60 protein-coding genes and 1 tRNA gene (1 of these 61 only partly in view) are annotated in these 55,748 nt (G+C 45.6%); 22 read left to right on the top strand and 39 right to left on the bottom strand.

What is annotated here, in order from left to right; all coding sequences use genetic code 11:
- Together GCU85_RS02370 and ruvC are read right to left on the bottom strand one after the other, a co-directional pair.
- On the bottom strand, positions 1–367 hold the 5' portion of the coding sequence (locus tag GCU85_RS02370; protein WP_218110482.1) for a C40 family peptidase. It extends 131 nt beyond the left edge of the window; 367 of the gene's 498 nt are visible here — the first part of the coding sequence; it begins with the start codon at positions 365–367; its stop codon lies off the left edge, out of view.
- A 116-nt stretch (positions 368–483) separates the two neighbouring features.
- Positions 484–1,005, bottom strand: a complete 522-nt coding sequence (gene ruvC / locus GCU85_RS02365; RefSeq protein WP_152808968.1) for a crossover junction endodeoxyribonuclease RuvC — start codon at positions 1,003–1,005, stop codon at positions 484–486.
- Positions 1,006–1,355: 350 nt separating this feature from the next.
- Between ruvC and GCU85_RS02360 the strand changes: the two genes are divergently transcribed.
- The 5 genes from GCU85_RS02360 (at position 1,356) to GCU85_RS02340 (ending at position 6,686) form a co-directional block, all read left to right on the top strand.
- A complete protein-coding gene (locus GCU85_RS02360) occupies positions 1,356–2,066 on the top strand; it encodes an SDR family NAD(P)-dependent oxidoreductase (RefSeq protein ID WP_152808965.1) in 711 nt (236 codons plus the stop codon).
- Between the two features lie 160 nt (positions 2,067–2,226).
- The gene (locus GCU85_RS02355; RefSeq protein ID WP_152808963.1) at positions 2,227–3,234 is read left to right on the top strand and encodes an amino acid ABC transporter substrate-binding protein; all 1,008 of its coding nucleotides are present in this window, start codon (positions 2,227–2,229) and stop codon (positions 3,232–3,234) included.
- Between the two features lie 296 nt (positions 3,235–3,530).
- Positions 3,531–4,727 (top strand): amino acid ABC transporter permease, encoded by a 1,197-nt coding sequence (locus GCU85_RS02350; RefSeq protein WP_407944963.1) that lies wholly within the window; start codon positions 3,531–3,533, stop codon positions 4,725–4,727.
- A 17-nt stretch (positions 4,728–4,744) separates the two neighbouring features.
- Positions 4,745–5,860, top strand: a complete 1,116-nt coding sequence (locus GCU85_RS02345; protein ID WP_152809335.1) for an amino acid ABC transporter permease — start codon at positions 4,745–4,747, stop codon at positions 5,858–5,860.
- Between the two features lie 70 nt (positions 5,861–5,930).
- On the top strand, positions 5,931–6,686 hold the full coding sequence (locus GCU85_RS02340) for an amino acid ABC transporter ATP-binding protein (protein ID WP_152809333.1): 756 nt from the start codon (positions 5,931–5,933) through the stop codon (positions 6,684–6,686).
- A gap of 44 nt (positions 6,687–6,730) precedes the next feature.
- Here the strand turns inward: GCU85_RS02340 and GCU85_RS02335 are convergent, their stop codons facing one another.
- Entirely contained in the window at positions 6,731–8,152 is a 1,422-nt protein-coding gene (locus GCU85_RS02335) for an aminotransferase family protein (RefSeq protein ID WP_152808959.1), read from the bottom strand.
- Between the two features lie 231 nt (positions 8,153–8,383).
- Here GCU85_RS02335 and GCU85_RS02330 point away from each other — a divergent pair, with 231 nt between their 5' ends.
- Both GCU85_RS02330 and GCU85_RS02325 read left to right on the top strand, forming a co-directional pair.
- On the top strand, positions 8,384–9,892 hold the full coding sequence (locus GCU85_RS02330) for a CoA-acylating methylmalonate-semialdehyde dehydrogenase (RefSeq protein WP_218110481.1): 1,509 nt from the start codon (positions 8,384–8,386) through the stop codon (positions 9,890–9,892).
- Positions 9,893–9,970: 78 nt separating this feature from the next.
- On the top strand, positions 9,971–10,858 hold the full coding sequence (locus GCU85_RS02325; protein WP_152808955.1) for a 4Fe-4S dicluster domain-containing protein: 888 nt from the start codon (positions 9,971–9,973) through the stop codon (positions 10,856–10,858).
- Between the two features lie 143 nt (positions 10,859–11,001).
- Here GCU85_RS02325 and mobA read toward each other — a convergent pair whose 3' ends face one another.
- The 28 genes from mobA to GCU85_RS02190 form a co-directional block, all read right to left on the bottom strand.
- A complete protein-coding gene (mobA, locus tag GCU85_RS02320; RefSeq protein ID WP_152808953.1) occupies positions 11,002–11,715 on the bottom strand; it encodes a molybdenum cofactor guanylyltransferase MobA in 714 nt (237 codons plus the stop codon).
- Positions 11,660–12,490, bottom strand: a complete 831-nt coding sequence (gene tatC / locus GCU85_RS02315; protein WP_152808950.1) for a twin-arginine translocase subunit TatC — start codon at positions 12,488–12,490, stop codon at positions 11,660–11,662. Before tatC ends, mobA begins: the two co-directional genes overlap by 56 nt.
- Positions 12,491–12,498: 8 nt before the next feature.
- A complete protein-coding gene (gene tatB / locus GCU85_RS02310; RefSeq protein WP_152808948.1) occupies positions 12,499–12,981 on the bottom strand; it encodes a Sec-independent protein translocase protein TatB in 483 nt (160 codons plus the stop codon).
- Positions 12,982–12,991: 10 nt separating this feature from the next.
- A complete protein-coding gene (locus GCU85_RS09915) occupies positions 12,992–13,129 on the bottom strand; it encodes a hypothetical protein (protein WP_218110480.1) in 138 nt (45 codons plus the stop codon).
- The gene (gene tatA, locus GCU85_RS10295) at positions 13,107–13,373 is read right to left on the bottom strand and encodes a twin-arginine translocase TatA/TatE family subunit (protein WP_152808946.1); all 267 of its coding nucleotides are present in this window, start codon (positions 13,371–13,373) and stop codon (positions 13,107–13,109) included. Before tatA ends, GCU85_RS09915 begins: the two co-directional genes overlap by 23 nt.
- A gap of 250 nt (positions 13,374–13,623) precedes the next feature.
- Complete coding sequence (locus tag GCU85_RS02300; RefSeq protein WP_152808944.1) at positions 13,624–13,944, bottom strand: phosphoribosyl-ATP diphosphatase; 321 nt, start codon at positions 13,942–13,944, stop codon at positions 13,624–13,626.
- Between the two features lie 33 nt (positions 13,945–13,977).
- Positions 13,978–14,457, bottom strand: coding sequence for a phosphoribosyl-AMP cyclohydrolase (hisI, locus tag GCU85_RS02295; protein ID WP_235896195.1), 480 nt, complete (start codon positions 14,455–14,457; stop codon positions 13,978–13,980).
- Between the two features lie 32 nt (positions 14,458–14,489).
- The gene (map, locus tag GCU85_RS02290) at positions 14,490–15,275 is read right to left on the bottom strand and encodes a type I methionyl aminopeptidase (protein ID WP_152808943.1); all 786 of its coding nucleotides are present in this window, start codon (positions 15,273–15,275) and stop codon (positions 14,490–14,492) included.
- 203 nt (positions 15,276–15,478) lie between these two features.
- Positions 15,479–16,522, bottom strand: a complete 1,044-nt coding sequence (locus tag GCU85_RS02285) for an aldo/keto reductase (protein ID WP_152808941.1) — start codon at positions 16,520–16,522, stop codon at positions 15,479–15,481.
- A gap of 3 nt (positions 16,523–16,525) precedes the next feature.
- Complete coding sequence (rsmI, locus tag GCU85_RS02280; RefSeq protein WP_152808939.1) at positions 16,526–17,377, bottom strand: 16S rRNA (cytidine(1402)-2'-O)-methyltransferase; 852 nt, start codon at positions 17,375–17,377, stop codon at positions 16,526–16,528.
- 223 nt (positions 17,378–17,600) lie between these two features.
- A complete protein-coding gene (locus tag GCU85_RS02275; protein ID WP_152808937.1) occupies positions 17,601–18,062 on the bottom strand; it encodes a regulatory protein RecX in 462 nt (153 codons plus the stop codon).
- Positions 18,063–18,191: 129 nt separating this feature from the next.
- On the bottom strand, positions 18,192–19,226 hold the full coding sequence (recA, locus tag GCU85_RS02270; protein ID WP_152808935.1) for a recombinase RecA: 1,035 nt from the start codon (positions 19,224–19,226) through the stop codon (positions 18,192–18,194).
- Positions 19,227–19,433: 207 nt separating this feature from the next.
- Entirely contained in the window at positions 19,434–20,231 is a 798-nt protein-coding gene (locus tag GCU85_RS02265; protein ID WP_152808933.1) for a phosphatidate cytidylyltransferase, read from the bottom strand.
- A 95-nt stretch (positions 20,232–20,326) separates the two neighbouring features.
- Complete coding sequence (uppS, locus tag GCU85_RS02260) at positions 20,327–21,028, bottom strand: polyprenyl diphosphate synthase (RefSeq protein WP_407944962.1); 702 nt, start codon at positions 21,026–21,028, stop codon at positions 20,327–20,329.
- A 55-nt stretch (positions 21,029–21,083) separates the two neighbouring features.
- On the bottom strand, positions 21,084–21,641 hold the full coding sequence (gene frr, locus GCU85_RS02255) for a ribosome recycling factor (protein WP_152808931.1): 558 nt from the start codon (positions 21,639–21,641) through the stop codon (positions 21,084–21,086).
- A gap of 172 nt (positions 21,642–21,813) precedes the next feature.
- The gene (gene pyrH / locus GCU85_RS02250) at positions 21,814–22,599 is read right to left on the bottom strand and encodes a UMP kinase (protein ID WP_152808929.1); all 786 of its coding nucleotides are present in this window, start codon (positions 22,597–22,599) and stop codon (positions 21,814–21,816) included.
- Positions 22,600–22,719: 120 nt separating this feature from the next.
- Positions 22,720–23,769: a translation elongation factor Ts gene (tsf, locus tag GCU85_RS02245; RefSeq protein ID WP_152808928.1), complete on the bottom strand. Its 1,050-nt coding sequence runs from the start codon at positions 23,767–23,769 to the stop codon at positions 22,720–22,722.
- A gap of 76 nt (positions 23,770–23,845) precedes the next feature.
- On the bottom strand, positions 23,846–24,745 hold the full coding sequence (gene rpsB, locus GCU85_RS02240) for a 30S ribosomal protein S2 (protein WP_152808926.1): 900 nt from the start codon (positions 24,743–24,745) through the stop codon (positions 23,846–23,848).
- A gap of 362 nt (positions 24,746–25,107) precedes the next feature.
- A complete protein-coding gene (locus tag GCU85_RS02235) occupies positions 25,108–26,061 on the bottom strand; it encodes an META domain-containing protein (protein ID WP_152808924.1) in 954 nt (317 codons plus the stop codon).
- A gap of 88 nt (positions 26,062–26,149) precedes the next feature.
- Positions 26,150–26,719, bottom strand: a complete 570-nt coding sequence (efp, locus tag GCU85_RS02230; protein ID WP_152808922.1) for an elongation factor P — start codon at positions 26,717–26,719, stop codon at positions 26,150–26,152.
- 67 nt (positions 26,720–26,786) lie between these two features.
- Complete coding sequence (gene ychF / locus GCU85_RS02225; protein WP_152808921.1) at positions 26,787–27,878, bottom strand: redox-regulated ATPase YchF; 1,092 nt, start codon at positions 27,876–27,878, stop codon at positions 26,787–26,789.
- Positions 27,879–27,982: 104 nt separating this feature from the next.
- Positions 27,983–28,552 (bottom strand): aminoacyl-tRNA hydrolase, encoded by a 570-nt coding sequence (gene pth, locus GCU85_RS02220; protein WP_152808919.1) that lies wholly within the window; start codon positions 28,550–28,552, stop codon positions 27,983–27,985.
- 30 nt (positions 28,553–28,582) lie between these two features.
- Complete coding sequence (locus tag GCU85_RS02215; RefSeq protein ID WP_152808917.1) at positions 28,583–29,221, bottom strand: 50S ribosomal protein L25/general stress protein Ctc; 639 nt, start codon at positions 29,219–29,221, stop codon at positions 28,583–28,585.
- A gap of 413 nt (positions 29,222–29,634) precedes the next feature.
- A complete protein-coding gene (locus tag GCU85_RS02210; RefSeq protein WP_152808915.1) occupies positions 29,635–30,576 on the bottom strand; it encodes a ribose-phosphate pyrophosphokinase in 942 nt (313 codons plus the stop codon).
- A gap of 50 nt (positions 30,577–30,626) precedes the next feature.
- A tRNA-Gln gene (locus GCU85_RS02205) sits at positions 30,627–30,702 on the bottom strand.
- Positions 30,701–31,594: a 4-(cytidine 5'-diphospho)-2-C-methyl-D-erythritol kinase gene (gene ispE / locus GCU85_RS02200; RefSeq protein WP_152808913.1), complete on the bottom strand. Its 894-nt coding sequence runs from the start codon at positions 31,592–31,594 to the stop codon at positions 30,701–30,703. The genes GCU85_RS02205 and ispE overlap by 2 nt, the downstream gene beginning before the upstream one ends.
- A 39-nt stretch (positions 31,595–31,633) precedes the next feature.
- Entirely contained in the window at positions 31,634–32,245 is a 612-nt protein-coding gene (locus GCU85_RS02195; protein WP_152808910.1) for an outer membrane lipoprotein LolB, read from the bottom strand.
- Positions 32,246–32,298: 53 nt separating this feature from the next.
- On the bottom strand, positions 32,299–34,068 hold the full coding sequence (locus GCU85_RS02190; RefSeq protein WP_152808907.1) for a tetratricopeptide repeat protein: 1,770 nt from the start codon (positions 34,066–34,068) through the stop codon (positions 32,299–32,301).
- Between the two features lie 98 nt (positions 34,069–34,166).
- On the opposite strand from GCU85_RS02190, the gene hemA reads away from it, so the two are divergent.
- From hemA to GCU85_RS02160, 6 genes are all read left to right on the top strand, one after another.
- Entirely contained in the window at positions 34,167–35,414 is a 1,248-nt protein-coding gene (hemA, locus tag GCU85_RS02185; RefSeq protein WP_152808904.1) for a glutamyl-tRNA reductase, read from the top strand.
- A 63-nt stretch (positions 35,415–35,477) separates the two neighbouring features.
- Positions 35,478–36,572: a peptide chain release factor 1 gene (prfA, locus tag GCU85_RS02180; protein ID WP_152808901.1), complete on the top strand. Its 1,095-nt coding sequence runs from the start codon at positions 35,478–35,480 to the stop codon at positions 36,570–36,572.
- 64 nt (positions 36,573–36,636) lie between these two features.
- Positions 36,637–37,467, top strand: a complete 831-nt coding sequence (gene prmC, locus GCU85_RS02175) for a peptide chain release factor N(5)-glutamine methyltransferase (RefSeq protein WP_152808898.1) — start codon at positions 36,637–36,639, stop codon at positions 37,465–37,467.
- Between the two features lie 209 nt (positions 37,468–37,676).
- Positions 37,677–38,180: a pilin gene (locus GCU85_RS02170; RefSeq protein ID WP_152808896.1), complete on the top strand. Its 504-nt coding sequence runs from the start codon at positions 37,677–37,679 to the stop codon at positions 38,178–38,180.
- Positions 38,177–39,136, top strand: coding sequence for a hypothetical protein (locus GCU85_RS02165; protein ID WP_152808894.1), 960 nt, complete (start codon positions 38,177–38,179; stop codon positions 39,134–39,136). Before GCU85_RS02170 ends, GCU85_RS02165 begins: the two co-directional genes overlap by 4 nt.
- A 4-nt stretch (positions 39,137–39,140) precedes the next feature.
- Positions 39,141–39,671, top strand: a complete 531-nt coding sequence (locus GCU85_RS02160) for a pilin (RefSeq protein ID WP_152808893.1) — start codon at positions 39,141–39,143, stop codon at positions 39,669–39,671.
- 25 nt (positions 39,672–39,696) lie between these two features.
- On the opposite strand, the gene queG is transcribed toward GCU85_RS02160, so the two are convergent.
- Genes queG through GCU85_RS02135 form a run of 5 tightly spaced genes read right to left on the bottom strand, consistent with a single transcriptional unit; the run spans position 39,697 to position 45,293 of the window.
- On the bottom strand, positions 39,697–40,869 hold the full coding sequence (queG, locus tag GCU85_RS02155) for a tRNA epoxyqueuosine(34) reductase QueG (protein WP_152808891.1): 1,173 nt from the start codon (positions 40,867–40,869) through the stop codon (positions 39,697–39,699).
- The gene (gene moaB, locus GCU85_RS02150; RefSeq protein WP_152808889.1) at positions 40,862–41,371 is read right to left on the bottom strand and encodes a molybdenum cofactor biosynthesis protein B; all 510 of its coding nucleotides are present in this window, start codon (positions 41,369–41,371) and stop codon (positions 40,862–40,864) included. Before moaB ends, queG begins: the two co-directional genes overlap by 8 nt.
- A 55-nt stretch (positions 41,372–41,426) precedes the next feature.
- Positions 41,427–42,635 carry a beta-ketoacyl-ACP synthase I gene (gene fabB / locus GCU85_RS02145; RefSeq protein ID WP_152808886.1) on the bottom strand — a complete coding sequence of 403 codons (1,209 nt, stop codon included), beginning with the start codon at positions 42,633–42,635 and terminating at the stop codon, positions 41,427–41,429.
- 60 nt (positions 42,636–42,695) lie between these two features.
- Positions 42,696–43,208 (bottom strand): 3-hydroxyacyl-[acyl-carrier-protein] dehydratase FabA, encoded by a 513-nt coding sequence (gene fabA / locus GCU85_RS02140; RefSeq protein ID WP_152808884.1) that lies wholly within the window; start codon positions 43,206–43,208, stop codon positions 42,696–42,698.
- Positions 43,209–43,235: 27 nt separating this feature from the next.
- Positions 43,236–45,293, bottom strand: a complete 2,058-nt coding sequence (locus GCU85_RS02135) for a L,D-transpeptidase family protein (RefSeq protein WP_152808882.1) — start codon at positions 45,291–45,293, stop codon at positions 43,236–43,238.
- A 119-nt stretch (positions 45,294–45,412) separates the two neighbouring features.
- On the opposite strand from GCU85_RS02135, the gene GCU85_RS02130 reads away from it, so the two are divergent.
- Positions 45,413–45,820 carry an RDD family protein gene (locus GCU85_RS02130; RefSeq protein ID WP_152808880.1) on the top strand — a complete coding sequence of 136 codons (408 nt, stop codon included), beginning with the start codon at positions 45,413–45,415 and terminating at the stop codon, positions 45,818–45,820.
- Position 45,821: 1 nt separating this feature from the next.
- Positions 45,822–46,478: a glutaredoxin 2 gene (grxB, locus tag GCU85_RS02125; RefSeq protein ID WP_218110478.1), complete on the top strand. Its 657-nt coding sequence runs from the start codon at positions 45,822–45,824 to the stop codon at positions 46,476–46,478.
- 83 nt (positions 46,479–46,561) lie between these two features.
- Here grxB and pyrB read toward each other — a convergent pair whose 3' ends face one another.
- On the bottom strand, positions 46,562–47,680 hold the full coding sequence (gene pyrB, locus GCU85_RS02120) for an aspartate carbamoyltransferase (RefSeq protein ID WP_152808876.1): 1,119 nt from the start codon (positions 47,678–47,680) through the stop codon (positions 46,562–46,564).
- Positions 47,681–47,734: 54 nt separating this feature from the next.
- Between pyrB and dtd the strand changes: the two genes are divergently transcribed.
- The 4 genes from dtd (at position 47,735) to GCU85_RS02100 (ending at position 49,679) form a co-directional block, all read left to right on the top strand.
- Entirely contained in the window at positions 47,735–48,172 is a 438-nt protein-coding gene (gene dtd, locus GCU85_RS02115; RefSeq protein ID WP_152808874.1) for a D-aminoacyl-tRNA deacylase, read from the top strand.
- Positions 48,173–48,446: 274 nt separating this feature from the next.
- Positions 48,447–48,968 (top strand): Rrf2 family transcriptional regulator, encoded by a 522-nt coding sequence (locus GCU85_RS02110; RefSeq protein WP_152808872.1) that lies wholly within the window; start codon positions 48,447–48,449, stop codon positions 48,966–48,968.
- A 98-nt stretch (positions 48,969–49,066) separates the two neighbouring features.
- Complete coding sequence (gene iscU, locus GCU85_RS02105; RefSeq protein ID WP_152808870.1) at positions 49,067–49,447, top strand: Fe-S cluster assembly scaffold IscU; 381 nt, start codon at positions 49,067–49,069, stop codon at positions 49,445–49,447.
- Positions 49,448–49,484: 37 nt separating this feature from the next.
- Positions 49,485–49,679 (top strand): hypothetical protein, encoded by a 195-nt coding sequence (locus GCU85_RS02100; RefSeq protein WP_152808868.1) that lies wholly within the window; start codon positions 49,485–49,487, stop codon positions 49,677–49,679.
- 23 nt (positions 49,680–49,702) lie between these two features.
- Here GCU85_RS02100 and GCU85_RS02095 read toward each other — a convergent pair whose 3' ends face one another.
- Positions 49,703–51,514 (bottom strand): BCCT family transporter, encoded by a 1,812-nt coding sequence (locus GCU85_RS02095; RefSeq protein ID WP_152808866.1) that lies wholly within the window; start codon positions 51,512–51,514, stop codon positions 49,703–49,705.
- 259 nt (positions 51,515–51,773) lie between these two features.
- On the opposite strand from GCU85_RS02095, the gene GCU85_RS02090 reads away from it, so the two are divergent.
- The gene (locus GCU85_RS02090; protein ID WP_152808864.1) at positions 51,774–52,691 is read left to right on the top strand and encodes a LysR family transcriptional regulator; all 918 of its coding nucleotides are present in this window, start codon (positions 51,774–51,776) and stop codon (positions 52,689–52,691) included.
- Positions 52,692–52,746: 55 nt separating this feature from the next.
- On the opposite strand, the gene GCU85_RS02085 is transcribed toward GCU85_RS02090, so the two are convergent.
- Positions 52,747–53,691 (bottom strand): LysR family transcriptional regulator, encoded by a 945-nt coding sequence (locus tag GCU85_RS02085; protein WP_152808863.1) that lies wholly within the window; start codon positions 53,689–53,691, stop codon positions 52,747–52,749.
- Between the two features lie 99 nt (positions 53,692–53,790).
- Between GCU85_RS02085 and GCU85_RS02080 the strand changes: the two genes are divergently transcribed.
- On the top strand, positions 53,791–54,882 hold the full coding sequence (locus GCU85_RS02080) for a TauD/TfdA family dioxygenase (RefSeq protein ID WP_152808861.1): 1,092 nt from the start codon (positions 53,791–53,793) through the stop codon (positions 54,880–54,882).
- 54 nt (positions 54,883–54,936) lie between these two features.
- Positions 54,937–55,554 (top strand): HD domain-containing protein, encoded by a 618-nt coding sequence (locus tag GCU85_RS02075; protein WP_152808859.1) that lies wholly within the window; start codon positions 54,937–54,939, stop codon positions 55,552–55,554.
- The last annotated feature ends 194 nt before the right edge of the window (positions 55,555–55,748 follow it).

The following is a 55,748-nucleotide window of genomic DNA, read 5'->3' as shown; positions in this document are numbered from 1 at the left end:
TCCAGCCAGTTTTGAAAAAAACCAAATCCCCTGGTTTTCGCTCAGAAAACATTACTCGCGAACCGACTTTTGCTTGCGCTTCTGTGGTGCGTGGCATGTCAATACTAAATATCTGCTGAAAACCCTGCATGACAAATGCCGAACAGTCAATGCCGCTACGCCCCGTTCCGCCCAAGCGGTAGGGTGTTCCTTTCCAAGACTGGTAAAATGCCATCAGTTGTGCCTGTGTGGCGGGTGCTTTGGTTTTTTGTTTGGCGGATTCACCACGCCAATTCACTGCGCATGCGCTAAGGCTGGTGCCAAGCCATAAAATCAATACCACCTGCGATAGGTTATGTAATGTTTTTTTTGTCTTTATCATCATCATGTCGGTGTTACCTGTCCGTGTTAATTTTTTGGCCTTTGAAAGTAAGTGTTTTTTAGAATGAATGTGGTTTGATTTGGTTTAGTTTTGTTTTATTTGCGTTCAATATCAGTTAGTTATCAATATTGATTCCACAGTTCTAATCGCCCCGATTTTTTGTGTGCCAAGCTCGTTTGTAAATGATGGGCGTGCGTGAGTGCGATGGCGAGCGCATCTCCCGCATCGGCTTGGATATTGCCCGTTAAGCCAAGCACGGTTTTGACCATGTATTGGACTTGTTCTTTGGACGCACCCCCTGTGCCCACAATCGCGTTTTTAATCGCTTTGGGAGCGTATTCGCCAATTGGCAGCCCATGGATGGCAGCGACGGCAATAGCGACGCCTCTGGCTTGCCCCAGTTTTAAGGCAGAATTTGGGTTGGCGTGCATAAAAATTTGCTCAATCGCAAATTCACGAGGCTTAAAATGCGCGATTAACTCCTGAATGCCTTGGTGAATCATCATTAGCCGAATGGGCATCGCTTCTTTACCCAGCCGAATACAGCCACTATCAACGTAGCGGGTTTGTTTGCCTGTAAAATCAACGAGTCCATAGCCTGTAATGGTTGAGCCAGGGTCAATCGCTAGAATTCTTATCGTCATGGGATGCTGTGCTTTATAGTTGCTTAGGTGGCTGTTTGGGTAGTTGTTTGGGTAGTTGTTTGGGTAGTTGTTTGGGTAGTTGTTTGGGTAGTTGTTTGGGTAGTTGTTTGGGTAGTTGTTTGGGTAGTTGTTTGGGTAGTTGTTTGGGTAGTTGTTTGGGTAGTTGTTTGGGTGCGCTTTAGATTATAGCAACCCAATGGCTTCATGGATAGGTTTATTGGTGGGTTTATCGAAATCGTTTTTATTGGTTGCGCTTTTGTTGGTTGCGCTTTTGTTGGTTATGCCTTTATTGGTTGTACTTTGATTGAGGATACTTTACGATAAGGTTTTATTCTAAAAAAAGGGGCAGCATGAAACACATTGTGGTATTTGGCGCCTCCGGCAGCATCGGACAGGCCATCACACAACAACTGGCAAAACAACATGAATCCTGCACGATATATGCCGGGTCGCGTCAGGATATGTTCTTTGAACAACGAAATATACACAGTTTCTGTGTCGATCCACTTAGTGATGAATCATTACAAAAATGCGCCAACGACATCACCGTGCCACTTGATATGATTATTATCACCCTTGGTATGCTACATGACAGCCACGTGCAACCTGAAAAATCGCTGCGCCAAGTTGAATTATTTGCCATGCAAAAAATCTTTAACGTCAACACGTTTGCACCAGCATTAATCATGAAGCACTTTATGCCAAAACTCAACAAATCAAGCCGCACACTATGCGCCGCATTATCAGCCCGCGTGGGCAGTATTAGCGACAATCGACTCGGGGGTTGGTACAGCTACCGCGCCTCTAAAAGCGCCCTTAACATGATGATTAAATGCGCGAGCATCGAATATAAACGCAGCCATCCAAAGAGCATATTTGTCGGCTTACACCCAGGCACTGTAAACAGTCAATTATCAAAACCCTTTCAGGCTAACATACCAGATGCACAATTATTTTCACCTAACCACAGTGCACAGCAATTACTTGACGTGTTAGGCAAATTAGACACCACGGATAGTGGACGAGTATTTGATTATGCCGGGCATGAAATACAGCCTTAGCCTGCTAATGCGACGGTTAAAAAATCTATTTATTTGAAAATAATAGTTATTTTCTTTTGTGAAAAAATGTTTGCTTGCTTTTTTGTAAAAGTGGTAATATGATTTACCTGAATTTATAGTAACAATAACTAAAATACAATCACACAATAAGGGGAAAAATATGAAAAAAACACTCTATACGATGGCAATACTTAGTGCTTTTTCTGCTGTGCAAGCACAGAGTACATTAGCGTCAGTTAAATCCAAAGGCGAACTCGTTTGTGGTGCATCACAGGGTATTGCAGGGTTTTCAGTTGCGGATGACAAAAATAACTGGTCAGGAATTGACGTAGATTTTTGTCGTGCCGTGGCATCGGCAATCTTTGATGATCCAAGCAAAGCCCGATTTGTGCCATTATCGGCCAAAGAACGCTTTACCGCCATTCAAAGTGGCGAAGTCGATTTATTGTCAAGAAATACCACCGAGACCATGAGTCGCGATGCCACGCTTGGATTAAATTTTGTTGGCGTGACATACTATGATGGTCAGGGCTTTATGGTGCGTAAAAGCTTAGGTGTGAGCTCGGCCAAGGAATTAGACGGCGCGGCGGTTTGTACTGATACTGGTACGACAACCGAACTCAATATTAACGACTATTTCAAAGCCAATAATTTGGCCTTTAAGCCCGTTGTTTTTGAGAAAAAAGACGAAGTTATTTCTGCATACGATGCAGGGCGTTGCGATGTGGTATCAACCGATATTTCGGGGTTAGAGTCTTATCGCATTAGCTTGAAAACACCGTCTGATCACATGATTTTACCTGAAGTTATATCCAAAGAACCACTCGCACCAGCGGTGCGTCATGGCGATGATGCATGGTTGGATTTGGTAGAATGGTCTCGTAGCTGTATGATTAACGCCGAAGAATTAGGTGTGACGTCTAGCAATGTTGAGGAAATGAAAAAATCAGACAATCCGAACATCAAGCGCCTAGTCGGTGTTGATGGCGAGTTTGGTAAGTCAATTGGATTGTCAGAGAATTGGTGTGCCAGCATCATTAAGCACGTAGGTAACTATGGTGAAATGTATGACAGAAACCTAGGCCCTAATGCCGCAACCACTATCGATCGTGGTCTGAACCGTTTGTGGAATGACGGTGGTATCATGTACGCGGCGCCAATTCGCTAATTCAATAAGCGCAGCGCAGTATGCCGACTGCAATAGTAGTCGGCATATCACTATTACCTTTTATTTGCCTTTTAACTAACATCCAATTAACATTAAAATTAAAAGGAAATAATGGTAATCAATCGATAACGATTAGATAATAAGTTGGCAGTGAAAAAATCGCCAAGATATGTAAAAGTGCACAAAAGCACACAGTTCGAGAGCTATAGTACAAAAAAACAGTAAAAATAGTACTAGCCTAGCTTAATCAATTATTATAATTAAACTTTACTGAGAGTGTTTGACACATGAGCGAAATGATAGCCAACACGCAGGCAATCCATATGCAGCAAAAAGCATGGAATAATCCCAAGTATCGCAGTCTTTTTTTCCAGTTGTTATTGACGACTATCGTCGTGGTTGCTGGGTGGACATTGTTTAGCAATACCGTGCAAAATTTAGAATCGCGGGGTATTTCATCGGGGTTTGATTTTTTAAAGCGTGCCGCTGGTTTTGAAATTGATTTTAAGTTAATCAGCTACACGTCGACTGACAGCAATGGACGCGTATTTTTTGTAGGGCTACTGAATACGTTGTTAGTCTCCGTGTTAGGGATTATTGCCGCCACGATTATTGGTGTCGTCATGGGGGTATCGCGGCTGTCAAAAAACTGGGTAATTAGAAAAATTGCGACGGTTTATGTTGAGTTATTTCGTAATACACCACTACTACTACAAATTTTCTTTTGGTATTTTGCCGTACTCAGTGCGTTGCCGAGTGCGCGTGAAGTGATGGCCGGACCTGGGTTCTTGGGCGGTAATGCGTTTCTAAGTAATCGCGGATTAACGATGCCTAAGCCAGTTTTTGAATCGGGTGCTTGGTTAATTACGGCAGGATTGATTGCAGGCATTGTCGGTGCGATTGCTTTTTATCGCTACGCAAAAAAGAAACAATTCGCCACAGGCGAACAACTGCCGGTATTTTGGGTGAATACCGCGATGTTGTTAGGACTGCCTTTGTTAGGCGCGATGTTAGCAGGAATGCCGATCAGTTTCGATCACCCTGAGGCAGGTCGCTTTAATTTTAGTGGTGGTATGACTATTCCACCAGAATTTTTGGCGCTGTGGTTTTCACTAAGCATTTATACTGGTGCATTTATCGCCGAAAACGTCCGAGCAGGGATTATGTCGGTTAGCCACGGACAAACCGAGGCGGCATTTTCGTTAGGGATTAAGCCTTCGTATACATTGCGTCTGGTGATTATCCCCCAAGCGTTACGCGTCATTATTCCGCCACTTGCCAGTCAATATTTGAATTTGGCGAAAAACTCTTCATTGGCGGCGGCCATTGCTTATCCTGAATTGGTGTCGGTATTTTCAGGCACGGTACTCAACAACACAGGGCAAGCCATTGAGTGTGTTGCTTTGACGATGCTGGCGTATCTGACGATTTCCTTGTCGATTGCCGCCTTTATGAATTGGTATAACAAGCGTGTCGCATTGGTGGAGAGGTAATAACGATGAGTGAGCTAATGAATAACCAAACCTACAAACCAGGCGAACACCCTGATTTGCCACCGCCATTATTGGAAAAAGGGCTAATTGCTTGGTTAAGAAAAAATCTATTTTCGTCAATTTCCAACACGATTTTGACCTTGATTGGCGTGGCGATTATTGTCTGGACAGTGCCACCCTTTTTAAACTGGGCAGTGTTTACCGCCTCTTGGGGGGGGAATGACCCTGCGCTTTGCAAGGTCGAAGGGGTTGGTGCCTGTTGGACGTTTATTAATGCACGTTTAGATCAATTTATTTACGGCTTTTATCCGTCAGAAGAGCGCTGGCGAATCAATACCCTTTTTGTCCTATTTGCCGTCGGTATTATCTATTTAGTCTGGCCCAATTTGCCTAAAAAAGCGTGGGCAGGTGTCTTTATGCTCGTGATATTCCCGGCGATTGCCTTTGTCTTGTTTCGCGGTGGCATGTTTGGCTTGGTTGATGTTACTACGGATAAGTGGGGCGGTTTTTCATTGACGCTAGTGATTTCATTTGTCGGCATTGTTGCTTCGTTACCCATCGGGATATTACTGGCGCTGGGACGACGCTCGGATATGCCGATTATCCGCTCGATTTGTATTGTATTTATTGAATTTTGGCGCGGCGTGCCGTTGATTACGGTGTTATTTATGTCATCGGTGATGTTCCCCATGTTTTTGCCCGAGGGGATGAGTTTTGATAAATTATTGCGTGCGTTGATTGCGATTGCCCTGTTTGCTTCGGCCTATATGGCAGAGGTGGTTCGCGGTGGGTTGCAGGCAGTGCCCAAAGGGCAGGTAGAGGCCGCCCAATCGCTGGGGTTGACCTACTGGAAAGCCATGGGCTTTATTGTGCTGCCTCAGGCGCTCAAAATCGTGATTCCTGGGATTGTAAATACGTTTATTGGTTTGTTTAAAGACACAACGCTGGTGCTAATCATCGGATTGTATGATTTTTTAGGCATTATACAAACGGCATCGCAAGACCCTAAGTGGCTAGGCTATAACACCGAAGGCTATGTCTTTGCGACGTTGGTTTACTTTTGCTGTTGTTATGCGATGTCACGCTATAGTAAATATTTAGAAGACAAACTGCACACAGGGCACAAGCGATAACACGGTAAACCGCTATCGCCCTAGCGCATTACAATATCCCATCAATCAGACGAATGAAAGAGAGAGAATGATGACAGAAAAAAATAATAAGCCGATTATCGAAATGAAAGGCGTTCACAAGTGGTACGGCGATTTTCATGTGCTAAAAAATATCAATTTATCCGTTAACAAAGGTGAGCGAATTGTTATTTGTGGTCCATCTGGCTCAGGAAAATCCACCGTTATTCGCTGTATTAACCACCTAGAAGAGCACCAGAAAGGCGATATTGTCGTGGACGGCATTCCGCTGACTAATGATATTAAAGTGGTTGAAGCCATTCGTCGCGAAGTCGGTATGGTGTTTCAGCATTTTAATTTGTTTCCGCATCTGACGGTTATGCAAAATCTCACTTTAGCACCGATTTGGGTTAGCAAAAAACCCAAAAAAGAAGCAGAGAAAACAGCGATGTACTTTTTGGAGCGTGTCAAAATTCCTGAGCAAGCGAATAAATTCCCTGGACAATTATCTGGTGGGCAGCAACAACGGGTGGCGATTGCGCGTTCATTGTGTATGGAAGCGAAAATCATGCTGTTTGACGAACCAACGTCTGCGCTAGACCCTGAAATGATTAATGAAGTACTAGAAACCATGAAAGATTTGGCAGAAGAAGGCTTGACCATGCTCTGCGTGACCCATGAAATGGGATTCGCGCGCGCGGTTGCCGATCGCGTGATTTTTATGGACGCCGGCGAAATTATCGAAGAAAACGATCCAATCAATTTCTTTGATAATCCACAAAATGAGCGGACGCAAAAGTTTTTGAGCCAGATTAATACTGCCTTTTAATCGCCTACCGTTTGGTCAGTTGGCTGGTAATTTGGTGCGATTCGTTACACCGTCTGTTTAAACACAGTTTGTTTAAAAGTCGCGGTGAGGGCAGCATCAATGGCGGTGATGATGTCATCGGCTTTGGCTTTGTCACAAATCAATGCAGGGCTTAAAAGCAATACGTTATTTAATCCTGCCACGCTACGGTTTGAGCGACCTATCATTACGCCATGTTGCAAGCAATGCAAAAACACACGGGTCATACGCGCTTCATCGACAGGGTGTTTGGTTTTTCTGTCGTCAACTAGCTCAATCCCAATGAATAGCCCCTTGCCTCGAATATCGCCTATGCAGGGGTGTTTTTCAGCTAAGCCTCTGAGCTGTTGTATGAAATAATCGCCCATAATTTTTGCATTGTTGAGTAAGTTTTCGGTTTGAATAATGTCTATATTGGCAAGCGCGGCGGCAGGTCCTGCGGTACAGCCGCCAAATGTACTAATATCCCTAAAATAATTGAGTGGGTCGTTGGTATCAGTTTTAAACGCTTCAAAAATTGTCTCGGTTGTCGCGAGGACTGAAATCGCAGCATAACCGCCAGCAAGCCCCTTGGCTAAGGTAATCATATCAGGGAAGACGTTAAAGTGCTCAAATCCAAACCAAGTCCCTGTGCGCCCCATTCCTGTGACCACTTCATCAATATGCAGCAACACACCGTATTGCTTACAAATATCAGCAATCATCGGTAAATACTCAGGTACAGGCACAATCACGCCACCGCCTGCGGTGATGGACTCTAAAACCACGCTACCGACAGTATCAGGACCTTGTTTTAATATTTCGCTTTCGAAAGCCTGAGCGCATTCGATATTGCAGCTTGGGTAGGTTTTATTAAATGGACAGCGGTAGCAGCAACAATGCGGAATTTCGACAAAGTCATCCAAAAAAGGACCGTACTGTGCTTTGCGTTCATTATGCCCTGAGCTACTCAGCGCGGCGATTGTTGTGCCGTGATAGTCGCGGTCGCGGTAAACGATTTTGCGTTTGCCTTGGCGGCTGCTGGATTGACTGAGCTGACGTACGATTTTATAAGCTTTTTCATTGGCTTCAGAGCCTGAGCTGGCATAATAAATACGTGACAGGTTGGGTAATAAATCCGCAAGTACTTTAGCAAACTTCGCCGCAGGTTCATTACCCAATGCGCCAGCGAAATAGGGCAGATCGCTGAGTTGTTTTGCAATGGCATCGACAATTTGCTGGCGGCCGTATCCGAGGTTCACCGTCCAGACACCACCTGATGTTGCATCCAGATACTGATTGCCATCGGTGTCGGTTACCATCATGCCATTACCGCTGCGTATCATGAGGGCTGGATTTTGTTCAAGCGCTTTATGTTGTGTTAGGTGATGCCAAACATGCTGCTGATCAAATTGGCGTAGCGTTTGGCTGTCGTTGGCACCTGGTGGGTTGGTTTTGTCTGTAGACATTGGTTTATCTGCCTATGGTGTTAGTCGTGTAAGTTGTTTATCAATATGGGGCATGGCTTGTATAACGAAAATAAACTCCTATAGCTACATTAGCATAAAATAATGGATTTTGCTGAAAAAATATAACGGCTTTTCGATGCGTGTATTTTTGCAAAATAAATCCGCTAAATGATGGAAAAAATGCCCATTTAGTGGTAGGTTAGTGTAAATAAGCAGATTTCGACAAAAGGCATGATGATGAATGACGTCATAGAATTAAAGCATATTATCGATGCGCAGCCTGTTAAGGGTCGCGCCGATGAAGTCTATTCAATTTATAACCCAGCAACGGGCAAAATCATTCGCCGAGTGCAGGCAGCGAGTGCTGATGACGTGAGATTGGCGATTGAAGTCGCGCATGAGCGGAGTGAGGCATGGCGAGCAGTAACGCCATCCAAACGCGCGCAAATGCTGTTTAATTATCGGCAGTTAATCATCCAGCATACCGATGAGTTAGCACAGCTCATCTCACAAGAACATGGCAAAACAATCGATGACGCCAAAGGAGAAATCGCACGAGGATTAGAAGTGGTCGAATTCTGTACGGCTATTAATAATCATTTGAAATCTGATTTTACCGCAGAAGTATCCAGTGGCATTGATAGTTATAATTTACGCCAACCGTTGGGGGTTTGTGCAGGTATTACGCCGTTTAATTTTCCAGCCATGGTGCCAATGTGGATGTATCCTGTTGCCATCGCTTGTGGTAATACGTTTGTTTTAAAACTTTCCGAAAAGACGCCATCGTGCGGTTTGCGCTTGACTGAATTAATGTATGAGGCAGGCTTGCCAGCAGGTGTGCTGAATACTTTAGTTGGTGGTAAAGCCGCGGTTGATGTGTTGTTGCAACACCCATTGGTCAAAGCGATAAGCTTTGTCGGCTCGACACCAGTAGGTGAGTCTATTTATCGAGAAGCCAGCCATCATCACAAACGCGTTCAAGCATTGTGTGGCGCTAAAAATCATTTAGTCGTGATGCCCGATGCCGATTTAACCCAAGCCTGTGATGCGATTCTCGGTGCGGCCTATGGCTCAGCGGGCGAGCGTTGTATGGCCGTATCTGTGGTCATTACGGTTGGCGATGAAACAGCCGAACAACTCATTGAGCAGTTAGCACCAAAAGTACAACAATTGCGGGTTGGTGCTTATCATGAAAAAGACGTTGAAATGGGTCCAGTGGTTAGCCAAGACAGCAAAAATCGTATCGTGGATTATATTGAACAAGGCGTAGCGCAGGGTGCAACACTGAAAATTGATGGTAGAGACACGTCAGTTGGTAAAGGTTTTTTCTTGGGCGGCAGTTTATTTGATCATGTACAACCGACGATGTCGATTTATTTGGATGAAATTTTTGGTCCAGTGCTGTCGATTGTTCGTGTCAAGGAGTATGCGGATGCACTGGCGTTAATCAATACGCATGCGTATGGCAATGGGGCTGCGATTTTTACACGGGATGGCGATGCGGCACGACATTTTAGTATGCACGTTGAGGCCGGCATGGTGGGTGTTAATGTACCGATTCCTGTTCCTGTGGCGATGCATAGTTTTGGTGGCTGGAAACGCTCATTATTCGGCAGTGCCGCCATTCACGGCATGGAAGGCGTGCGTTTTTATACACGCCTGAAAACGGTCACGACCCGTTGGCCATCGGGGATTCGACAAGGCGCTCAGTTTAATTTCCAAGGTGGTAAGGATGCGTAACCATAGGAAAATCGATAATGGGATGAAACGGAATGATTATCCAAACCTAAATCTAAACCCAAGCCCAAATCTAAATCTATGACTAGAATAAGCGACATCGAGCAACACATTGATGCGCTCAGTAATGAATTTGGTGTGGTTTTTTTAGGCGGTTTTGTTGTCAATCAAGCGGATGGCTTACCAACGACGCAAGGGCAAAAAACGCAAGGGACAAAAATCCAAGCGCAGGACACACCGACACAGGACACACAAGCGCTACTGCTATTTGGTAATGCGGGGTCGTCTATTTGGTCTGCGTTCCAAGCCTCTCGCGAATACCAACAGGCGGTACCCGATCCGTTGGATCAATGGAGTCAACGGATTGGGCAGCAATTTGCTGAACAACTCGGTGGGGACTGTTTCTTTCCATTTGGTGAGCCGCGTTATCCGTTTATCCAGTGGCTAAAGCGTACTGGGGCTTATGAATCTTCTGCTCTGGGACTGTTGATACATCGCGACTATGGATTGTGGTCTGCCTGTCGATTTGCTTGTCGGGTGCGTACTGGACTGCCTGTTGAGCCAACAATGGAATTTATAGCTAAGCTGTCTGCCACAAGGTTGCCTAAAAAATCAACTAGAATGCCAACACTATCAAAGGTAGCAAAAGGCCTCTGCGACAGCTGCCCAGATAAACCGTGTTTATCGGTTTGCCCTGTTGGGGCGTTTCAGCCGCACGGTTATGATTATCAGGGGTGTACTCGTTATTTGATTCACGACACAGCGAATGATGACAAGCGCCAAGATAATAATGGTAATAACGTCGATGGCTTTAATGGCGAGAATGGCGAGAATGCGTGTGTCGCCTATACCTGTCAGGCGCGACTGGCGTGTCCTGTCGGCGCGGTCTACCGCTATGAAACGGCGCACGCACAATTTCACATGAAGCAATTCATTAAATCGGCAATAAAAGCCAACAAAAGCCAATAAAATCAAATAAAAGGCAATATAAACATTAACTAAGTTATTATACGCTTCTGGGCTCTTCTGAAAAGACTGCCTGGAACGGCTGCTTTAGTTTAGCTGGCTATTGCACTTAATCAGCAAATTAAGCAAGAGTAATCACGTGAGGTTTATTGTGCCGATTGTGCATCAAGGTCTGTGAGTGAGTTGAGATTGATAAAGGCAGTTGACGTGTTAAATGACACCGTTTGATAGCCTATTGCTTGGTAAAATTTAAGTATTTTTTTATGATCGCCCGTTAAAAAATGCGCTAATTCGTCGATTAGATCGGTGCTAATCAAGGTGAAAACGGGCTGATTATAGCCATCGTTTGCAATAAAAATACGCTGCGGATGCGCGGCTGTGGCTTGCCACATGGTGCTGACATAATCGCTTGAGATAAAAGGACTATCGCATGGAACGCTGATAACCCAAGTTAGGTTTTGTGCGTGGGCAAACCGCATGGCAGCGAGCAAACCCGCCAGTGGACCATCAAAAGCCTGGTTGTCATCTGGGATAACGGGTAAGTTAAACGTCTCTTTATACACATCCATATTGCGATTGGCGTTGACAATGACGCGTTGACAATTGGCCAGCGCATGGATGCCGTAGCTGGCGAGCGGGCGTTCTTTGAATAAAACGAGGCCTTTATCTAGGCCCTGCATTCGCGTGGCTCGACCACCACAGAGCACAACGCCTAATAATCCGTCAATAATTGTTTTTTTAGGGTTCATTGTTCGTTGTTCGTTGTATTGGGTCGCTGTATTGGGTCGATTGCGAAACGGATGCTTATTCAGCAGGTGTGTCGCTTGGTCTATTGTTTGGTCTATCGCTTGGCCTGTCATTTGATGGATTGCTTACAGAATCACTTACAGAATCACTTACAGAATCACTTGCTGGGCTGCGGTTTTCAAAGCGTTTGGCGAACAATAAGCCAATTTCAAACAATAGTAGTACAGGGAGGGCTAACAATGTTTGAGAAATAATATCGGGTGGCGTTAGCAGCATACCAAAAATAAACGCAGCAACAATAATATGGCGGCGTTTTGATTTAATAGTGTCGATGTCGGTAATCCCTAGCGCTACGACAAGGATGGTCGCTATCGGGATTTCAAAGGCAATGCCAAACGCAAAAAAAACGGTAAAAACAAAGGAAAAATAATACGCAATATCTGGCGTATAATTGGCCCCTGTGGGGGTAAAACCAGACAAAAATTTAAACGCCAGTGGCAACACAATGAAGTAGGCAAACAGCATGCCGAGATAAAATAAGGCGGTGCTTGAAATAACGAGAGGATAGACGAGTTTGCGTTCGGTTTTGTACAGACCAGGTGCAACAAACGCCCAGACTTGGTAGAGCGTCCAAGGCAAGGTTAAGATAAAGGCAGTAAATAAGCTGAGCTTTAACGGAATTAAAAAACTGTCTAAGGGTTTGCGAATGGTTAAGCTATTGCTGTCAGTCAATGACAAGATAATTGGGCGCGCAAAGAGTTCAAATAGTTCGCGACTAAATAGGGCAGCGATTAAAAATAAGACCAACAAGACAACGAGGATTTTTATCAGACGCGAACGGAGTTCTTGCAGGTGTGAGATGAGTGATTCTTCTTTATGATGCGACATGATGGTATCTAATCCTTTGGGCTAGAATTAGCCTGAGTCGGTAGTTCGGCTTCAACGCCCGTGCTGGCTTGCTCATTCGGGTCAGGTAACGTCGCGTTATAAGCGCTGCTGCCTTTGTTTTCAATGATATCATTAATATCAACGTCATCGTAAATAGTTTTGTCCTGCGTGCTGTCTGCGTATTCAAATCCGTCCTCGTCGAATTCAGCGAGGGTCTCTGAGTTTTTTCGCAGTTCCTGTAGCGATTCTTGTAACTCATCAAAGCCAAGGAGTTGTTGTGTGTCATCTTTAGTGGCTTTAAAATCCGATTGTATATTATCTAGGTCTAGCTCACGAGTGACTTCGCTTTTGACATCGTGCAGCGTGCGCTTAAATTGACGAATGTAAGCCGCCGTGCTACGAATAACGCCAGGGAGTTTGTCGGGGCCAAATACCAGCAGTGCCAGTGCCGCAATAAACAGCAGTTCGCTGAACCCAATGCCAGATATCATCGCTACTTACCTATTGTTGCGGCGTGGTTTGCATGGCAGCACCAATAAACCACCAATAAACCACCAATAAACCACCAATAAACCACCAATAAACCACCGCTGAACCGTTAATGAACGCAACGGATTTACGAATCTTTGTTGCTTCCATGACTGTCGATGGTTTCTGTCGATTGATTGTCGGTTGATGTCGTATCAGTCGGACTGCTTTCAGTCGAGGACTGATTGGTTAAGTGGTCTGTTTTTTTTGGCTCGTCATCGTCTTTGATGGCTTTTTTAAAGCCTTTGAGCGAGGTGCCCAAGTCGCCGCCTAAATTACGTAGTCGCTTGCCGCCAAATAATATTGCAATAATAATGATAACAATGGCGATTTGCCATAAACTAATTCCGCCCATGTCTGATTTCTCCTGTTATTTTTACGCTTTTTACGTGTCTAACCCGTTTTAACCCAATGCTTGCTCGCATTATACGCCATTTTTTTAGGTGTGTCAGTGTTGTGACGGATATTTCACGTTAGGTGTCACACGTTAGGCGTAACACGTTAGGCGTAACAATAACAATACGACAAGTCATAGTGGCAAGCAGGGCGACAAGTAAAGCGACAAGCAGGGCAACAAGTAAAGCAGTGGGCTAATTGGCAGTGGGCTAATTGGTATTGCGATTGGCTTTTTCAGTCAATCCAGAGACACCTAATCGGCGGGTTAGTTCTTTTTCAATGTCGCTAAGTGGGATGTTTTGTTGTTTTAACAGGATAAACAAGTGAAAAATCAGGTCGCAAGCTTCATAGACGATTTCATCATGGCTGGCATTTTTAGCGGCAATAATGACTTCACTACTTTCTTCACCGATTTTTTTGAGGATGGCATCCAGTCCTTTGGCGTTAAGGCTGGCGACATAAGAGGCTTCGGGGGCGGCTTGAAGCCTATCAGCGATTAATGATTCTAAGGTGGAAAAAATGGTATGCATAATAAGGAGGGTTGATTGTTGTTTGTGTATGATTTAATCAGATGATGAATAAATAGCGGTTGGGCTTTTAATCACCGGCGTGTTGATTTTAATCCCGCTAGGGGTGTATTCCTGAAAAAAACAGTGGTTACGCCCCGTATGGCAGGCAATGCCGCCGATTTGTTCGACTTGTGCGAGTAGGGCATCGGCATCACAGTCTAGCATAATGCGGTGAACTTTTTGCGTGTGCCCTGACGTTTCGCCTTTATGCCATAGTTGCTGGCGCGAACGTGAATAATACACCATCTCTTGCTTTTCTAGGGTGAGTCGCAGGCTGTCTGCGTTCATCCATGCCATCATTAATACGGTCTGGGTATGCACATCTTGTGCGATGGCAGGGATTAGCCCTTGTTTGTTGAAAACGGCTTTGGCGATAAATTCGTCGATAAATTCATTAATAAATTCGTCGGTTGTTTGATGTGTTTTTTCTGGCATTTTTGGGTGTGAAGCGTTATTTTCTGTTGGTGTTGTCATGTGCTTGTTTCAATTTTTTAGGGCGCTGGGGATTAAATGATAAACCGATTTTCTTTCTCTTCCTGACGCAGGGTGAGTATTTCATGCCCAGTTTCGGTAACCAGTATAGTGTGCTCATACTGAGCGGACAAGGATTTGTCGCGGGTGACAGCGGTCCAGCCATCATTGAGTGTTTTTGTCGGGGCTTTACCTGCGTTTAGCATAGGTTCAATGGTGAAAATCATACCAGGCGCAATGGTCTCTTTGGTGCCTGCCTCGCCATAATGAAGCACATGGGGGGGTTCGTGAAACGATTTGCCGATGCCATGCCCGCAAAATTCGCGTACAACGCCAAAGCGTTCCTTTTGTGCGTATTGTTGAATGGCGTGGCCAATATCGCCAAAGGTCGCGCCAGGTTTGACTTGTTCGATTGCAATGAGCAGGGATTGGTATGTGACGCGGCATAGTCGTCTCGCGAGGACACTGGGTTCGCCAACGAAAAACATCTTGCTGGTATCGCCATGATAACCGTCTTTAATAATCGTGATGTCGATATTAATAATATCGCCTTTTTTGAGTTTTTTGGTGTCGCTTGGAATGCCGTGACAAACGACATGATTCACACTGGTGCAAATGGATTTAGGAAAACCGTGGTAATTGAGTGGTGCAGGAATGGCGCCGAGTTCGTTAACGATAAAATCATGGCAACGCTGGTTAAGTGACTCTGTTGATACGCCGACGTTAACAAATGGCTCGATCATTTCTAATACGCTGGCCGCTAACTGACACGCCACGCGCATTTTTTCAATTTCCTCAGGTGTTTTGATGATAATAGACATAAAATACCAGCATCCGACAAATAAACGCCCATTGTACGTTAATTCGGCGGATTTTTCGAGGGTTTAACGGGAAACTGCTGTAATCTCGTTGCAGTCCCGTTGCAGTCCCGTTGCAGTTTTGCGGCAATGCCTGAGAGCAGTCATTAACCGTCCGCCGCCCGATGCCTAATGCCAGTTTTAGGTTTTTAGGTTGATTTTAGGGGCTATATTAGCGCAGGGCTAGGGTGTTCGCTGTGTATTTGCTCGATTTCGTTGAGTACGGCATCGCTAAGGCTTAGGTTGACGCTGTCGATATTTTCAGCGAGTTGCGCCATGGTCGTTGCGCCAATAATCGTTGAAGTCACATAAAAACGGTTAATCACAAACGCAAGTGCCATCTTTGTAGGGCTGATGCCGTGCTGCTTGGCGAGTTGGACATAGCGCTTGACCGCATCAGAGCGCGCACTGTTAGATAGCCCTGATTGACGGCTTGCGCCCCAGTCATTAAATCGTGCGCTAGCGATCGCAGTTTGGTCGAGATATTTGCCTGACAATACGCCACCGCCAATCGGTGAATACGGCAGCATGGCGATATTTTCACGAAAGCAGACTTCGGCACTGTGGCTGTCAAATTCGCGTTGAATGAGTGAGTAGGGGTTTTGTACGCTTTGCATACGAGGCAAATTGGCGTCTTGGCGATGGTGCTCCATGTATTTCATCATGCCCCAAGGCGTTTCGTTGGATAGGCCGGCTTCGCGAATTTTGCCGCTATCAATTTGCTTTTTAAGGGTTTCTAGTAATTCAAAAATATAATCGTCGCCTTGTGCATGTTCGCTTTTAAAATCGCGTTCCCCAAAATTATTCACCAGTCGTTGCGGCCAATGTAGCTGATAAAGGTCGATATAATCGGTTTGCAGTCGCTTGAGTGAGTTATCGATGGCGGTGGTTACATCGGCAGGTGTTAGTCCGCGACCTTCGCGAATCCACGGGATATTTTTACCCGCCATTTTAGTTGCTAAAACAAGGTCATCACGTTTGCCGCGTTTGTGAAGCCATGAACCAAGGTATTTTTCCGTGAGTCCTTGTGTTTCAGGTTTGGGTGGGATGGCATACATCTCTGCTGTGTCAATAAAGTTAACGCCATGCGCGATGGCATAATCGAGCTGTTCATGGGCTTGATTTTCGCTGTTTTGATGTCCCCAAGTCATTGTACCTAAGCAAATTTCGCTGACTTGTAACTCACTCGTTCCTAGTGCATGGTAGCGCATTGTTTACTCCGTCTTTTCGTGTGGGTTTAGTAGGTAATTATACACGGTTTTTTTGGGTGCATTGTAAAATTGCGTGATGACTTGATGGATGGATTTATTGGGAATATTTTGGTCCAGCATCAAGTCAGCCAGCGGTTGCCAGTCATTGTTGATTGGTGGTTTAACACAGGGCGATAACGCAAGGACAAATTCGCCTTTGCAGCGGTAGGGGTTTTCCTGAATCCAATGCTGTGCTTCGCTTAGCGGGCATAAAATAGACTCCTCAAACTGTTTGGTGAGCTCGCGAGCAATAAATAGCATTCGGTCTGTTCCTAACACGTCCATTGCATCAGCCAGACAATCGATGATACGGTGAGGGGTTTCAAAAAAAACAACCGTATGTTGGGTGTTAGCGAATTGTTTGAAAATCGCTTTTCGTTGGTTGCTTTTAGTCGGTAAAAAACCAATAAACGAAAAGTAATCCGCCGTTAATCCAGAAATAGATAGCGCCGATGTGACGGCCGAACAACCAGGTATTACGCGGATTTCATGGTGTAAGTCACGTAAATAAGCAATGGTATTAGCGCCTGGATCAGAGATAAGTGGTGTGCCTGCATCACTGACAATGGCGATGTTTTCCCCCGCGCGTAATTGCTGCTCTAAGCGGTGTTTTTGCTGGCTCTCATTGTGTTTATGTAGTTGGTAGACACGATTTTGGATATTAAAATGCTGCAGCAGTTTGCTTGTCTGCCGAGTGTCTTCGGCATAAATACAATGCACATTTTTTAGTGTCTCAATGGCGCGGAATGTCATATCGTCCAAATTGCCTATTGGCGTAGCGACGACATATAATCGACCATATGGCGTTGAATTCATTGGTTGTTGTTACCTGTGGTTGCTTTTTATCGTTTAGTGTTGTTTGGTATTATTCGGTGTAATTTGGTGTAAATAATAACAACACGAATATGAATGCGAATATAAATGCGTAAATAAATCGCAATAAACTGCTATAAACTGCAATAAAATCTATAGTAGCATATTTTGGGTCATCGTTTGGGCGTATTTCGGGCGTATTTAGGGCGTATTATTTGGTAGTGCTTTATTGGTCTTGTTTGATTTGCTTTAGCGCTTGCCGGATAAGGTCAAAATCGTAGCCACGGCTGATGAGGTAGCGTGTGATGCTGTTTTTGACGGCTGGATTGGTGAGTTCGCTGGCATGGGCTTTTTTGAGGATGAGTGCCTGTGCGTGCCCGAGTAATTCATCATCGAATTCGGCGAGATATTGTTGTGCCAGTGTTTTGGCGATGCCTTTTTGGCTGAGTTCGTATGCGATTTTCTTGGGGCCGTAACGCTGATTCACTCGTGTTCGGACCAGCATTTCGGTAAATCGTTCGTCAGACTGATAGTTTTGCTGAACCAAAGCATCCAGACAAGCATCGATGTCTGTTTGGGTATAGCCAGCTTGTTTGAGTTTGATCGTGATTTCTTTTTTGGCATACTCACGCCGTGCGAGTAGGCGAATGCAATAATTGTAGGCGGTTTGGGAGGCGTCAGTCGTCATCTGAACGGTGGTTATCTGAAAAACGGCCAACAAGCGCTGGCCGTGATGGAGTGAGTGAAAGGGTTAAGCTAGATTAAACATACATCAATCATAGTATATGTCAAACTAGGTATCAAACTACACATCAAATTACGCATCGCTCTCTGGCGCGGCATCCTGTGGTTTTTTTACAGTCTTAGGTAAAAAGTGTGCACGGATTTTTTGTTCGATAGCGGCGGTAATATCAGGGTTTTCGGCCAAGAATTGTTTGGCGTTTTCCTTGCCTTGCCCGATTTTGTTATCGTTATAACTGTACCACGCGCCTGATTTTTCTATCTCACCTAAATCAGTGCCTAAGGTCAAAATTTCACCCAGACGGGAGATGCCTTGCCCATAGAGAATTTCAAATTCACATTGTTTGAATGGTGGGGCGACTTTGTTTTTGATGACTTTGACACGGGTTTCGTTACCAATGATTTCATCGCCTTTTTTGATGGCACCAATGCGGCGAATATCAATACGGACGGAGGCGTAAAATTTAAGCGCATTGCCGCCTGTGGTCGTTTCTGGGCTGCCAAACATAACGCCAATTTTCATGCGAATTTGGTTGATGAAAATGACAATCGTATTCGAGCGTTTGATATTGGCGGTGAGTTTACGAAGCGCTTGTGACATCAGTCGTGCTTGCAAGCCCATGTGTGAATCGCCCATCTCGCCCTCGATTTCAGCCTTGGGGGTTAGCGCAGCCACCGAGTCCACAACAACGATATCGACACCACCTGAGCGCACGAGCATATCAGCGATTTCTAGGGCTTGCTCGCCAGTATCAGGCTGTGAAACCAGCATTTCGTCAATGTTGACACCTAATTTTTCGGCATAATCAGGGTCCAATGCGTGTTCTGCATCAATAAACGCTGCGGTGCCGCCGAGTTTTTGGGCTTCGGCAATGGCATGCAGTGTCAACGTTGTTTTTCCTGAGGATTCAGGACCGTAAATTTCAACGACACGCCCTCTGGGGAGTCCGCCAATGCCTAACGCAATGTCTAGCCCCAATGAGCCAGTCGATACGGCATCAATATCGCGGTGCGCTGTGCCATCGCCCATGCGCATGACAGAGCCTTTGCCAAATTGTTTTTCGATTTGTGAGAGTGCTGCTGCAAGGGCTTTTTTTCGTTCGTCGCTCATAATACCTCTGTGGTGTAAAATTTAACCGAGTGTTATTTTGTGTGTTTAGTGGGCATTATAGCGAAAGCCCAGCGAATAAGCTATGATTTTAGTAACAAAAATCAAGCAACCGAGTAATGGTTTGCTTGATTCAGCCCGATTTATTGTTATCAATATGATTTAATTATATTTTATGCAGATCACGCCATCGTCATGAATGTCGTTAGTTTACAACGCAATCAAATAAAACACAGGAATTCCTGCTAACAGGCCATCAATACGGTCAAGGATACCACCGTGACCAGGGAGTAGGTTGCTGGTGTCTTTGATGGCGTTTTGGCGCTTGATTAGGCTGATAAATAAATCACCAAGTATAGAGGCCAGTGCGGTTGCAATCAAGGCAATGATAACTAACCACCACGCGATTTGATGGCTGTTAATGAGTGGTAATAGCAGTAATCCAATGATGACACCCGAAGCAATACCGCCCAACGCACCTTCGATGGTTTTGTTTGGGCTGACTTTGGGGGAGAATTTTTCTTTGCCAAAAAAACGCCCAGCGAAATAAGCCCCGCTATCGGTTGCCGCAACGACAGCGACCATAAAGACAATTGTACTGGCAGCAATGTGGCTATCAGGGTACTGTGCTGTCAAGCGCAGCAAAACAACCGTGGTTGTGGCCAGCAAAACCGGGGCAATTAGTTGTAAGTAACAGGGGCTCAATCGGTAGTTAATAATGGATTCAAATTGTTGAATTAGTCGGATGCTAAATGCGTAGTGAATAGCTGTGGTAAGCAATAATAGCCCGAAAATCCATTGATAGCAAAGCCCTGCATATAATAGAGCCAGTGTCGAAATGACGGTTAGCAGGGCGTTGGCCGAGGATTGTTTGGTAATACGCACCCATTCCCACAAGGAAAGCCCAAAAACTAGGGCAATGAATAGCGGTGTTAACGCGGGTAACAAAAATAAAATGACTAAAATAAAGCCAATGAGTAGTGTTGCGGTAATGATTCGTTGTTTCATAGTGGTTTTTTATTCAATGAATGTATCGATATTATAAAAGGATAATGCGTCAGCGGATAGTAAAATGATTGCTCGTCAAATGACAGCCTGCTAAGTTACAGTCCGCCAAATCGCCGTGTACGGTGTGTAAAGTCGGCAATAGCATCATCTAGCGCCGCATCGTCAAAAACAGGCCAATAAATCGGTGTGAAATAGAGCTCGGCGTAAGCGCATTGCCATAATAAAAAATTACTGATGCGCTGCTCGCCACCTGTTCGGATTAATAAATCTACAGGTGCTTGGTCGGCTAATTCGAGGTGTGTGGCAATGTCTTTTTCGGTAATGGTTTGGGGTGATAGGGTTTGATTTTCGACCTGTGTGGCGAGCTGTTTAACGGCTTGGGTAATGTCCCATTTGCCCCCATAATTTGCGGCTATATTAAGTTGCAAGCCTTGGTTTGTCTGTGTTTCTTGGGTTAGTTCATCGATGGCATCGTGTAAAGGACGAGGAAATGCCGAGGTGTCCCCGATGACGCGAAATCGAATACCGTGACGGTTGAAAAGGCGACGATTACGTTTAATTGCACGGAGGAATAGCTGCATTAGTGCCTGAATTTCAGATTCTGGGCGCTGCCAATTTTCACTGCTAAATGCATACAGTGTCAAAGAACGCAGCCCCATTTTGGCGCAGTGACGCACCGTGCGCAGGACTGCTGTGTGACCAGCGCGATGCCCATAGAGGCGCGAGCGCCCGATTGATTCTGCAAAGCGGCCGTTGCCGTCCATGATGATGGCGATGTGTTGTAGTGGCAATGACAAATTCAACAACAGATTGAAATGGTGGAAAATAAAGCGATATAGCGCAAATTACAGACTAAACCGCAAGCAGGTCTTTTTCCTTTTCTGCGAGAACTTGGTCAACCTGTGCGACAAAATCATCGGTGATTTTTTGAATGTCGGTTTCTGCGCGACGTTCGTCGTCTTCGGTAATGGCCTTGTCATTGAGTAAATTTTTGATGCTTTGGTTGGCATCGCGGCGGATATTGCGGATGGCAATTTTGGCGTTTTCGCCTTCGCCACGTACGATTTTGACCAGATCTTTGCGTCGTTCTTCGGTTAACGGCGGTAAGTTAATGCGGATAATGTCGCCTGCTGAGGTCGGTGTTATCCCAAGGTCTGAATTGATGATGGCTTTTTCAATGACCGCGACCATTGATTTGTCCCAAGGTTGAATCGTGAGGGTTCTGGCGTCACTGTTACTAACATTGGCGGCTTGACCAACAGGGACTTCCGAGCCATAAAAATCAACGGTAACATGGTCGAGTAAACTAGGGTGAGCGCGCCCAGTGCGGATACGGCTTAATTCAAGCTTTAACGCATCAATCGATTTGGCCATGCGGGATTTAGTGTCTTGCTTTATATTATCAATCATCGTTAACTCTTTGGTTGTGTGTTGTTCTTGGCAGTATTTTACACGAGGTAAAAAAAAATAGGTGTTGAATCGATTAAATTAATATTTGAATACCACGTAATTGGTTCGCAGCCAACCGATCAAAAGGAACGCTGGTGGGTTAACCTGGGCGGATTATTCTAGCGAATTAATTTTAGCGAATTAACGTGCCGACCTGCGGGTCAAATAAAGCACGCACAATCTCGCCGGGGGTTGTCATGTTAAATACCAGTAAAGGCAAGTTATTGTCACGGCACATCACAACGGCAGTCGCGTCCATAACCGCTAAGCCATCCTCAAGTACCTGGTTATAACTGAGCGTTTTGTATTTTGTTGCTGCCTTATCACAATGGGGGTCGGCATCGTAAACACCATCGACTTTGGTGGCTTTTAGCATGGCATCGGTTTCTAACTCGATGGCACGTAGGCTAGCGGCTGTATCGGTAGTGAAAAACGGATTGCCCGTACCTGCTGCACAAATGACGACCCGTTTTTTTTCCATATGACGGACCGCGCGTCGGCGGATAAATTCTTCACAAACTTGATCGATAGGTAAGGCCGACATAACTCTGACGGGGATGCCGACTTTTTCGATGGCGTCTTGCAGCGCCAAGGCATTCATGACGGTGGCAAGCATGCCCATATGGTCGCCTGTGACGCGTTCCATGCCTGACTCTTGTAGCTCTGCGCCTCGAAATAAGTTACCACCGCCGACAACCAGTGAAATTTCAATGCCAGCTTCGATGAGGATTTTGATTTCACTGGCTAGCCGATTTAATACCTTAGCATCGATGCCAAATGTTTTTTCACCAAGCAGGGCTTCGCCACTGAGTTTTAAAAGAATCCGTTTAAACCGAGGCGTTTGTAATGGGTATTCTGACGGTGTGATTTCAGCTGTTTTTTCAATTGTGTTTTCAGTTGTTGGTCGTGTTTCGTTCATGGGGGTAGTTGGCCTTTGCGGTTAAAAACGTAATGCGATACTGTGTTAACGAATAGCTTATACTAACTGATGGCTTGTGCAATAAAAAACCGCCAATCGGCGGTTTTTTATGTTGGCAGATTAGGCGTTTTTGGCTTGTGCCATGACCTCTTCTACAAAGTTATCCACTTTTTTCTCAATACCTTCCCCGAGTTCAAAGCGAATATAATCGACGAGTTGAATAGAGGGGTGAACATCAGCAATGGCTTGTTCAACCGTTTTTTTGTCGTCCATCACGTAAGTTTGGCTAAGCAGTGCATGTGCCTGGTCTAGTTCGGTATTGTCTTTGATGTACCGGTCTAGTTGACCTGGAATGATTTTGTCCCAAATATGCTCTGGTTTGCCTTCGGCTTTTAATGTATCTTTCATGGTTTGCTCGACGGCGGCAAGGACGTCATCGGTGAGTTGATGACGACTAACAAAGTCAGGAATGCGTCTTAGTTGTTTGCCGAGGCGTTCGAGTTCTTCGTTGCCTTTTTCAATCTCTGCGCGGATGGCTTCTGTCTCTCTGGCGACAAAATCTAAATCCAAGTCTAGGTAAGAGATTGACGCAGGTTTCATCGCGCAAGCGTGCATCGCGAGGTTGCGTAGTAGTTCTTCGGTCTTATCGCGGACACTCTCATCGCAAGTAGCGGCGATGATAACGCCGACTTTACCGCCACCATGAACGTAGCCGTTGACAACACCGTTAGTGCTGATGCTGCCGAGGCGGCGAATGTTAATGTTTTCGCCTAGTGTCGTGACTAGCGAACGGCGTTTTTCGTCAACGGTCTCACCCGCTAATGGGGCTTGATTAATCGCATCCAGCTCAGTGAGTTTTTCGTTGGCGCTAAGGCTGGCGATATTTTGTGAGAAATCCCCAAAGATATCACCTTTGGAAACAAAATCTGTTTCACAGTTGATTTCTACAATAGCAGCGAATTGCTTATCATCCGAGATAGCATATGCAACGCGACCTTCTGCGGCGATACGGTCGGCTTTTTTTTCGGCTTTGGCTAAGCCTGATTTGCGTAGGAGTTCGGTGGCAGCGTCAATGTCACCATTTGAATCGACTAGCGCTTTTTTACATTCCATCATGCCCGCTGAAGTGCGGTCACGAAGGGCTTTTACGAGTGCTGCAGTAATTGCCATATTGGGTACCTTTGTAATATCGTATAATTAGTTAAATAGGGTATCGCAAGGCGCAGAGGCCTTGCGAATGGTTTGTTTAGCCCTTATCTGTGGTTGTTGCCTCAGTGTTAGCTTCGCTGCTGTCTGCTGCTGCTGGCTCTGTTACTGGGGCTTCGGGGCTTGCTTTCGGGGCTACTTCGCTTGCTACTTCAGTGGCTGCCTCAGGTGCTGCTTCTGCCGTTACCTGAGCTGCTGGCTCAGTGATGTTTTCTTGTGGTGCAGATTCGTCGCTTAGTTGGCTGGCGCTGCCGTTAGCAATGCGCGCATTTTTAATGCCGTCAGCAATGGCGTTAATACAAAGGCCCAGTGCGCGAACCGAATCATCGTTACAAGGAATAATGTAATCCACTTCTTCGGGGCTATTGTTGGTATCAACGATGCCGACAACAGGGATGCCCAAGGTTTTTGCTTCTTTGATAGCGATACTTTCGTGACCGACATCGGCAACAAAAAGTACATCAGGCAAGCGCTTCATGTCTGCAATGCCACCCAAAGAGGACTCTAGCTTGATTTGCTCTTTACGGAGGTTGATGATTTCTTTTTTGGTCATGTGTGCCAATGAACCATCGCTTTCAGATTTACGCATGTTGTGGAGTTTTCTGACCGATTGACGGATGGTTTTGTAGTTAGTCATCATGCCGCCTAACCAGCGTTGGTTGACGTACGGCATGCCACAATCGACCGCGGCCTTTTGTATGGTGTCAGAAGCTGCACGCTTGGTGCCGACGAATAAAATATTACCGCCATTGGCCGCAATCGTGCCTAAAAAGTTAATCGCATCCTGCATCATTGGCACAGTTTGCTCTAAATTGATGATATGAATGCCACCACGCGCACCATAAATATAAGGCGCCATTTTAGGATTCCAGTAACGGGTTCTGTGACCAAAGTGCGCGCCTGCTTCAAATAGCTCGCGCATAGAAATTGTTGTAGACATAAAAATATTCTCCAATTCGGGTTAAATCTACCAAACTTACCATCAAACGACTTGGTTAAATCGAATGCTAATGAACCATAGAATCACTAACCGCCATGGATCCACTAACCGAAATAACGAAGCACCCCGATTGACTTTAATAAGTCTGTGGTTTTTGCAAAATTGCTGCGCATTTATACCATAGATTACGTTGTGAGTAAAGTGCTCTCAGCAATTAAAGGTGCGTCCGTGTTTTTTGTCCTTAGGTGTTCGGCCTAACTGTGCCGAGATTGTGTTGTAATTATGAAGTTTTGGCTATTTAGGGGGAGGTAGTTGAGGGGATGATATGAGGGTAACGAGGATGGATTGAAGTCAATACAAGGTCATACGTTAGGACAATTTGATTGTCTCAGTAAAACAGCAACAAGACGAGCCACCGCAGCAGGTGGGTTGCCGTGATCGAAGTCAGGAACTTCGTATGTCGTGTCGCCATCAATAATCGTCAGTTTTGCGTAGGCTGCGCCATCTAGGTGGCGCTGATCAGAAGGTGCGGTGAGGGTGCTAAGTGCCGCCATAGGGAGTTCGTTGATTGAGTCGAGTAAGTCTTTTACTTGGCTGGTCGATAGATTTTTGCTATGGTTATTTTGATGGTTGTTCTGAGTCGGCTGGGTCGGATCATCAGTTTGGCAGGTGATTTGGCTGCCTGAGAAAATCAAGGTATTGGTTGCAACCATCGTTTGCGTGGTGTATTTGATTTGATAGGGGTGTGCTGCCAGTGGCTCGCTGGGTTCTATTGTCATAATCCATTGATTATTGTTGTCAAAAAAATCAATAGCGTTTTCATTGGTTTTGAACGTGTGGATGCTGCCTAGTAATTGCAAAATATGATTTTCCAATTGGCTGACCCCTTTTTCTAGACAAAAACGTTTGGTGCTAGCAATTTTTGATAGCGTCATGTTTTGTCCCGTGGTTTGGTAACTGCCTGAAAATCGATTGCACCCGGCCGAGCCGCTGATATTTTGGCTGTCAGCGTTAAATGCGATGGGTAAAGGTGAAATCGCGTCATAATCTTTGACCCGTACTATATTAAATTCACCGTTCAAAGGCGTGCTTGATGTGGGTTGTTGCTTGTCGGCGACTAAATTTTCTGAATCGGCAGGTGCCTTAGTAGATGTTTCAGGTGATGTTGTCGCTGTTGTTGCATTTGTGTCTGTGCCGTATGCCCACTGGGTGTCTTGGGTTTTTTGGGGGTCTTGGGTTTTAGATTGCATAGGTGTTTCGCTACATCCTAAAACAGCAGCTAAGCCTAAGATAAGTAAGATTTGATTTTTCATCATGTAGTCCTATCGGTTTGGGGTTGAGTATGTTCAATTGCGTGTATGGTAAGGCGTTGGCACTTAATTTTTGGTGCTTAATCTTTGCTATTTAATCTTTAGCGCGTGAATGGTATTCACCGTTACGTGTGTCAACACGGATAATCTCGCCAATTTGTACAAAGAGTGGGACGCGAACGACCGCGCCGGTCGATAACGTGGCAGGTTTGCCACCAGAGCCTGAGGTGTCACCTTTTAACCCTGGGTCGGTTTCAGTGACTTCGAGTTCGACAAAATTAGGTGGGATAACCGAGATGGGGTTGTCGTTCCATAGAATGACGGTGCATCTGTCTTGTTCTTTTAGCCATTTTTTGGCATCAGCGATTGCGCTTTCATCAGCGCTGACCTGATCAAAAGTCTCAGGATGCATAAATACATAGCTGTCACCATCGAAATAGGAGTATTCCATTTCTATTTCCATGACATCGGCCGCCTCAACGCTGTCGCCTGATTTGTAGGTGCGCTCGATAACGCGACCTGTTTTTAGGTTTTTGATTCTAATTCGATTAAAGGCTTGTCCTTTGCCAGGTTTGACGATTTCATTCTCGATAATGTTATAAGGGTCACCGTCGATGATAATTTTTAGCCCATTTTTGAATTCGTTTGTTGAGTAAGTTGCCATGTGTGTTTTCCTTTAAGTCAGTTACATAATCATACAACAGCTTGCGCGCATAAACGCAATATTTGCATTAAACATTGAATAAAAAGTGAATGACATCACCTTCTTTTACGTGGTAGGTTTTGCCCTCTTGCCGCCATTTTCCTGCTTCTTTGGCGCCTTGCTCTCCTTTGTGTTCAATGAAATCTTGGTAGGCGATTACTTCAGCACGGATAAAGCCGCGCTCAAAATCACCATGAATCACGCCCGCAGCTTGTGGTGCGGTGGCATTTTGCGGGATAGTCCATGCGCGAACTTCTTTGACACCCGCGGTAAAGTAAGTGCCTAAACCCAGCAGTTGATAGCCCGCTCGAATGACGCGGTTAAGCCCTGGTTCGCTGAGGTTGTATTCACTCAAAAATTCATCGCGTTCGGCATCATCCAGTGTGGATAGCTCGGCTTCAATCGCCGCGCAAACAGGGACAACGCTTGCATTTTCAGTCGCTGCGTGTGCCATGACGGCGTCTAAGTGGGGGTTGTTTTCAAAACCCGTTTCGCTCACGTTTGCAATAAACATCACGGGTTTTGCCGTCAGCAGCGGGTATTCTTTGATGCTGGCTGTCTGTTCGGCCGATAACGCGAGCGACCGCGCGGAATTGCCATTCTCAAGGTGTGCGATTAGTTTTTCGATGGTTTGTAATGACAGTTGGGCGGATTTGTTACCGCTTCGCGCCAGTTTTTGAAAACGCTGGGCTGCGCGCTCTAGGGTCGCAAGGTCGGCCAAAATGAGTTCGGTGTCAATGGTTTCTATATCTTTGATTGGGTTGATGTTGCCGTCAACATGAATAATGTCATCATCCTCAAAGCAACGAACAACATGCGCGATTGCATCGGTTTCGCGGATGTTGGCTAAAAATTGATTGCCCAAGCCTTCGCCTTTGGATGCGCCTGCAACCAGCCCAGCAATGTCAACAAATTCCATCGTTGTAGGAATAACGCGTTCAGGGTTGACAATAGTCGCCAGTTCATCAAGGCGCGGGTCAGGCATTGGTACAATACCGACATTCGGCTCGATAGTGCAAAATGGATAGTTTTGCGCATCAATGGCCGCTTTGGTCAGTGCGTTGAAAAGGGTTGATTTACCGACATTCGGTAGTCCGACAATTCCACAGTTAAATCCCATATTGTGTAGTGACCTCAGTATAGTATGGTTAAGTGTTGATGGTAAGGTAATGCTGATTTAGGTGTTGGTTTTATTGCTTTTGTAGTGGTTATTAATGCGTCGAGTTAGCGCTGATGCAACTGCTGTACAGCGGCATCGAAGCCATCGGATAGGAGTACGTTAAAGGCGTTGCATGCCTCGATTAATGCATTGTCTATGCGTGTTTTATCCGCTAGCCCTGGTGATTTTAGTACATAATGGGCAACTTGTGAAGCGTGGCCAGGATGGTCTATCCCGATGCGAAGGCGCATGAAGTTAGCATTACCTGTTTTATTAATAATGTCGCGCAATCCGTTGTGCCCACCGTGCCCGCCATCTTTTTTTAAACGACAGGTACCTGCGGGAAAATCAAGCTCATCGTGCGCAACAAGCATTTCTGGGGCAGTAATTTTATAAAATTGCATGACACGCTGTACGGCATCACCGCTTAAATTCATAAAGGTTGTGGGTTTGAATAAATAGCATTTGTGTTGGCCGATGTGTGCGTCAGCGATTTCGCCATTAAATGTTTTATTAAAACTAAAGCTGGTGACGGGGGTGAGTTGTTCCAAAAACCAAAAACCCGCGTTGTGGCGGGTTTTTGCGTATTTTTCACCAGGATTGCCGAGTCCAACAACTAGTTTAATGTTTGACATGACAAATGATTGTGATTGTTTTGGTGAGAATTACTCGTTTTCAGATTCTGCTTCGACCTCGGCAGTGTCTTCTTCGTTACTGCTGGTCTTTGGCGGGTGGATTGAGACGACGGCGGTATCGGCCTGCTCGGCGTCACCTTCTGCAAAGGCTGTCAGAGCGACACCTTCGGGTAGTGTTAAGTCGCTCAGGTGTAGGGCTTCGTTCATGCCTAAATTAGCAACATCGACTTCGATAGCCTCTGGTAGTAATCGTGGACGACAACGAATCTCTACGTTGATAACGTGTTGTGACATGATGCCACCTGCTTTAACGCCTGCTGCGCTTTCAGTATTTAAAAAGTGTAGCGGTACGTTAACCGTAATTTCTTGGCCGCGAACAACCCGCTGGAAATCGGCGTGAAGTACCGTTGGTTTGTAAGGGTGGCGTTGCAAATCGCGCAATACGGTTTCGGTGACGTCACCGTTGACATCAATATCAATAATCTGCGAGTAAAAGCTATCGCTATTTAGGTGTTTGAGTATTTCAAAATGTGAGATCGTGATAGATTGTGCTTCGCCATCACCGCCGTAAATAACCGCTGGGATTTTTTCTTCGCGACGTAGGCGGCGGCTCGCACCTTTCCCTATGTCTGACCGAGGCTCGGCTTTGAGTAAAAATGAATTAGCCATTTGATTTTCTCCAAATTAGTTTTTAAAAGGTGTTTGCCATTGCGACCATAGCAAACCCGATGGTTAGACGCAGACAACCCCGTTGACAAATGAAACGAAAGTAAAAACGCAAATTAACCAGCCGAATAGAATACCCTATTAGTGGCATTTTTCCAAGCGTTTATTCTGCCTTTTTGGGCAGGTAGTATTTATCCTAATGTATTCGTGCAGAGGGCTTAATCTGTGTTATTTTGATGACTGCGTGTGTCTCGTTAATGTGTCTCGTTAAAGCCATGTTTTTCTGTCTGAGGTCCCGAGCAAGCCGTAAAGCAAATGGTAACGTTATAGATAGTCGTAGTTAACGCAGGATTGTCTTGCGGCGGTATTATAGGTTGGTTAAAGGCGTATCAGAGGTGTTATTAGTGCTTATGTCTTTAATCAACGAACAAACTAGAAATAGACTCGGCAACATGGATTCGGCGAATGCTCTCGGCAACCAGTCCAGAGACGCTGACCACACGGATATGCTTGGAGGCTTGCATGTTTTTAGGCAATGGGATAGTGTCGGTCACGACCAACTCATCTAGCGCTGAATTTTCTATGTTTTTTAGGGCATTACCTGATAGGACAGGGTGCGTGCAATAGGCGCGTACGGATTTTGCGCCTTTGTCTTTTAGTGCGTTTGCTGCTTTGGCTAGGGTGCCAGCAGTATCGACCATGTCGTCAATCAATAAGCAGTTTTTGCCTTCGATGTTTTCGCCAATGATGTTCATGACCTCAGACTCATTCGCCTTGGGCCGTCTTTTGTCAATAATGGCTAATGCAGCGTCGGGTACGCGTTTGGCTGTAGCGCGCGCGCGAAGCACACCGCCGATATCGGGCGAGACAACCATTGGGTTATCAAGCTGTAGCGATAAAATATCATTGAGTAAAATAGGCGTTGCGTAAATATTGTCAACGGGAATATCAAAAAAACCTTGGATTTGGTCGGCGTGTAAATCAATCGTGAGGACGCGGTCAACCCCTGCGCCAGTGAGCATGTTAGCAACGACTTTGGCGGAGATGGCGACGCGAGATGACCGTGGTCGCCTGTCTTGTCGAGAATAACCGAAATAGGGCATGACTGCGGTGATTCGTTGGGCCGAAGAACGTCTTAGTGCGTCGGTCATGACCATGAGCTCCATCAAGTTGTCATTGGTCGGTGAGCACGTCGGCTGGATGATAAAAACGTCTTTGCCGCGAACATTCTCTTTGAGCTCGATGTTGATTTCTCCATCAGAGAATCGATCAACCATGGCCTGCCCCAAAGGTAAGCCAAGGTGCTGTGAGATAAGGCGGGCAAGTTGCGGATTGGCATTGCCGCTAAAAATCGTCATGCTTCCTTTGGACACAAAATTCACGCTATTGTCGGTTGTTAGAATTAAAATGGTAGGGGTAGAAGGATTCGAACCTTCGCATGCTGGTATCAAAAACCAGTGCCTTAACCGCTTGGCTATACCCCTATAGGCTGAACTCCAGTAGTGGAGATCGATTTATTGTATTTACGATAAACACATCGTATTTATGTGCTAAAGCGCGCCTTATTGTATCAGCTTTTTTGGGGTCGTCAAGTACTGCGTACAGACAGCTGCCTGTACCCGTTAAATGTGCAGGGGAAAACTGAGATAAAGCCGTGGCGGCTGTTTTGATTTCTGGATAATTTTCAAAGGCTACGGTCGTGAAGTCATTTTCAAAAAACACATCGCTTAGCACGGGCATGGCGTGGCTATCGGCGCGTTTTTTTAGGCGCGGGGTATGAAATAATGTTGCGGTGCTAACAAAGACCTTAGGGTATAGGATAACCAGCGTGGCAGGTGCGTGTGAAAATGGACTGGCAGCGGTTGTGATTTTCTCGCCCCGCCCTGAGGCATAGGCATTTTCACCGACAAGAAAAATAGGCACATCAGCGCCTAACGCTAGTCCGATTGCTAATAGTTCTTCGCGTGGCAAATGGGTTTGCCATAATTGATTGAGCACATATAACACGGTTGCCGCATCACTGCTGCCACCGCCTAATCCACCGCCGATGGGTATGCGCTTATCAATGCGAATATCAATGCCATATGGATAGCCTGTCACGGCTTTAAGGCGTTGTGCAGCTTGGTAGCATAAGTCTTCGTTAGGCTTGTCGTTGTGCCTGTCGTTGTGTTCACGGCTGTCTCGCAGTACTGGGTTGTCGATGACAATATGATTATCGGTGCGCGTCTGAAAAGTGAGCGTATCGCATAAGTCGACTAGCTGGAAAAAGGTATTGAGATTGTGGTAGCCATCGGGTCGCAGTTGATGGACATGCAAAAATAAATTAAGCTTTGCGGGTGCTAAAACCGTATAGCGATTAGTTGTTGGTTTGCTCACCTTTGCCACTAACGAATGCTAACGAATGGAAATAAGCGATTAACGTGTCCAGCGTTGGGCAATAATGCGCAAACGAAATCCCGACTTTTTGACATCAATAATTGAGGGCATATAACCTATCTCGGTATTACGCCATTGTTTGGCGTCAATTTGGTAGCCGTTTTGGGTGAAGGACTCCGCTTGTTTATCGGTAACAGGGCTGCTAGGCGCAGGGCGACCTGTTATCCAGTAGCGTAAGTCAGTTGGTGTTAATTGGATATCACCTGCTGGAATGGCGCTATCGTTGAGCAGTTGCTGGATGAAGTCTGTCGGTACTGCTGTGATGGTTGGTTGTTCTGGGGCGGTTGCTTGGAGTGTATCCGTGTCGCCTTTTATTTGCATGATAACGCGATTAAACGGGTCGCGTAGCGTGATGTCAAATTGCGCATTTTGCTGTATCCAAGCCAGATTGCCTTGGCTGCTGCTGGGTGGGCAGTTTTCAGTTTGGCAGCGTGTGTTGGGTGTTGACACTGCAATTTTCCCAGACAGTTGCCACTGCGTAGGGGCTTGACTGATTGATTTTTGTTGGCTTGCGCACCCGACTAAACCGAGCAAGGTGATAAGCAGTAATACCGTATAAACGGTTTCTTTTGGGGTAGTTGATTGATGCATGGTTATTAAGCGATTGATTGATAAATTATTCTAAATGGATTGCTCTGAATGAATCAGTCTGATTTCAGGATGGTTTTTTCAAAATCAGGCGCAAAATGCGCTAATTTTTTTAGGTTTGGCGTGTACTGGCTTTCTAAGTCATAGAGCTGTTTAGCTAGGGCAACGTGACCTGCGTGATACAACCCGAGAATATAATGACCAATGATTTCACCATCGGTGTAGTTAGCATACGCGTAGCGAAAGTACGGCAACGCGGCGTCGTAATCGCCTTGTAGGTACAAGCCCCAGCCTTTGCTATCAACAACAGCGGGGCTGTTTGGTTGGCTGAATAGGGCTTTTTTAATGAGCTGCATCGCTTCGTCTAATTGGTTGGGTTGGCTCAGCATCGTGTAGCCCAGTGCATTTTGCACATCAGCGTTTTCAGGTGAGCGTGTATGCATGAGTTTGAGGTCTTCGATGGCTTGTTTTTGTAGGCCGTTTTCTGCGGCCACTAAGCTACGAGTGTAGCGCATATCTTGATCTTGTGGGTTTTCGTTTAGGTAGGCGTTGAGTAATTCCAACGCCAATTGTGGTCGCTCGATAGCCAATAGCGTTTGTGCCTTTATTTGGGTGATTTCGTATTGGCTCAGATGGTGAGTTTCGGCGATTTGCGCAAACCAGTCTTCGCCTGCTTGGATGTTGTTGGCGTAGTGTGCTTGGCCAATTGCAGTGGCAGCATCTAATGCAAACAAGCTGTCTTCGTCAATATGCGCAAGTTGCGTTTTGGCTGGTGCGTATTGTTTTTTGTCTAATAGCATTAGTCCGAGTTGATAGCGAAGCTGATCGCGCTGGTCTTGTTCGAGGTTATCCCACGCAATAACGGCCTCAGCGCTATCGAATTCATCAAGCTGGATGTGTGTTGCCATTAATAACTGGTTGATTGTCGTTTGTCGCGTACGGTCTTTGATTTCTGTGAGTACAGATTTAGCCGCCGAAAAATCATACGCATCGTAGAGAAATTGCGCGTATGCAAATTGAAATTGTGGATCGTTAGGGTAGTCCTTAAGTAGCGCCGTCCACACCTCATGTGCCTCGTCAACTCTGAGGCTGTAGCGATAGACATCCGACTTAAACTGGATGAGGTCTAGGTCTCTAGGTGATTTGAACAACGCATGGTCCAGAATGGCGATGGCTTGGTCGATATGCCCATGCCAGCGCAATAAATTCACCAAGTCGTATTGGATGTAGGTTTCGTCTGGGTATTTTTTGTGTAGCAACTCAACGGTCTCAAGAATGCCTGGTTTGTACCAAAGGCTGGTTAAGATTTGAGAAAATTGGTCTGCCTGCGTCTTGGTGTCGTCTTGTTCGAGGTATTGTTCAATTTCTGCGACAGCGAGTGCAGACTGGTTATTTAACGCCAGTGCGAGGATTTCGAATTTTTTTAAATCGGCTTGAGAGACCGCTTGCCACGCTTTGGCGACTTCGACGGCTTGTGCGTAGCGTTCTGTTCTGAGTGTGGCGCGATAGGCAGTGGCAAATAACCCGGGTTCTTTGGCTTCTTTGGCATATTTGACCAAGGTATCCACAGAGCCTTGATAATCGGCGTTAGCATTTTGAAATTGTGCCAGCATCAAATCATAAACTGCTTGGCTATTTTCATCCCAAGGTTGGGTTTGTTGGGCGGCCGGTGAAGTGGGTTTTTCAGCGGTTGGTGTGTCTTTGGCGATAGCCAAAGTACTTGCCAAAGTGCCCGCCCAAGTGATGGTAGCGAGTAATGCCAGAAAGCCGTAGGGCTGATTGAGCGACTGGAATCGATATTGGCTAAGGGAAAAAAATGCTCTCATGGTGATGATTTCCGTGTTTTTTGTGGGCTTTTTCGTGGGTTTTTTCGTATAATTAGACTTAACTAGTATAACAAATAAAATGAGCGAATAGTTTAAGCATGTCATTACTTACGGTTGGTGTCAATCATAAAACCGCGTCAATTGATTTAAGGGAACAACTAAATGTGCCTGAAAGCCAGTTACCTATGGCGATGCAGTCTATTTGTCAGGCACAATTGGCGGATGAGGCTGTTGTCTTTTCAACCTGCAATCGAACCGAGTTATATGTGGCGAACGCAAAATCTGAACAGGCATTATACGAATGGATGTCTGATTTTCACCAAGTCAGCTATGATGCACTGAAGTCGCATACTTATACTTACCACAATGCAGCGGCATCAAAGCACTTGTTCCGTGTGGCGACGGGGTTGGACTCGATGGTTATTGGTGAGCCACAAGTGCTAGGACAAATCAAATCTGCATTTCAACTATCGGTTACGCACAATACCGCCAGAAAATTATTGACACGGCTTTTTCAAGAAGCATTTTATGTGGCTAAAAATGTCCGTAACAACACAAAATTAGGAGAAAACTCGGTGTCTATGGTGTATGTGGCTGCCAAGCTCACAGAAGAGTTTTTTTCGTCATATAAAGACGTTACCGTGCTGGTGATTGGTGCAGGTCAGACAGGCACACTGGTCGCTAAAACGCTGATGAAAAAAGGCGTGCGTAATATACTGATTGCCAACCGTGACGTACACAAAGCCCAAGCCTTGGCCAATGAAGTCAATGGTTATGCAATGCCGTTAGCACAGCTAACAGCGCATCTTCACGAAGCCGATATGGTTTTTTCGACGACGGGTCGCGGTGACTATACCGTCGATTTAGCGACGATTTTAGCGGGGCAAAAGCAGCGTAAATATCGGATGCAGCTATTAATCGATTTGGCGGTGCCTAGGGATATTGATCCACGCATCAAGCAATTAGAAAATGCGTATTTGTTTTCAGTGGATGACTTACAAGGTATTGTCCAAAAAAATCAGTCACTACGGCAGCAAGCCGCCCAAGAGGCCGAAGCCATGATTGAGGTGTATAACGACAATTTTAACAACTGGCTCGGATTGCATCAGCACCGCCAGCTGATTAAAAGTATTCACGACTATGCACACCAAGAGAAAACACAGCTAACCCAACAAGCACTCAAACGCATCGAAAACGGTGACCCCGCAGCTGATGTTTTAGAAGCGTTAGCAAACCAGTTGACCAATAAATTGACACACCACCCCAGTGTATTGGTGCGCCGTGTTGGCGAAAAGGGGCACGCTAGTCTGTTAGAAGAAATCAAATCTGTGTATAATCTCGACTAAATACTTTATTCATCGTACCCATCGCGATAACCACTATAACCACTATAACCAGCCAAATATTTTATGCTCAATGCCAGTTTATTAAAAAAACTTGACGAACTCTGTGAACGCTACGAAGAGGTGAGTGGCTTGTTGTCAGACCCAGAGGTTATCGGCAATCAAAATCAATTTCGTCAACTTTCCCAAGAATATGCGTCATTAGAGCCGCTACAAAAAACGGTGGAAGCCTTAAAAGCAGCCGAACAGGTGGTGATAGAAGGTCAAGAAATCCTCGATGGTGATGACAAAGAGCTCGCAGAGCTTGCAGCATTAGAAATCGATGAGGCGAAGGCAGAGATTGAAACGCTCAATGAGCAGCTGCAAATTTTGCTGTTACCCAAAGACCCGCATGACGATAATAATGTTTTTTTAGAAATTCGCGCGGGCACAGGCGGTGATGAAGCGAGTATTTTTGCAGGTGATTTATTTCGGATGTACAGTAAGTACGCTGAAACACAGCGCTGGCAAATCGAAATACTGTCAGAAAGCGACGCCGAACATGGTGGTTATAATAAAATCATCACGCGCGTGATTGGCCAAGGCGCGTATTCAAAGCTCAAATTTGAATCGGGCGCCCATCGAGTACAGCGCGTGCCAGAAACTGAATCGCAAGGGCGGATCCATACCTCGGCGGCTACGGTGGCCATTATGCCTGAGGTTGAAACGGTCGATGAATTTGATATTAATGCGGGTGATTTGCGGGTGGATACCTTTCGCGCATCCGGTGCAGGTGGTCAGCACGTTAACAAGACTGATTCAGCAATTCGGATTACGCATATCCCCACTGGCGTAGTCGTTGAATGCCAAGATGAGCGTTCGCAGCACAAAAATCGCGCGCGCGCAATGAGCTTACTACAGGCGAAATTGCTCGATGCCCAAAGACAAAAACAACAACAAGCGCAGTCTGAAATGCGGCGTAACTTAGTCGGCACAGGCGACCGCTCGGATCGAATTCGTACTTACAATTTTCCACAGGGGCGTGTCACTGATCACCGCATTAATCTAACGCTGTACAAGCTCGATGAGGTATTGCAAGGCTCGTTGGATCTGGTTATTTTGCCGTTGATTCAGGAGTATCAGGCGGACTTATTAGCAGACCTCCAGCAACAACCGTATTAATCACGATTAGACGCTATTGGATTGACGGTAATGGTTTAAGGTTTTTGTACGGAGGGTGGGGCAGATGGCGGTAACCGTTTCAACGTGGCTTGAACAGGCAAAAAAACAGTTGAGCGCTGTTGATGACGCTATCGTTGCAGAATGGTTACTAAGCCATTACTGCCAAAAGCCTCGTGCGTTTTTTCGCAATTACCCAGAGATACCGCTCACAAAAGCGTTGTTGGTGCAGCTGGATGCCGCCATGCAGCAACTAACGACAGGTATGCCGCTGGCCTATATCATTGGCTATCAAGATTTTTGGGATATGCGCTTAGTGGTTAGCCCTGACACGCTCATTCCGCGTAGCGATACTGAAGCGGTAATCGATGCGGTGTTGAACCTCTATCCGCAGCAGACAACTAGCCGCTTTGTCGATTTGGGCACAGGCAGTGGTGCGATTGCCATTGCGCTAAGTCGTGAATTACCGCATGCCCACATTACCGCAACGGATTGTTGCGCCAAGGCATTGGCTATTGCCACTGCTAATGCGGTCAAGTGGCAACGTGCGCCTATCGAGCTCAGACAGACGTCATGGCTGACTGGTTTTGCCCCCCAAAGTATGGATTGCATCGTGAGTAATCCACCGTATATCGACGCTGATGATGCCCATTTGCCTGCATTAGCCCATGAGCCACATCATGCGTTAGTGTCTGACGATAACGGCTTGGCTGATATCAAAACGATTATTGCGCAGGCCGAGACGGTGTTGACTCAGGACGGTTGGCTGTTGCTAGAGCACGGGTATAACCAGGGCGAAGCTGTCCGCGCGCTTTTCGGCGCTAATTGGCGAGCAATCAAAACACAACGAGATTTGGCGGGCCACGAACGCGTGACAATGGCGTGTAATGGTAAATGAATGTAGGTGTAGGTGTTAGAAGGAAAGCGAATTGCGATGTTGCAGCGCTATGTTATAATGTGTTTTTGTGCTATTTTCTAGGCGGTCTGATTTGACGGTTGACGGCCTGATTTGATTTTTGACGTTGATTTTAACCAAGTCGGTTTTTATATCACGATGAGATATATTCATAAGTCATAGCGATTTATATTCAAAGGATACGATACAAAGTGAAGCAAAAAAACACTGGTTTTACGTTGATGGAACTGATGATTGTTATTACCATTGTCGGGATACTTGCATCGCTGGCAATACCCAATTATTTAGGGTTGGTTATAGAGTCAAGAGTTATTAATGTTCAAAAATACGTATTGAATTTACAACCTGAAGTTGAAATTTTTCATAAAGAATTCAAACGATTTCCACGTGATAATTCAGAAGCGGGGCTGCCGCCACCCAATAAACTATTAAGTCCAGAAATTAGTCAGACGATCTTGCTAAATGGCGCATTTCATGTGACATTAAATAAACAAACCCATACTGCGATTCAGGGTAAAATAATCAGTTTTCGCCCAGTATATATCAAAGATTATCCCAGTGCGCCGATTTCATGGATATGTGGGAACACCCCTGTGCCTGAAGGTATGCAAGCGGCAGGAGAGAATAAGACGAATGCCCCCCTAGAATATTTGCCATTGAGTTGTCGAGATATTCAAGCGGAGGCGGAGGAATGATGAAAAAATATTTAATCAATTTGTTTTATGCTTTTCGTAGTCCAAGCACCTGCCTTGATGAGGTTTCCCGTGTTGTAATGAACAGCAATGACCCGTATGCAAGCTTGCAAGAGCTCAAATCTCAGCTATCGCCTTTGTACCATCGCACTTTAACGATAATTAGTCGAGTGCTTGACGGAAAACAGGATGCATTGAAATTGCGAGGTATTGGGATTTGGCATTGCCTCATTACCTTGTCTAACACGAGCGGCATTGAGTTAAAAAACTATATTGGTCAATACAGTGAATTAGATAAAGGGCGCGGCATGTTGCGTGATACGTTGAAATATAATGTATTTTATATCATTTATCTTGTTTTTATTTTTCAGATCGCTTCGGTGGCAATCGAAGTCTACCGCGTGAAGTCCTTGCCTGTTTTTGAATCCTATTTGGCTGACTTTGGATTGAAAATGCCAGCTTTAACAAAGGCTGTGATGAATGACACCTTTATGGTGATATTCTATTGCGTCTTTGTATTTGCATTGTTTTTTATGCTAGTACCGCTTTTCGTCAAAAAAAGAATGCGGCAATTGCAGGGTATCCCTTGGTATTTACGACTCACGCCTTTTTACTGGTTTGTCATCTATAATTATCAAAAATATCGATTTCTGCTTTATACTAAAATAGGGTATAAAGCCAGTGACTCTAATGCAATTGATCATGCTCTGCAATCAATCGGCACCTTGTTTTTGCCAATGGATGAAAAAATATTATTAATGATGGCACAAAAAAATACGCAGTTTGAAGCGGAACTAGATGAACGATTAAATGATTTAGGTTATATTTTACGTAACCAAGTTAGACGTTCAGACATGTTCTTAGGATTTTTCTTTATATCCTGTGTGGTGTTAATGATGGCGTCATTCTTGATTGCAATGTACCTGCCTATTTTTTTACTTCCTGGCGTAGTTTGGTGATGCCATGAGGCGGCAATTACCCTTAGGAGCCAGCAATGGATTTACCTTACTGGAATTAATGGCAGTCGCTGTTATTGTCTCGATAATTGCTGCGACAGCGATACCCGCCTATTTAGACTACACGTTGCGCGCAGAGGTGTTGGATAGCATAAACGTTTCTGCTACTGCGAAAAAAAAAGTGAATGATTATTATCAGTATACCGGTAGATTTCCAGCGAATAATCAGGCAGCTGGATTGCCAGTACCTGAAAAAATCCGCTCAGCTCGAGTCTCACGCGTTGAAATTAAAAATGGTGTGATTCATGTTACTTTTTCAGACACATTAGAGCAACGGCAATTAGCAGGAAAAGTAGTTTCTTTTAGGCCTGTAGTGGTGAAAAATTCACCTTCCTCACCGCTGCATTTCAAGTGCGGGTATGGCGATTACGAGGGTGATAGTGACAGCTATAACCAAAAAATGGATGATGTATTTGTTATTTTTGGTAAAAATAGCACGAATGTTAACAAAAGGCTATTGCCTGCTTCTTGCCGGTGATAGAAGAGAGGCTTAATTCGCTTGCTCAGTCGTGTCCTTCATTCTTTTGTGTAAGCGCCCAGAAAATGGCATCAATGACCGCAGGATGTGGGTTGGTGTTGTTTTTTAGTGCAGAAACCCACGCGGATTTTTGTGGGTGGTCTGGATGCTGACGCAGGGCATTACCCATACCAATGGCGAGATTGCGTTGCCAGCGGTCAAAGCCAATACGGCGTATCGGGCTACCTTGTAGTGTCGTTAAAAAAGTTGTTTCATCCCAACCAAATAGCGTCAAATAATCTGTTTGCCAGCGTTTGTTGTTATCAGCAAAACCGTTAATCTCTGTTTGCTTGGCATAGCGATTCCACGGACAAAATAGTTGGCAATCATCGCAGCCGTAAATGCGATTGCCGATTTGTGCTTTGAGTGTATCGGGGATAATGCCCGCGTGCTCAATCGTTAGGTACGAAATACATTTTTCGGCATCTAATTGGTATGGTGCAGTAATGGCTTTTGTCGGGCAAACATCAATACAAGCGCGACAGCTACCACAACGCGGTTTTATGGCGTGGTCGATAGGCAGGGGGAGATTAATCGCAATTTCGCCGAGGAAAAAAAAGGATCCATGTTGATGGTGCAATAGGTTGGTGTGCTTGCCCATCCAGCCGATGCCTGCTTGCTCAGCCAGTGGTTTTTCTAAAACGGGGGCAGAGTCTACAAAAACGCGATAGTTGATTGATTGATTAGCGATTGTTTCGATTTGTTTTGCAAATTGCACCAATCGCTTGCGCATTAATTTGTGGTAATCTTTGTTTTTGGCATACAACGAGACAAAAGGTCTGTCGTTATCCAGTTGGGTTATTGTCTTGGCGATGGGTTCGCTTAGATAATCGAGGCGTACACAAATCACCCGCAATGCACTGGGTTGTAATTGCTTAACATGGCAACGTTTTTGTCCATGCCTGACAAGATAGTGCATTTCACCTGCGTTGTGTAATGCTTGCCAGCGCGCAAATAGCGTTGCGGCGCGCGCGTTATCAGGCAGAGTGATGCGTATATCAGAAAACCCTAGCCGTTGACCAAGTTGTTTGATTTTGGAGGCGAGTTGGTTGGCTGGCTCGATTGGTAGTGTGGCAGAATGTTGGCTGGTCGGTTTGGCCTTGGTTGGTGGCTTAGTATTGGTGGCGCTAAGCGGTGCTTTTTGCGGTGCATCACTCATTGAGACGCGCAATTAATTCCGAAAAATTACAGGGTTTGTGGCGATTATCGAGTTGGGAACGTAAAATTTTTTCCCATGCGGTTCGGCAAGCGCCAGACGAGCCGGGTAATGCAAAGACGTAGGTCTGATTGGCAAGTCCAGCAATTGCACGTGATTGCACGGTAGACGTGCCAATTTCCTCAAAAGATAACCAGCGAAAAAGCTCACCAAAGCCTTCTATGGTTTTGTCAAACAGTGGCATCAGTGCATCGGGGGTGATATCACGCCCTGTAACGCCTGTGCCGCCAGTGGTAATAATGACTTGTACCGCGTTGTCGGCAATCCATTGGCTGATAATTGCCCGAATTTCATAAACATCATCACGGCAGATGGCGCGTGCCGCCAGGTTATGGTCTGCGTTTTGAATAGCGCCTGCTAGGTAATCGCCCGATTTATCCGTGTCTGCCGTTCGCGTGTCGGAAACCGTGAGAATCGCGATGGAAAGGGGTTGAAAATCGGGCATGATATGGTGTTTTATAGGTTTTTTATTAGTGATAAGTAGTAAAAACAGATTGCCGTTATATTTTTTCGAAAATCAGCGTCGCATTTGTACCACCAAAGCCAAAACTATTGGACATGACGCTAGTCACTGTTGTGGTTTCGTTTTGCGTTAGGATAGGTAGTCCTGCGGCTTTTTCATCGAGCGTGCTAATGTTGGCTGAGCCGACAAGGAAGTCATTTTTCATCATCAGCAAGGCGTAGATGGCTTCGTTAGAACCCGCCGCACCCAAAGCATGACCGCTCAGTGATTTGGTTGAGCTGATTTTGGGGAGGTGGTCGCCAAATGTAGCCAAGACGGCTTCCAGCTCTTTGGTATCGCCAACTGGCGTGCTAGTGCCGTGCGCGTTGATGTACTCAACGGGGTTGTGACTGGTTGCCAGCGCTTGCTGCATGCAGCGTACCGCGCCTTCGCCACTAGGGGCGACCATGTCATAGCCATCAGAGGTCGCCCCATAGCCAGTTAGTTCGGCGTAAATGGTGGCGCCACGTGCTTTGGCGTGTTCGTATTCTTCTAAAATCAAAATACTACCACCACCAGAAATAACAAATCCATCGCGTTCACTATCATACGCACGCGAAGCCTTTTCAGGTGTGTCGTTGTATTTGCTAGATAAGGCGCCCATTGCATCAAACATAGCACTCATGCTCCAATGCACGTCTTCGCCGCCGCCAGCAATCACGATGTCTTGTTTGCCCATTTGAATAAGCTCGCCAGCGTGACCAATACAGTGTGCCGACGTTGAGCACGCTGAGCTCATGGCATAGTTTACGCCTTTGATTTTGAGTGGCGTAGCCAGACACGCTGCTGTCGTTGATGCCATGGTTTTGGTGACCGCGTAAGGGCCGATTTTGCGCACGCCACGTTCACGAAGCATATCCGCTGCAAGGACTTGGTCGGCAGAAGAGGCGCCGCCGCAACCAACGACCAAGCCTGTGCGCGGGTTAGATAATAATTCATCACTTAGATTGGCGTCTTTGATGGCCTCAAGTGCTGCGATATAAGCGTAAGCAGCGGCATTGCCCATAAATCGAAAAATTTTACGATCGATATGCTCGCTAGGATTGAGTGAAATTTCACCGCTCACTTGCGAGCGAAAACCCAGCTCGGCATACTCAGGATTAAACGTAATGCCTGATTGCATTTGTTTTAATGAATTCAGTACTTCGTTGCAATCATTGCCTAAGCTGGAGACAATTCCCATACCTGTGACAACTACTCTTCGCATCAATCGCTACCTCTTTGAGATTTGGTTATAAATTATTTACGCATTATTTGCATAAACGGGTTAAAAACTGTCGGTTTCTGTGAATAATCCCACGCGCAAGTCTTTGCCGGTGTATATCAGTCTGCCGTCAACTTCCATCGTGGCATCGGCAATGCCTAAGACCAGTTTTCGCATCATCACTCGCTTAATATCAATGCGGTAAGTGACTTTTTTGGCGCTGGGCAGCACCTGGCCAGTAAATTTTACTTCGCCAGCACCGAGTGCACGACCGCGTCCTAGTCCGCCTTTCCAGCCAAGAAAAAAACCGACCAATTGCCACATGGCATCTAGCCCTAGACAGCCTGGCATAACAGGATCGCCTTCGAAATGACAAGCGAAAAACCATAAATCTGGGGTGATGTCGAGTTCGGCGATAATTTCGCCGTGGTTATATTTGCCGCCTGTGTCTGTAATTTGTGTGATGCGGTCAAACATGAGCATGGGTGGTAGTGGTAATTGCGCATTGCCTGGGCCAAACATATTGGCCTGAGCGCAGGCGATTAGGTCTTCTTTACTGTAGCTGTTTTTATTCATTTATTTTTTATTTGTTATTTTAATTGATTAAAGGTTATTGAGCGCTGTTTGATAAAGTTGTTTCATTTTTTTATCATGGCCATAAATATCGTCACTAAAACGAATGTTTTGCGTGGAATCCACCCAAGCAGTGTAGTATTTTAAAAATACAGGGTACTGTTTTTCGCCTTTTAGGTTGAGCCATTTTTCACGGCTGAGACGGCTGTCTTTTTTAATACGGCTTTTGTCATATCCTGTATTATCCAGCAAGAACAAAGCAAAGTCCTCCGCTTTTTCAACGCGGACACAGCCCGAGCTGTAAGCCCGTTTGGTGCGATCGAATAGGTGTTTATCTGGTGTGTCGTGCAAGTAGATGGCGTGTTTATTTGGGAATAAAAACTTCATATTGCCTAACGCATTACGCGCACCAGGTTTTTGTCGTAGACGATAACCTGAGCCACCATTAGACCAGTTTACCGAAGCGGGGTTGACGACTTGCCCTGTTTTGGTATTGACGACTTGCATGCTGCTGCCCAGTGCATTGGGATTGCGCCGTAGCTGAGGGAGTTTGTCTTCTCTAAAAATGGTGCTTGGGACGTTCCAGTAGGGTGATAAAACAACGTGCTCCATGACATCGCTAAATACCGGTGTAGGGCGTGCAGGTCGCCCGACAACGACCTTGGATTCAAAAAGGGTTTCATTACGGTTCTTAACCGTCATCGTGTAGCCAGGGATGTTGACCCAAACATAGTTTGAATACTGTGGGATATAGCCCCAGCGATGACGCTCTAAATTAATGGCAAGTGTCTCTAGCTGTGCTTGTGGCGTTTGCCCGTTTAAACTAGACAATGTTCTGCGGCCTGCAATACCGTCTGCGGATAGCCCATGTTGCTGTTGGTATTCCATGACGGCATTTTTTACCGTTTCGTCATAGACACCATAGGCCCCGTCTCGTGCGATTTCGCTAAGCCCTAAGTGCTGACGAAGCAAGGCGACGGCTTCCCCCGTGCTGCCTAAACGTAATGTATTGTTAGTCGGAATCGGTGGAAACTCGGTTGTTTGTTCGCTACTTTTTAGTGCCTGTTGGTAGGCATACTGTAGTGTGAGATAGTCTTGGTCATCCATCACAAACAATTGGCTGGCATCGTTAGCAGTAAGTGCTGCCAAGTATAGTGATTTAAAATCAATTGGCTGGGGGTCTAGATTCCATGTGCTGAATTGCTGTTTGGGGTTGACGATACCATTGGTTAAGTGTTTGCTCAACGTCACGAACGCATCGGTGAGTAGTACATCAAATTGATAAGGATCAGACACCGCATCGCCTGTGCGCACGCCAGACGTTGCGCTGGTGTGATAGACCTCAGGGCGTAGCGCGTGGTATCTGGCATTTAGTGTGTGGCGGATTAATTGCTCAGCGAGTTGTGTGGCCTTGCCATCTTTTATCCACAAAGGTTGGTAGTTTAACTGCGCATATAACTGGGTGACTTCGTCTAGGCTGCGCAGCTGATTATTGACGCCGCGCCAGTGAATCGAGCGAGTTTGATTGTTAAGCATCATTGCAATTTCTGGTGAACTATTGCTGATTGCTTCCTCGGGACTGAGTGAGACCCAATTGCTTGAGGTGATAATCTCTGGGGTCAAGTTGACTTCAGTGTCGCGAGATTCAATCGGATTGATTGGGTCATCAACGGAATTGTCGCTGAAATCATTCGCTGAGTCATTCGCTGAGTCATTGCGCAAATCGTCGGCATACGTTAGGCTTTCGTTAGGCGATTGCGCAAACGCAGGAGTTGACGTGAGCGCATTATTCGATACACTGTCGCTAGGTTTTAGCAGTAATGGCGGTTCGCTGAGTGACGCATCTGCCGAATGAGTGGGCGGAGTCTCTGTAGAAAGCGCAGCCTGTTTTGTCGGCAAATCGTTTGCCGGCAAATCGCGGTTGGCTTCTCCATCGAGTGTAATATAAGGTTGGATAATCTTTGAGCGATCAATCGCTGCGTCGGACGGAGTGTTTGAACCCAAGCGCTCTGTCGCGTAAGCATGAGAGATTAAACCGCACATAACGGCGAGAATTAAGGTGTTTTTTTGAGTATTATTGCTAGTCATTTATTGATTAAACCTTATCTTTTTTAAGATAATTTGCGTGACATTATTGTTAAATTATGCCACATTTTATAATGCTTTGCGCTAAACGCAAACCAATTAACGAATAATTTAATAGATTGATGAAAAAAAATACAAACACAGTCAGGTTATCGCGTCGGCTTGGCGCCGCATTTTACGATTGGATATTATGCTTTGCTTGTTTGATGTTATTTACTGGTCTGGTTGTGACGATTAATCGCGGCGAGTTTGTTAGTGGGCGACAATCGCTCTTTTTTCAACTGGCGCTATTTAGTTTGGTTTTATTTTATTTTGTTGGGTTTTGGTCGCATGGTGGGCAAACACCGGGGATGAAGGTATGGAAAATTAGGTTAATGGCCGATACGCCGCCTGCAAGCCTGAATAAACTACTGTTGCGCTTCTTTGTCGTCTTGTTGACATTCGGTGTGGCGTTTTTTTGGGCGGTGTTTCGATCAGACCACAAAGGCATTCATGATATCATTTCAAAAACAACGCTGTGGAGAGAATAACATGACGATAGTTCAACCAACGCTTTATTATTATGAGCACTGCCCTTACTGTATCCGCGTCTTGGCGTTTATCGGGTTGCATGATATTTCGATGCAATACCAAGTGTTACTCAATGACGATGAAAAAACACCGATTGCGATGGTCGGTAAAAAAATGGTGCCGATTTTGCAAACTGCGCCTGACCGCTATATGGGTGAAAGCCTTGATATTATTGACTACTTATCGAGTCAGCACCAAAAGCCTGTGCTTAAAGATGACCAAGATATCGCTGCTGTTGAGGGCTTTCTGCAAGCAAATCGCTTGGCGATTTATCAGCTGACGATGCCTCGCTGGGCGAAAATACCGTATGCCGAATTTGCCACATCGTCCGCGGTTGACTACTTTGTTAAGAAAAAAACCGCACTAATCGGTGACTTTGATACGGCCTTGGCTGAGACAGATGTGCACTGTGCCACATTGTTTGACGCATTGGAACAGCAATCTGCACTGTTTGAAAAACTGGCGGCTTCACCCAGCTCGTTGGCGAGTATTATGCTATTTGCCAGCTTGCATGGTGTGTCAGTGGTTAAAGGGTTTGCTTGGCCTGAGGCAGCCTCGGCATTTATGCAGGCGATGGCACAAGCAACCCAATGCGCATTGGCGGATAGTGTTGTCTGATAATTTGCGTTGAAACGCTTTCGCTGTTTTCTGTTATGGCGTGTTATGGCGTGTTATGGCGTTGTAGCATGCCCCGCGCGCTATTAACGCTGGGGTGCGGGTTTTTGGGGTGCAGGTTTTTGGGGTGCAGGTTTTTGGGGTGCAGGTTTTTGGGGTGCAGGTTTTTTGGGCGCAGATTTGCTTTGCGCCCAAGGTGCTGGCGCAAAGTCATGCCCCACTAAATCTTGCAATCCTAAACAGTGCACAAAAAGTGCCATGCGGACTGGGATGCCGTTGGCAGCCTGTGTAAAAATCTGTAGCCTAGGGTCTGCGTCCAAATCCGTCGATAAGTCAAACGCGCCATCGCGACTATCCCGTGGTAACGGGTGTAAAATGATGGCCGATGGCTTAGCATAGCGATTAATGATGGTTTGGTTGATGCTAAATAGCTGCGATTCGTCGGGCGTTGCGTCTAGCTGTTCTGCGTTAAACCGTTCTTTTTGGATACGGGTACAGTAAATCACATCAGCATCGGGTAGTCCTTGCTCGGGGCGCGGAAAACAATGAACTCGATGTCCTTTGGCCGCTAACCAATCGATAATCGCAGGTGGCATTTGTAGGCTGTCAGGGGCGATAAAATGAAACGTGATTTGTTGGTAGCGTGCGAGTAGTTTGGCGAGGGAATGTACGGTTCTTCCATGCTTTAAATCACCACTTAGGGCAATGGTTGCGCCGTCAACAGGTTGGTTTGTTTGGTTAAAGTGGCGCGTGATGGTATATAAATCAAGTAGTGCTTGCGTGGGGTGTTCGCCAGGCCCATCGCCACCATTAATCACAGGGACAGTGGCATGCTGTGCAAAGTCAGCGACTGCGCCTTGTTCTGGATGGCGCATGACAATGACATCAGCATATTCTGAAATGACCTGGGCTGTATCGGCCAAGGATTCTCCTTTGGAGATTGACGAAAATGAAAAGCCAGTCGTGTCACAGATATCACCGCCAAGACGTGCGAATGCGCTATGAAAACTCATTCGCGTCCGCGTGCTGGCTTCAAAAAATAAGTTTGCCAAAATTGCCCCGTCCAGTATTTTGGTCGTGACGACGCCTTTGGCGACTAATTCAAGCTTTTCGGCGGTCGTAAAAAGGGTGTTGATGTCGGCTAAACTAAATTGTTCGACGGAGAGGATATGTTGACCTTGTAAATGTTGACCTTGTAAATGCATGAGAATTTCGTTTTAATAGCGTATGTGTCCATTACTATTATAGCGGGTTTTTTAATGATTGCATTGATTCAGCGTGTAAATTACGCATCGGTTTGGGTGGCGGGGCAAGAAATTGCCACAATTGAGCGCGGTATATTGGCTTTTATCGGTGTTGAAAAGCATGATACGGAAAAAAACGCACTCGCATTATTTGCAAAAATTCAAAAATTTCGGGTGTTCCCAGATGCGCAAGGAAAGCTGAATGAGAATATCGAACAGGCGGGTGGTGCGTTGCTGCTTGTGCCGCAGTTTACCTTGCCCGCGGATACGCGTAAAGGCAACCGCCCAGGGTTCGAGCCAGTTGCTTGCCCAGTGCTGGGTGAGCAGCTATTTGATTATGTGGTCGCTTTGTCCAAAGCAACCGCGATACCAACACAGACGGGGCAATTCAAAGCAGAAATGAAAGTAAGGCTAGAAAATGACGGGCCGCTGACATTTTGGCTGCAAAAATAGCATGAGAATTAGTATGGGGGTTAGCATGGGATTGGCATGGACATGGGAATTGCAGCAGGATAACCCTAATCGCGCGATGAATTGCGCTCGAATTGAGGCATAAATTAAAGTATGAGTTAACGCATGAGTTAACGCATGAATTAACGCCACGATGAGGATTAATGCGGTTAGGGTGAGATTAGGATGAGAATAGGGCTAAATTTATTTGGTGTTTTGTTAAAAACATAGTAAAATACTAGGAAATAGAAGATTATCTGTTAATAGGTTGAAAGTTATGCGATTATCCACCAAAGGGCGGTATGCGGTGACAGCAATGATTGATTTGGCATTGCACCAAGAAGAAAGTCAGTTGGTGAGTTTGGCAGAAATCTCTGAGGTACAGGGCATTTCGTTATCGTATCTTGAGCAGTTGTTTGCGCGATTGCGACGCTATGATATTGTGAAAGGGGTTCGTGGACCAGGTGGCGGATATCGCTTGGCGCGACCTGCTAGCGATATTAGCATAGCCGATATTATTAATGCGGTCGATGAAAAGCTTGATGCGACACGGTGCGCTGGGCATGAAAATTGTCAAGATGGTCGAAAGTGTATCACGCACGAGTTGTGGTTTGATTTGTCGCAACGGATTTATGGTTTTTTGCATAATGTGTCTTTGCAAGAAGTTGTTTCTTCTGCAGAAGTCAAGCGACTTTGCCGAGAGCAAGATCAGCGGATTCATTTTAGAAAACTGTCGCAAGTAGATAAGCAAGCGGATAAAGCTAACACGATGGAAACTAGCGCAATGGAAAAGCCATAGATGAATAATCGGGTAGCATTTTCATGACAAATGATTGATAAATAATCAAGTAAATAGAATAGTATTAAGTAAATTGAAAATAAAAAACGGGGGATAAAATGGCATATAGCGACAAGGTAATGGATCATTATGAGAATCCACGCAATGTTGGGACATTAAACCAAGATTCTGAAACAGTTGGGACAGGTATCGTTGGGGCGCCAGCTTGTGGTGATGTGATGCGTCTACAAATTGAGGTTAATGGAGAAGGCGTTATTTCTGACGCTAAATTTAAAACGTACGGCTGTGGTTCGGCGATTGCGTCTAGCTCGTTATTGACTGAATGGGTCAAAGGCAAAACCATCGAAGAAGCATCGACCATTACGAATAAATCCATTGCTGATGAATTAGGTTTGCCGCCAGTTAAAATTCATTGTTCGGTGCTTGCCGAAGATGCGATTAAAGCGGCGATAGAAGACTACCAAAGCAAAAAGAACTAACACGATAATCTGTATCTAGACTAAGCGTCGATGTAGCATGCCAGTGTGCTACACCGACGTAATAAAAAAGCACCGATTTTACGGTGCTTTTTTATTTTTTTATTTTATTTTTTTATTTTGCCAATGGCCAATGATGGTTGCCGTTGCCGTTGCCGTTGCCGTTGTTGTTATTGCTATTGCTATCGTTATTGTTATTGTTAGTAGTCTGCCCACCAAACCATCGGTTAGATGATTGGTGGGCAGTAGAGAGGCCCGTTATGATGATTGCCCTGCTGGGTTAGTAGAGGGGTGAGTCGTGGGGTGAGTCGTGGGGTTAGTTACTGGATTAGCCGTAGAGCTATTGTCAGGGTTATTGGCTAGCGTTCTTTGCTTGAGTGCCAACTCCTCTGCTTTAATCTCATTGACTTCGGCAAATATGCCTTTGACCAAGCCCCAGCACATAATGATTAAGACAAAGCTAAAGGGCAGTGCCCCAGCAATAGATGCTGCTTGAAGTGCTTTTAAAGCTTGCTCTTTGCCGAGAAGCAGAACAATCAATGTCACAGCGCCTAACACAATACCCCAGATAACGCGTTGTTGAATCGGTGGTCGGCGACCAAAAGACAACAAACGACCAAGGACCAACGTGCCTGAGTCAGCTGCCGTGACAAAGAAAACAACGACGACAATAATGGCGACTATTTTCATAAACGTTGCGGTAAGTCCAGGTGATAGCACATCAAAGGCGGCATACAGCGTGCCAGCATAGTCCCAGTTTTGTACAGAAGTATTGTAAATACTCATGTCGCTGCCGTACAGTGATTCATAAATGCCAGCAGAACCAATGACGCCAAACCAGACCATGCCAACCAACGTTGGGACGAATATTACGCCTAGCATAAATTCACGAATGGTTCGGCCGCGCGAGATACGTGCAATAAATAACCCGACAAACGCCGCCCATGCAATCCACCAGCCCCAGTAGAAGATTGTCCATCCACCTTGCCAGACGCGTTCTTCGGCGCTGCGAGCGGTCCAGGTTGACATCGTGATGCTGCCAGATAAATAGTCACCTAATCCACTCAAGGTGCTGGCAACTAAGTAATTAAAATTGCTGAATAATAAAAAGTAAGTGATTAACCCGATACAAATCCACGTGTTACTGACTGATAGGATTTTAATGCCCTTGCCAACCCCAGTGGTGGCGGAGATTGTGGCAATGGCGGTAATGATAACAATTGAGACGATAGTGACGGTTTGCGATTTGGTTTCAATCGCACCGATGGAAACCAAGCCTGAGCCAATTTGATCAACGCCTAAGCCCAAGGTTGTCGCAATACCAAAAATGGTGCCAAAAACCGCTAAAATATCGACAAGATGCCCCCAAAAACCATAAATTTTATCGCCGATTAGCGGGTATAGCGCGGAGCGAATGGAGAGTGGTAACCCTTTTCTAAAGGCAAAATAGGCGAGGGATACCCCAACGATTGCATACATTGCCCATGCAATAATCCCCCAATGGAAAATGGTCATTTTTAATCCACCGGTTGCGGCTTTGGCGACCAAATCATTGGGTACAGGGAATCCTTCTTGCCCTGGCGTTAATCCAGCGTCTAGCGCTTCTTGTTTTAAGGTAAAGAATTGGGCGACTGCCGATTTGACTTCGGCACTTAAAAACGGATTACCACCACTCCACTGACTGGCGAAGTGAATCATGGGTTCAGACATGCTGAAAAACAGCATGCCAGCACCTGTTCCGCAGCCAAAAAGCATCGAAAACCAAGCGAAGTTAGAAAATTCTGGCTTTTCATTATCGGGACCTAGTCTGATGCTACCTGCACGTCCAAACATGATGCCGATACAAATACAGAGTGTGAGCACCATTAGTGCGACATAGTACCAGCCCAAAGTCGATTCAATCCAAGATTTCATCCCGAGAAATTGTGTGCTTGCTGTGTCTCCCATTAGGATGGTATAAAGGATAAAAATGATAATCATGGTAAAAGCCGCAATACCCATTTCGGCATTTAGCCCTTTGAGCACGCCGCGTTTTTGGATGTAGCCATCTAATTCATTATCTTCTAGCATGTGATTCTCCTATTTTTTATTATAATTAAGTGGGTTAAATCGTAAATTTATGATGCATCTATTGAGTTATCATTACGTAAGTGCGTAAGTGGTTAAACGTTTTATTGGTTAATAAGCAATAATGCCTGATTGGTGCCTGATCGTGAAGCCATCTTAAAAATAATAAGACGCAAATGCTATATTTATTTATTGCTTTTATCATTATTATTAATATATATTAGAAAATCTAATCCACTAGCTAATTTGAGACGATAAACTCATGCGCAATATTCCACCATTAAACTGGCTAAGAGCCTTTGAAGTGACGGCACGGCACGGGAGTTTTTCGTTGGCGGCAAAAGAGCTCAATGTCACCCAGTCGGCAATTAGTCAGCAGGTGAAAAACCTAGAAAATCATCTTGGTTGTGCGTTATTTATTCGTGATGCAAAGCAGTTGCAGTTGACGACTATTGGCAATCATTATTTGCCCACTGTAAATCAATCGTTTAGTCAATTAGCGGCGGCAACGCAGAGCTTATTCAGCCATCATCCATTCATCAACATCCGAACGGATATTGCCTTTGCAACCCTGTTTATTGCGCCGCGTATTGCAGAATTTAGGCGGCAGTACCCTGAGGTGCAGATTGTTTTTGAGAATATGATTTGGTGGCATCACCAGCCTAAAATGACAGGGCAATGTATTGAAATCCGCCACGGGATTGGTCAGTGGCCAGAACCGTGCGAGCGATTGTTCAACGACCAAGCGCTGGCCGTTTCCGCGCCACAATTGCCCGATATTCCGATGCGATTGGACGCGTTTTTAGCATATCCATTGTTTGAATTAACGGGTGTGCATTATAATTGGTTGTTGTGGCTGACTAAGGCGGGAATGCAACCAATTAACGCGCAACAGTCCCCAGTCTTGATTCCTATGGCGGCAGATTCATCTACGTTGCTATACCAGTTTGCTAAACAAGGGTCAGGCATCAGCCTGCTATCAGCGGCATTGGCGTCTTATGGTTTAGCAAAAGGAGAAATCAAACAGGCGGCGGTGCTTCCCTTTGCTGTTCGAGACAGTTTTTACTTAATTGAGCCAGTCTTTTCATTGCAGCCTTACGAAAAAGCATTTATCGAGTGGCTGCTATCGATATGCGCTGAGGTGAATGCCACCCTGCATACCACCTTGCATACCACCTAAGGTGTGAATCTCTCTTATTTTAGTGATCTGATACGAGTGGGCTAAGGCGTTGGCGTTAAGGCGTTGGGGCTAAGTGAGGCGTGGCAAACTGCTGTAAAGCGCAAACAACTGGCAGAAATGTAGCATCTAAATGTGCAATATCAAGGTAGTAGCCGTAATTTTTTCGCTGTGTTGTTTTGGTCGTCACACAAACGAGGTCACCTTGGTCGATTAAGGTGTCAATAATACCATGCCAGCCTAAAGCGAGGCCTTGGTTGTGTTGGGCTTGGGTAATGACGGTGTGGTAATTGCCTAGGTAAACGGGTTGGTGTGTCTGAGGTAGCTCAACCCCTTGCTTACGTAGCCACTGGCGCCAATCGAGCCAGCGTCCGTCTTGATTGTCCATATGGATTAGCTGTATAGTTTGTTGAGCAATGCCGTCCACGATTTGCGCTAATGAGGTTGATGGCGTGAGTTGATGCGTTTGCGCATAGCGGCTGCCCGCGACTAAGCTGACACTTTCGTGAAACAGTACACGCTGATTTTTGTGGTGTGATAGCGGTCCGAATTGCATGATGAGGAGGTTGGCACGTCGCGTAATCGGTTGGTTTGGATTATCCGACAGTGTGATGTTTAATTGAATGGGCGCAATGGCATTTTGTAATTCAGTCAAGCGCGGCAAAAGCCAAAACATCGCAAGCCCTGTATGGCAAATAATGTCTAAGGTTTTTTGTTGCAGGCTGACATCGCGCAGATTTTCGGCAGTTTGCGCAATTTGCCACAGCGTGGGTGCAATTTGTTCGTAAAACGATTGCCCCGCTGTTGTTAGTTTGAGCTGTCTGCCTTGTTTGAAAAATAAGGCGGTTCCTAGATTCGTTTCTAATTGTCGAATGTGTTGGGAAACACTGGGCTGTGAACTGGTCAGCTCTTTGGCGGCCGCGGTGACTGAGCCACAGCGGCAGACGGCCTCAAATGCCACTAAGGACTTGAGTGGTGGGAGCTTGGATATCAAACGATTCATAAGCTCATTTTATGTTTTAAATAAAAAAATACAATATTGTCGCGCGATTTTTTCTATGATTTAATGATGATTCATTAAATCAATTTATAGGTGGTCGTTATGTTATCTATCCAATCTGCCGATAATGTTTATACGATATCTACGCACGATAATCTGACACTGCCCGCTTTGTGGTTGCGAGAACGTGCGCAGAGCGCAGATCAAGTCGATGCCAACACGCAGCAGCGGTTATTCAATAGTCACAGTTTGGCACCGACGCTGGCAATAACCGATGCAAAACAATCAGGCGATACGTTAACTATAGGCTTTAGTGATGGTTATCAAGGGGAATACTCTATTACGAAGCTATTGGCTGACTGCCAGCCTGAGCCGATAGAACCCAACAAAATTATCTGGCAAGCAAAGACCGTGCCTAATCTAAACCATGATTGGTTAACGATATCCCAAGACGATGCTCGCTTTTTCAAGGCAGTTAAGGATTTTTTGACCTATGGGTTTATTATTATTGATAACACGCCAGTGGCGCCTGAATCGATTTTGGCTGTTGCGACTCGTTTTGGTTATGTGCGGGATACCAATTTTGGTCGTTATTTTGAGGTGTATTCGCGACCCAATGCAAATGATTTGGCCTATACATCGCATGCCATTGGGCCACACACAGATAATCCGTATCGAGACCCTGTGCCTGGTATTCAATTATTACACTGCTTATACAATGATTCTAAGGGCGGCGAATCAACGTTGGTTGATAGCCTTGCGGTGCTTAATCAGCTACGCCAAGAAGAGCCCAAAGGCTATGAATTACTGGCGACTGTACCGATTCGTTTTCGTTTTTTTGACGCAGATACGTCGCTGATTAGCTACCACACCATTATTGAAACCGATGATAGTCACAATGTGCTTGGCATTCATTACAGCCCAAGATTAGACGATTTGCCGTTGTTGCCCGAGCCGACGCTGCAATTATTTCAGCGGGCGAGAAATCGCTTGAATGCCTTGTTAAATGACCCGCAGTATGAGATTGAGTTTAAACTCAAAACGGGGCAGTTGATGATGTTTGATAATAACCGTGTGTTGCATGGTCGACGCGCTTTTGATCCCTCCACAGGAAAGCGCCATGTGCAAGGCTGTTATATTGATCGTGATGCGCCCAAAAGCCACTATCAGTTGCTAAACAAAAAATACCAATAGGCGATAAACGCCACACACCGCACAACATACACCACATACATAACGGAGCAAAGCATGAAGACAGTAAAATTTACCCAGATGAAAACGGGCGATGCCGAAGACTATTCGCTGCTTGAGACTTTAGAGAGTGACTATGCCAGTGCAACTGGTGCTCGGTTAATTCAGGCGCTCAGCACGTTAGAAGAAACGCTATCAGGCTATCAAGTATCACGGCTAACGCATAGCTTGCAGACGGCAACACGGGCGTATTACGATGGCGCGGATGACGACTGGATTGTGGCTGCTCTGCTGCATGATATTGGCGATGTTTATGCACCGCTCAATCACAGTGAGTATGCGGCCAGTATTTTAGCGCCATTCGTTCGCGAGCAGTGCCGTTGGGTGGTTGAAAAACACGGAGACTTTCAATTACAATACTACGGTGAATTTGTCGGTGGAGATAAAAATCAACGCCAACAATATGCAGGGCATCGGTATTTTGATGATTGTGATTATTTTTGTGAGCATTGGGATCAGGCGAGTTTCGATCCCAATTACCCCACAAAGCCGTTGACCTTTTTTGAGCCTATTGTGTTACGGGTATTTGCTCGCAAAGCGTATGACCCAGCAGTGATTCGAGCTGGTGAACGTGTCCCACCTTATTGCTTTGAAACCGCGCAATCACGTCAATAAATACGTAGGATTGCGTTGGGACTGGTTGAACATTTATTGAACACTGGACGTCGCGCTCAATATGGAAGCACAGCAAGTTACTCAGAAAAAAATAGCATTCAAATTAATGTGTGAATCTATCAAGCGAGTCAGCCCGTATCATCCGATTGAAAAATAATCGACTATCCTTCTATGTAGCACCTACCATGTCTAGA

Source organism: Ostreibacterium oceani, assembly GCF_009362845.1.
GTDB classification, from domain to species: Bacteria; Pseudomonadota; Gammaproteobacteria; order Cardiobacteriales; family Ostreibacteriaceae; genus Ostreibacterium; species Ostreibacterium oceani.
The sequence above is the reverse complement of the archived record's forward strand: the minus strand, read 5'-3'. Positions and strand labels throughout refer to the sequence as shown.

What these genes read in the sequence shown, in the direction of transcription:
- ruvC (WP_152808968.1), bottom strand. Translation starts at nt 1,005, where the DNA reads ATGACGATAAGAATTCTAGCGATTGACCCTGGCTCAACCATTACAGGC.
- GCU85_RS02360 (WP_152808965.1), top strand. Translation starts at nt 1,356, where the DNA reads ATGAAACACATTGTGGTATTTGGCGCCTCCGGCAGCATCGGACAGGCC.
- GCU85_RS02355 (WP_152808963.1), top strand. Translation starts at nt 2,227, where the DNA reads ATGAAAAAAACACTCTATACGATGGCAATACTTAGTGCTTTTTCTGCT.
- GCU85_RS02350 (WP_407944963.1), top strand. Translation starts at nt 3,531, where the DNA reads ATGATAGCCAACACGCAGGCAATCCATATGCAGCAAAAAGCATGGAAT.
- GCU85_RS02345 (WP_152809335.1), top strand. Translation starts at nt 4,745, where the DNA reads ATGAATAACCAAACCTACAAACCAGGCGAACACCCTGATTTGCCACCG.
- GCU85_RS02340 (WP_152809333.1), top strand. Translation starts at nt 5,931, where the DNA reads ATGACAGAAAAAAATAATAAGCCGATTATCGAAATGAAAGGCGTTCAC.
- GCU85_RS02335 (WP_152808959.1), bottom strand. Translation starts at nt 8,152, where the DNA reads ATGTCTACAGACAAAACCAACCCACCAGGTGCCAACGACAGCCAAACG.
- GCU85_RS02330 (WP_218110481.1), top strand. Translation starts at nt 8,384, where the DNA reads ATGATGATGAATGACGTCATAGAATTAAAGCATATTATCGATGCGCAG.
- GCU85_RS02325 (WP_152808955.1), top strand. Translation starts at nt 9,971, where the DNA reads ATGACTAGAATAAGCGACATCGAGCAACACATTGATGCGCTCAGTAAT.
- mobA (WP_152808953.1), bottom strand. Translation starts at nt 11,715, where the DNA reads ATGACAGGCCAAGCGATAGACCAAACAATAGACCAAGCGACACACCTG.
- tatC (WP_152808950.1), bottom strand. Translation starts at nt 12,490, where the DNA reads ATGTCGCATCATAAAGAAGAATCACTCATCTCACACCTGCAAGAACTC.
- tatB (WP_152808948.1), bottom strand. Translation starts at nt 12,981, where the DNA reads ATGATATCTGGCATTGGGTTCAGCGAACTGCTGTTTATTGCGGCACTG.
- GCU85_RS09915 (WP_218110480.1), bottom strand. Translation starts at nt 13,129, where the DNA reads ATGGAAGCAACAAAGATTCGTAAATCCGTTGCGTTCATTAACGGTTCA.
- tatA (WP_152808946.1), bottom strand. Translation starts at nt 13,373, where the DNA reads ATGGGCGGAATTAGTTTATGGCAAATCGCCATTGTTATCATTATTATT.
- GCU85_RS02300 (WP_152808944.1), bottom strand. Translation starts at nt 13,944, where the DNA reads ATGCATACCATTTTTTCCACCTTAGAATCATTAATCGCTGATAGGCTT.
- hisI (WP_235896195.1), bottom strand. Translation starts at nt 14,457, where the DNA reads ATGACAACACCAACAGAAAATAACGCTTCACACCCAAAAATGCCAGAA.
- map (WP_152808943.1), bottom strand. Translation starts at nt 15,275, where the DNA reads ATGTCTATTATCATCAAAACACCTGAGGAAATTGAAAAAATGCGCGTG.
- GCU85_RS02285 (WP_152808941.1), bottom strand. Translation starts at nt 16,522, where the DNA reads ATGCGCTACCATGCACTAGGAACGAGTGAGTTACAAGTCAGCGAAATT.
- rsmI (WP_152808939.1), bottom strand. Translation starts at nt 17,377, where the DNA reads ATGAATTCAACGCCATATGGTCGATTATATGTCGTCGCTACGCCAATA.
- GCU85_RS02275 (WP_152808937.1), bottom strand. Translation starts at nt 18,062, where the DNA reads ATGACGACTGACGCCTCCCAAACCGCCTACAATTATTGCATTCGCCTA.
- recA (WP_152808935.1), bottom strand. Translation starts at nt 19,226, where the DNA reads ATGAGCGACGAACGAAAAAAAGCCCTTGCAGCAGCACTCTCACAAATC.
- GCU85_RS02265 (WP_152808933.1), bottom strand. Translation starts at nt 20,231, where the DNA reads ATGAAACAACGAATCATTACCGCAACACTACTCATTGGCTTTATTTTA.
- frr (WP_152808931.1), bottom strand. Translation starts at nt 21,641, where the DNA reads ATGATTGATAATATAAAGCAAGACACTAAATCCCGCATGGCCAAATCG.
- pyrH (WP_152808929.1), bottom strand. Translation starts at nt 22,599, where the DNA reads ATGAACGAAACACGACCAACAACTGAAAACACAATTGAAAAAACAGCT.
- tsf (WP_152808928.1), bottom strand. Translation starts at nt 23,769, where the DNA reads ATGGCAATTACTGCAGCACTCGTAAAAGCCCTTCGTGACCGCACTTCA.
- rpsB (WP_152808926.1), bottom strand. Translation starts at nt 24,745, where the DNA reads ATGTCTACAACAATTTCTATGCGCGAGCTATTTGAAGCAGGCGCGCAC.
- GCU85_RS02235 (WP_152808924.1), bottom strand. Translation starts at nt 26,061, where the DNA reads ATGATGAAAAATCAAATCTTACTTATCTTAGGCTTAGCTGCTGTTTTA.
- efp (WP_152808922.1), bottom strand. Translation starts at nt 26,719, where the DNA reads ATGGCAACTTACTCAACAAACGAATTCAAAAATGGGCTAAAAATTATC.
- ychF (WP_152808921.1), bottom strand. Translation starts at nt 27,878, where the DNA reads ATGGGATTTAACTGTGGAATTGTCGGACTACCGAATGTCGGTAAATCA.
- pth (WP_152808919.1), bottom strand. Translation starts at nt 28,552, where the DNA reads ATGTCAAACATTAAACTAGTTGTTGGACTCGGCAATCCTGGTGAAAAA.
- GCU85_RS02215 (WP_152808917.1), bottom strand. Translation starts at nt 29,221, where the DNA reads ATGGCTAATTCATTTTTACTCAAAGCCGAGCCTCGGTCAGACATAGGG.
- GCU85_RS02210 (WP_152808915.1), bottom strand. Translation starts at nt 30,576, where the DNA reads ATGACGATTTTTAGCGGCAATGCCAATCCGCAACTTGCCCGCCTTATC.
- GCU85_RS02195 (WP_152808910.1), bottom strand. Translation starts at nt 32,245, where the DNA reads ATGCATCAATCAACTACCCCAAAAGAAACCGTTTATACGGTATTACTG.
- GCU85_RS02190 (WP_152808907.1), bottom strand. Translation starts at nt 34,068, where the DNA reads ATGAGAGCATTTTTTTCCCTTAGCCAATATCGATTCCAGTCGCTCAAT.
- hemA (WP_152808904.1), top strand. Translation starts at nt 34,167, where the DNA reads ATGTCATTACTTACGGTTGGTGTCAATCATAAAACCGCGTCAATTGAT.
- prfA (WP_152808901.1), top strand. Translation starts at nt 35,478, where the DNA reads ATGCTCAATGCCAGTTTATTAAAAAAACTTGACGAACTCTGTGAACGC.
- prmC (WP_152808898.1), top strand. Translation starts at nt 36,637, where the DNA reads ATGGCGGTAACCGTTTCAACGTGGCTTGAACAGGCAAAAAAACAGTTG.
- GCU85_RS02165 (WP_152808894.1), top strand. Translation starts at nt 38,177, where the DNA reads ATGATGAAAAAATATTTAATCAATTTGTTTTATGCTTTTCGTAGTCCA.
- GCU85_RS02160 (WP_152808893.1), top strand. Translation starts at nt 39,141, where the DNA reads ATGAGGCGGCAATTACCCTTAGGAGCCAGCAATGGATTTACCTTACTG.
- queG (WP_152808891.1), bottom strand. Translation starts at nt 40,869, where the DNA reads ATGAGTGATGCACCGCAAAAAGCACCGCTTAGCGCCACCAATACTAAG.
- moaB (WP_152808889.1), bottom strand. Translation starts at nt 41,371, where the DNA reads ATGCCCGATTTTCAACCCCTTTCCATCGCGATTCTCACGGTTTCCGAC.
- fabB (WP_152808886.1), bottom strand. Translation starts at nt 42,635, where the DNA reads ATGCGAAGAGTAGTTGTCACAGGTATGGGAATTGTCTCCAGCTTAGGC.
- fabA (WP_152808884.1), bottom strand. Translation starts at nt 43,208, where the DNA reads ATGAATAAAAACAGCTACAGTAAAGAAGACCTAATCGCCTGCGCTCAG.
- GCU85_RS02135 (WP_152808882.1), bottom strand. Translation starts at nt 45,293, where the DNA reads ATGACTAGCAATAATACTCAAAAAAACACCTTAATTCTCGCCGTTATG.
- GCU85_RS02130 (WP_152808880.1), top strand. Translation starts at nt 45,413, where the DNA reads ATGAAAAAAAATACAAACACAGTCAGGTTATCGCGTCGGCTTGGCGCC.
- grxB (WP_218110478.1), top strand. Translation starts at nt 45,822, where the DNA reads ATGACGATAGTTCAACCAACGCTTTATTATTATGAGCACTGCCCTTAC.
- pyrB (WP_152808876.1), bottom strand. Translation starts at nt 47,680, where the DNA reads ATGCATTTACAAGGTCAACATTTACAAGGTCAACATATCCTCTCCGTC.
- dtd (WP_152808874.1), top strand. Translation starts at nt 47,735, where the DNA reads ATGATTGCATTGATTCAGCGTGTAAATTACGCATCGGTTTGGGTGGCG.
- GCU85_RS02110 (WP_152808872.1), top strand. Translation starts at nt 48,447, where the DNA reads ATGCGATTATCCACCAAAGGGCGGTATGCGGTGACAGCAATGATTGAT.
- iscU (WP_152808870.1), top strand. Translation starts at nt 49,067, where the DNA reads ATGGCATATAGCGACAAGGTAATGGATCATTATGAGAATCCACGCAAT.
- GCU85_RS02100 (WP_152808868.1), top strand. Translation starts at nt 49,485, where the DNA reads ATGCCAGTGTGCTACACCGACGTAATAAAAAAGCACCGATTTTACGGT.
- GCU85_RS02095 (WP_152808866.1), bottom strand. Translation starts at nt 51,514, where the DNA reads ATGCTAGAAGATAATGAATTAGATGGCTACATCCAAAAACGCGGCGTG.
- GCU85_RS02090 (WP_152808864.1), top strand. Translation starts at nt 51,774, where the DNA reads ATGCGCAATATTCCACCATTAAACTGGCTAAGAGCCTTTGAAGTGACG.
- GCU85_RS02085 (WP_152808863.1), bottom strand. Translation starts at nt 53,691, where the DNA reads ATGAATCGTTTGATATCCAAGCTCCCACCACTCAAGTCCTTAGTGGCA.
- GCU85_RS02080 (WP_152808861.1), top strand. Translation starts at nt 53,791, where the DNA reads ATGTTATCTATCCAATCTGCCGATAATGTTTATACGATATCTACGCAC.
- GCU85_RS02075 (WP_152808859.1), top strand. Translation starts at nt 54,937, where the DNA reads ATGAAGACAGTAAAATTTACCCAGATGAAAACGGGCGATGCCGAAGAC.